52 protein-coding genes and 1 pseudogene (2 of these 53 cut by a window edge) are annotated in these 56865 nt (G+C 65.1%); 28 read left to right on the forward strand and 25 right to left on the reverse strand.

The features are described 5' to 3' along the window. The 3 genes from ABIC09_RS31230 to ABIC09_RS31240 form a co-directional block, all read right to left on the reverse strand. Positions 1-454, reverse strand: partial view of a DUF7986 domain-containing protein gene (locus ABIC09_RS31230; RefSeq protein WP_502917716.1) — the 5' portion only. The gene continues 290 nt to the left of window position 1, outside the view; the window shows 454 of its 744 coding nt (coding positions 1-454); it begins with the start codon at positions 452-454; the stop codon falls past the left edge of the window. Between the two features lie 210 nt (positions 455-664). Beyond that, positions 665-1171: a YkgB family protein gene (locus tag ABIC09_RS31235; RefSeq protein WP_354111661.1), complete on the reverse strand. Its 507-nt coding sequence runs from the start codon at positions 1169-1171 to the stop codon at positions 665-667. 42 nt (positions 1172-1213) lie between these two features. Next, positions 1214-1750, reverse strand: a complete 537-nt coding sequence (locus tag ABIC09_RS31240; protein ID WP_354111662.1) for a carboxymuconolactone decarboxylase family protein — start codon at positions 1748-1750, stop codon at positions 1214-1216. A gap of 132 nt (positions 1751-1882) precedes the next feature. Between ABIC09_RS31240 and ABIC09_RS31245 the strand changes: the two genes are divergently transcribed. The 4 genes from ABIC09_RS31245 (at position 1883) to ABIC09_RS31260 (ending at position 6993) form a co-directional block, all read left to right on the forward strand. Next, the gene (locus ABIC09_RS31245; protein WP_354035564.1) at positions 1883-2842 is read left to right on the forward strand and encodes a cupin domain-containing protein; all 960 of its coding nucleotides are present in this window, start codon (positions 1883-1885) and stop codon (positions 2840-2842) included. A gap of 810 nt (positions 2843-3652) precedes the next feature. Continuing rightward, on the forward strand, positions 3653-5143 hold the full coding sequence (locus ABIC09_RS31250) for an amidohydrolase family protein (protein ID WP_354111663.1): 1491 nt from the start codon (positions 3653-3655) through the stop codon (positions 5141-5143). A 3-nt stretch (positions 5144-5146) separates the two neighbouring features. Further along, the gene (locus ABIC09_RS31255; RefSeq protein WP_354035568.1) at positions 5147-6076 is read left to right on the forward strand and encodes a CobW family GTP-binding protein; all 930 of its coding nucleotides are present in this window, start codon (positions 5147-5149) and stop codon (positions 6074-6076) included. A gap of 44 nt (positions 6077-6120) precedes the next feature. Then, on the forward strand, positions 6121-6993 hold the full coding sequence (locus ABIC09_RS31260) for an urea carboxylase-associated family protein (protein WP_354111664.1): 873 nt from the start codon (positions 6121-6123) through the stop codon (positions 6991-6993). A gap of 110 nt (positions 6994-7103) precedes the next feature. On the opposite strand, the gene ABIC09_RS31265 is transcribed toward ABIC09_RS31260, so the two are convergent. Next, positions 7104-7481 (reverse strand): tautomerase family protein, encoded by a 378-nt coding sequence (locus ABIC09_RS31265; protein WP_148755796.1) that lies wholly within the window; start codon positions 7479-7481, stop codon positions 7104-7106. A gap of 165 nt (positions 7482-7646) precedes the next feature. Between ABIC09_RS31265 and ABIC09_RS31270 the strand changes: the two genes are divergently transcribed. Beyond that, a complete protein-coding gene (locus ABIC09_RS31270) occupies positions 7647-8246 on the forward strand; it encodes a TetR/AcrR family transcriptional regulator (RefSeq protein ID WP_354082337.1) in 600 nt (199 codons plus the stop codon). A gap of 3 nt (positions 8247-8249) precedes the next feature. Here the strand turns inward: ABIC09_RS31270 and ABIC09_RS31275 are convergent, their stop codons facing one another. Then, entirely contained in the window at positions 8250-8654 is a 405-nt protein-coding gene (locus ABIC09_RS31275; protein WP_246230412.1) for a hypothetical protein, read from the reverse strand. A gap of 11 nt (positions 8655-8665) precedes the next feature. Continuing rightward, entirely contained in the window at positions 8666-9166 is a 501-nt protein-coding gene (locus ABIC09_RS31280; protein WP_354111665.1) for a hypothetical protein, read from the reverse strand. A gap of 301 nt (positions 9167-9467) precedes the next feature. Here ABIC09_RS31280 and ABIC09_RS31285 point away from each other — a divergent pair, with 301 nt between their 5' ends. The 4 genes from ABIC09_RS31285 to ABIC09_RS31300 all read left to right on the forward strand — a co-directional run bounded on the left by ABIC09_RS31285 (position 9468) and on the right by ABIC09_RS31300 (position 17349). Continuing rightward, the gene (locus tag ABIC09_RS31285; protein WP_354111666.1) at positions 9468-11150 is read left to right on the forward strand and encodes a methyl-accepting chemotaxis protein; all 1683 of its coding nucleotides are present in this window, start codon (positions 9468-9470) and stop codon (positions 11148-11150) included. A 12-nt stretch (positions 11151-11162) separates the two neighbouring features. Next, positions 11163-11837, forward strand: a complete 675-nt coding sequence (locus tag ABIC09_RS31290; RefSeq protein WP_354111667.1) for an aspartate/glutamate racemase family protein — start codon at positions 11163-11165, stop codon at positions 11835-11837. A gap of 127 nt (positions 11838-11964) precedes the next feature. After that, entirely contained in the window at positions 11965-15270 is a 3306-nt protein-coding gene (locus ABIC09_RS31295) for an acetyl-CoA carboxylase family protein (RefSeq protein WP_354111668.1), read from the forward strand. A gap of 228 nt (positions 15271-15498) precedes the next feature. After that, positions 15499-17349, forward strand: a complete 1851-nt coding sequence (locus tag ABIC09_RS31300) for a sigma-54-dependent Fis family transcriptional regulator (RefSeq protein ID WP_354111669.1) — start codon at positions 15499-15501, stop codon at positions 17347-17349. A 168-nt stretch (positions 17350-17517) separates the two neighbouring features. Here the strand turns inward: ABIC09_RS31300 and ABIC09_RS31305 are convergent, their stop codons facing one another. Beyond that, a complete protein-coding gene (locus ABIC09_RS31305; protein ID WP_354111670.1) occupies positions 17518-18072 on the reverse strand; it encodes a flavin reductase family protein in 555 nt (184 codons plus the stop codon). Between the two features lie 57 nt (positions 18073-18129). Beyond that, the gene (locus tag ABIC09_RS31310) at positions 18130-19227 is read right to left on the reverse strand and encodes an LLM class flavin-dependent oxidoreductase (protein WP_148755789.1); all 1098 of its coding nucleotides are present in this window, start codon (positions 19225-19227) and stop codon (positions 18130-18132) included. A gap of 231 nt (positions 19228-19458) precedes the next feature. On the opposite strand from ABIC09_RS31310, the gene ABIC09_RS31315 reads away from it, so the two are divergent. The 3 genes from ABIC09_RS31315 to poxB all read left to right on the forward strand — a co-directional run bounded on the left by ABIC09_RS31315 (position 19459) and on the right by poxB (position 22837). Continuing rightward, positions 19459-20373, forward strand: a complete 915-nt coding sequence (locus ABIC09_RS31315) for a 2-dehydro-3-deoxygalactonokinase (RefSeq protein WP_148755788.1) — start codon at positions 19459-19461, stop codon at positions 20371-20373. Between the two features lie 13 nt (positions 20374-20386). Further along, the gene (locus ABIC09_RS31320) at positions 20387-21019 is read left to right on the forward strand and encodes a 2-dehydro-3-deoxy-6-phosphogalactonate aldolase (protein WP_354111671.1); all 633 of its coding nucleotides are present in this window, start codon (positions 20387-20389) and stop codon (positions 21017-21019) included. Positions 21020-21100: 81 nt separating this feature from the next. Continuing rightward, positions 21101-22837, forward strand: coding sequence for a ubiquinone-dependent pyruvate dehydrogenase (gene poxB, locus ABIC09_RS31325; RefSeq protein WP_354111672.1), 1737 nt, complete (start codon positions 21101-21103; stop codon positions 22835-22837). Here poxB and ABIC09_RS31330 read toward each other — a convergent pair. The 4 genes and pseudogenes from ABIC09_RS31330 to ABIC09_RS31345 all read right to left on the reverse strand — a co-directional run. Beyond that, complete coding sequence (locus ABIC09_RS31330; protein ID WP_187435400.1) at positions 22834-23199, reverse strand: hypothetical protein; 366 nt, start codon at positions 23197-23199, stop codon at positions 22834-22836. The genes poxB and ABIC09_RS31330 overlap by 4 nt on opposite strands. A 128-nt stretch (positions 23200-23327) precedes the next feature. Further along, on the reverse strand, positions 23328-23687 hold the full coding sequence (locus ABIC09_RS31335) for a hypothetical protein (RefSeq protein ID WP_354111673.1): 360 nt from the start codon (positions 23685-23687) through the stop codon (positions 23328-23330). Positions 23688-23691: 4 nt separating this feature from the next. Beyond that, entirely contained in the window at positions 23692-23994 is a 303-nt protein-coding gene (locus ABIC09_RS31340; protein WP_354111674.1) for a PilZ domain-containing protein, read from the reverse strand. A 171-nt stretch (positions 23995-24165) separates the two neighbouring features. Beyond that, positions 24166-25062, reverse strand: a pseudogene (locus ABIC09_RS31345) (PaaI family thioesterase); the annotation flags it as partial. A gap of 145 nt (positions 25063-25207) precedes the next feature. On the opposite strand from ABIC09_RS31345, the gene ABIC09_RS31350 reads away from it, so the two are divergent. Together ABIC09_RS31350 and ABIC09_RS31355 are read left to right on the forward strand one after the other, a co-directional pair. After that, complete coding sequence (locus ABIC09_RS31350) at positions 25208-25525, forward strand: hypothetical protein (protein ID WP_148755783.1); 318 nt, start codon at positions 25208-25210, stop codon at positions 25523-25525. A 176-nt stretch (positions 25526-25701) separates the two neighbouring features. Then, the gene (locus ABIC09_RS31355; RefSeq protein ID WP_354111675.1) at positions 25702-26928 is read left to right on the forward strand and encodes an LON peptidase substrate-binding domain-containing protein; all 1227 of its coding nucleotides are present in this window, start codon (positions 25702-25704) and stop codon (positions 26926-26928) included. Position 26929: 1 nt separating this feature from the next. Here the strand turns inward: ABIC09_RS31355 and ABIC09_RS31360 are convergent, their stop codons facing one another. Then, complete coding sequence (locus ABIC09_RS31360) at positions 26930-28405, reverse strand: amidase (protein WP_354111676.1); 1476 nt, start codon at positions 28403-28405, stop codon at positions 26930-26932. Positions 28406-28513: 108 nt separating this feature from the next. Then, positions 28514-29632, reverse strand: a complete 1119-nt coding sequence (atzD, locus tag ABIC09_RS31365) for a cyanuric acid amidohydrolase (protein WP_148755781.1) — start codon at positions 29630-29632, stop codon at positions 28514-28516. A 660-nt stretch (positions 29633-30292) separates the two neighbouring features. On the opposite strand from atzD, the gene ABIC09_RS31370 reads away from it, so the two are divergent. The 4 genes from ABIC09_RS31370 (at position 30293) to ABIC09_RS31385 (ending at position 35164) form a co-directional block, all read left to right on the forward strand. Beyond that, on the forward strand, positions 30293-32629 hold the full coding sequence (locus ABIC09_RS31370) for a Tex family protein (RefSeq protein ID WP_354111677.1): 2337 nt from the start codon (positions 30293-30295) through the stop codon (positions 32627-32629). A gap of 166 nt (positions 32630-32795) precedes the next feature. After that, entirely contained in the window at positions 32796-33317 is a 522-nt protein-coding gene (locus ABIC09_RS31375; protein ID WP_354035595.1) for a hypothetical protein, read from the forward strand. 97 nt (positions 33318-33414) lie between these two features. Beyond that, positions 33415-34107 (forward strand): response regulator transcription factor, encoded by a 693-nt coding sequence (locus tag ABIC09_RS31380; protein WP_148755763.1) that lies wholly within the window; start codon positions 33415-33417, stop codon positions 34105-34107. Next, positions 34094-35164, forward strand: coding sequence for a sensor histidine kinase (locus ABIC09_RS31385; protein WP_354111678.1), 1071 nt, complete (start codon positions 34094-34096; stop codon positions 35162-35164). Before ABIC09_RS31380 ends, ABIC09_RS31385 begins: the two co-directional genes overlap by 14 nt. Here ABIC09_RS31385 and ABIC09_RS31390 read toward each other — a convergent pair. After that, the gene (locus ABIC09_RS31390; RefSeq protein WP_354111679.1) at positions 35159-35530 is read right to left on the reverse strand and encodes a response regulator transcription factor; all 372 of its coding nucleotides are present in this window, start codon (positions 35528-35530) and stop codon (positions 35159-35161) included. The genes ABIC09_RS31385 and ABIC09_RS31390 overlap by 6 nt on opposite strands. Then, positions 35527-36393: a S1C family serine protease gene (locus tag ABIC09_RS31395; protein ID WP_354082321.1), complete on the reverse strand. Its 867-nt coding sequence runs from the start codon at positions 36391-36393 to the stop codon at positions 35527-35529. Before ABIC09_RS31395 ends, ABIC09_RS31390 begins: the two co-directional genes overlap by 4 nt. A gap of 183 nt (positions 36394-36576) precedes the next feature. Between ABIC09_RS31395 and ABIC09_RS31400 the strand changes: the two genes are divergently transcribed. The 6 genes from ABIC09_RS31400 (at position 36577) to ABIC09_RS31425 (ending at position 43162) form a co-directional block, all read left to right on the forward strand. Beyond that, entirely contained in the window at positions 36577-37542 is a 966-nt protein-coding gene (locus tag ABIC09_RS31400) for a VOC family protein (RefSeq protein ID WP_354082320.1), read from the forward strand. A gap of 64 nt (positions 37543-37606) precedes the next feature. Next, a complete protein-coding gene (locus ABIC09_RS31405) occupies positions 37607-38482 on the forward strand; it encodes a dihydrodipicolinate synthase family protein (protein ID WP_354111680.1) in 876 nt (291 codons plus the stop codon). Positions 38483-38598: 116 nt separating this feature from the next. Then, positions 38599-40923 carry a xanthine dehydrogenase family protein molybdopterin-binding subunit gene (locus ABIC09_RS31410; RefSeq protein ID WP_354111681.1) on the forward strand — a complete coding sequence of 775 codons (2325 nt, stop codon included), beginning with the start codon at positions 38599-38601 and terminating at the stop codon, positions 40921-40923. A 107-nt stretch (positions 40924-41030) separates the two neighbouring features. Beyond that, complete coding sequence (locus tag ABIC09_RS31415; protein ID WP_354111682.1) at positions 41031-41639, forward strand: LemA family protein; 609 nt, start codon at positions 41031-41033, stop codon at positions 41637-41639. Between the two features lie 132 nt (positions 41640-41771). After that, positions 41772-42662 carry a TPM domain-containing protein gene (locus tag ABIC09_RS31420; protein ID WP_354111683.1) on the forward strand — a complete coding sequence of 297 codons (891 nt, stop codon included), beginning with the start codon at positions 41772-41774 and terminating at the stop codon, positions 42660-42662. A gap of 2 nt (positions 42663-42664) precedes the next feature. Next, positions 42665-43162 (forward strand): TPM domain-containing protein, encoded by a 498-nt coding sequence (locus tag ABIC09_RS31425; protein WP_354111684.1) that lies wholly within the window; start codon positions 42665-42667, stop codon positions 43160-43162. A gap of 104 nt (positions 43163-43266) precedes the next feature. On the opposite strand, the gene ABIC09_RS31430 is transcribed toward ABIC09_RS31425, so the two are convergent. After that, on the reverse strand, positions 43267-44079 hold the full coding sequence (locus ABIC09_RS31430) for an MBL fold metallo-hydrolase (protein WP_148755753.1): 813 nt from the start codon (positions 44077-44079) through the stop codon (positions 43267-43269). Continuing rightward, positions 44076-44447 (reverse strand): Crp/Fnr family transcriptional regulator, encoded by a 372-nt coding sequence (locus ABIC09_RS31435; RefSeq protein WP_354035611.1) that lies wholly within the window; start codon positions 44445-44447, stop codon positions 44076-44078. The genes ABIC09_RS31430 and ABIC09_RS31435 overlap by 4 nt, the downstream gene beginning before the upstream one ends. Before the next feature lie 282 nt (positions 44448-44729). Here ABIC09_RS31435 and ABIC09_RS31440 point away from each other — a divergent pair, with 282 nt between their 5' ends. The 3 genes from ABIC09_RS31440 to ABIC09_RS31450 all read left to right on the forward strand — a co-directional run bounded on the left by ABIC09_RS31440 (position 44730) and on the right by ABIC09_RS31450 (position 47561). Next, positions 44730-45734 carry a hypothetical protein gene (locus ABIC09_RS31440; RefSeq protein WP_354111693.1) on the forward strand — a complete coding sequence of 335 codons (1005 nt, stop codon included), beginning with the start codon at positions 44730-44732 and terminating at the stop codon, positions 45732-45734. 94 nt (positions 45735-45828) lie between these two features. Beyond that, positions 45829-47379: a hypothetical protein gene (locus ABIC09_RS31445; protein WP_354111685.1), complete on the forward strand. Its 1551-nt coding sequence runs from the start codon at positions 45829-45831 to the stop codon at positions 47377-47379. A 17-nt stretch (positions 47380-47396) separates the two neighbouring features. After that, on the forward strand, positions 47397-47561 hold the full coding sequence (locus tag ABIC09_RS31450; RefSeq protein ID WP_187435391.1) for a hypothetical protein: 165 nt from the start codon (positions 47397-47399) through the stop codon (positions 47559-47561). A gap of 10 nt (positions 47562-47571) precedes the next feature. Here ABIC09_RS31450 and ABIC09_RS31455 read toward each other — a convergent pair whose 3' ends face one another. The 3 genes from ABIC09_RS31455 to putA all read right to left on the reverse strand — a co-directional run bounded on the left by ABIC09_RS31455 (position 47572) and on the right by putA (position 52672). Beyond that, complete coding sequence (locus ABIC09_RS31455; RefSeq protein ID WP_354111686.1) at positions 47572-48219, reverse strand: glutathione S-transferase family protein; 648 nt, start codon at positions 48217-48219, stop codon at positions 47572-47574. Positions 48220-48350: 131 nt separating this feature from the next. After that, positions 48351-49556 carry a CaiB/BaiF CoA transferase family protein gene (locus tag ABIC09_RS31460; protein ID WP_354111687.1) on the reverse strand — a complete coding sequence of 402 codons (1206 nt, stop codon included), beginning with the start codon at positions 49554-49556 and terminating at the stop codon, positions 48351-48353. Positions 49557-49672: 116 nt separating this feature from the next. Next, positions 49673-52672: a bifunctional proline dehydrogenase/L-glutamate gamma-semialdehyde dehydrogenase PutA gene (gene putA, locus ABIC09_RS31465; RefSeq protein WP_354111688.1), complete on the reverse strand. Its 3000-nt coding sequence runs from the start codon at positions 52670-52672 to the stop codon at positions 49673-49675. Between the two features lie 114 nt (positions 52673-52786). Here putA and ABIC09_RS31470 point away from each other — a divergent pair, with 114 nt between their 5' ends. Next, positions 52787-53248, forward strand: a complete 462-nt coding sequence (locus ABIC09_RS31470) for an Lrp/AsnC ligand binding domain-containing protein (protein ID WP_018643717.1) — start codon at positions 52787-52789, stop codon at positions 53246-53248. A gap of 168 nt (positions 53249-53416) precedes the next feature. Here ABIC09_RS31470 and ABIC09_RS31475 read toward each other — a convergent pair whose 3' ends face one another. The 4 genes from ABIC09_RS31475 to ABIC09_RS31490 all read right to left on the reverse strand — a co-directional run. After that, on the reverse strand, positions 53417-53617 hold the full coding sequence (locus ABIC09_RS31475) for a cold-shock protein (RefSeq protein ID WP_008134691.1): 201 nt from the start codon (positions 53615-53617) through the stop codon (positions 53417-53419). A gap of 207 nt (positions 53618-53824) precedes the next feature. Continuing rightward, a complete protein-coding gene (gene sorB / locus ABIC09_RS31480) occupies positions 53825-54133 on the reverse strand; it encodes a SorB family sulfite dehydrogenase c-type cytochrome subunit (protein ID WP_354111689.1) in 309 nt (102 codons plus the stop codon). Between the two features lie 11 nt (positions 54134-54144). Continuing rightward, positions 54145-55344, reverse strand: coding sequence for a SorA family sulfite dehydrogenase catalytic subunit (gene sorA, locus ABIC09_RS31485; protein ID WP_354111690.1), 1200 nt, complete (start codon positions 55342-55344; stop codon positions 54145-54147). Positions 55345-55479: 135 nt separating this feature from the next. Next, a protein-coding gene (locus ABIC09_RS31490) for an adenylate/guanylate cyclase domain-containing protein (RefSeq protein ID WP_148755744.1) crosses the window boundary here: on the reverse strand, positions 55480-56865 show its 3' portion. The gene runs 351 nt beyond the window's last position; the window shows 1386 of its 1737 coding nt (coding positions 352-1737); the start codon falls outside the window, past its right edge; it ends in the stop codon at positions 55480-55482.

Below are 56865 nucleotides of genomic sequence, written 5' to 3' on the forward strand. Positions count from 1 at the left end.
GGATATCGGTTGCGATCAGGCCTACCGTGTCGTGACGTCGCTCGACCATGAGTATCGCGAATTGCGAGGCGCGCATCGCCTCCAGCATTCGCCGCTCGTCAGACTGCGCTTCGAACCTGGCCGATTTCGCATAGCGATCGATCGCGCGGGAACGATCGGCCGGTGCGGTGTAGATCGCCAAGTCATAGATATAATACGTCTCGTCCGGGTCTTCGAGAGCCAATGTCCTCCCTTGCGCCAATTCCAGGCGACGTGCACGATCCAGCAGCGTGTCATCAGATATCGACTTGAGCACCTCGTCATGAAGGCGTTTCGAGATTTCCCGCAGGTGAAGATACCGGGCGAGAAGATCATCGCGTGTCGAGCGACATTCGCCGCCCCAGGGTAGCGTTAATTGCCGTTGAGTGTGGAGCAAGGCCATGGAACTCTCCGGAGGCGGAATATTGCTCCGCATGATAAGCGCTGTTCACCGATTCGCGGAGTGAGAATCTCCCGATCAACCGGGACCGTTGGTGTACACGGGGAGTGTCCATAGGGAGATCGAATGGGGTTTCCCTCGCCGCTCTCAAACGGTCTCGTTTGTCGAGCCGCGGCGCAGTGTCTACCGTGACGGCAGGCCCGCCGAGCGAACGGACCGCCGCCACCGAATGATAGATCCCAAACCCTATTGCCGCATCAGCCGCACCACATCCTGCCTCAGCAGATAGAACGACACCGCCAGCAGGACGGCGTCCTTCATCAGGAAGGGGACGTTGCCGGTCATCGCGGGGAATCCTCCCGCAGCGATGTCCCAGCCATCCGGCATGAACGGAATGATCGTGACCGTCGCGATGAAGGTACCGGTCGAGCCGAGGGCGCCGAGGACACCGAGCCGCGTGTTCCAGAAGCCGGCGAGCAACAGCGTCCCAAACGTCCACTCCGAAGCGCCAAGGAAATAGCTGGCGCCCGCGTGACCAAAGACGGGATAGAGCCACCAGATCAGCGGCCCGTTGCTGATGAACGGGACCAGTCGCTCGAATTCATACGGGAACCACTTCTGGTAACCGAAGAAGAGAAACATGATCACCATCGACGCTCGAACGACGTGGTAGTCGAGATCCTTCGCAAGCAGGCCGGACTTTTGCAGTGCGCGGACAAACGGATTTTGCATGTTGCTGGTTATCGCGGTCATTGTCGTGATCCTTTCATTCAAGATCTGACTGGCGCAGTCGCTTCAGGCGAGCGCGGGGAAGTCGATCTCGGTGTCGTTGATACGGTTGAACACGTTGGTGAAGACGGTGGTCGCGAAGGCAAGGCTGATCTCGACGAGTTGCGCGTCGGTGTAGCCGGCAGCCTTGATCGCGGCGAAATCCGCGTCGCTGACGGTGCCACTGGATTGCGCGAGCTTGCGGACGAAGCGGATCAGCGCATCGCGCTTGTCATCGCCGGTCGCCCGGCGCTCGCGGATCTTCTTCAACTCGTCGGGCTTCAGGCCCGCGAGCTTTCCAAGCAGGCTGTGCGCGGCGACGCAGTAGTCGCAGCCGGCGACCTCGGAGATGGCAAGTTTGATGGTTTCCTGGTCGCGCTTCGTGAGCGTGCCCGACGCGAGCACGCTGTCGGCAAGCAGGATGGCCTTGAGCGCGTCCGGCCCATGGGCGCCGATCGCGGCAAAGGTGTTGGGCACGCTACCGATCGCCTTCTTGATCTGAGCATAGATTTCAGCGGTCGCGCCGGTTGCGGAGTTGATACGGGGAACGGAAAGACGGGACATGGTGCCACTCCTTGGTTCGGGTTGGTGAACGATTGCGGAGTGACAATAGGGTCGCGAACTGATACTTTGAATGTCAATAAATCTCGATTATATGCTCAAACGTCTCGAGATGAGATGGTCTTAGGAGACCGCATGGATTGGCTGAGCCGGCTGTTCGAGATGATGCCCGTGCGCGGACGGCTCGACCTGCGCTGCGCCTACGGCGCGCCGTGGCGCATCGACCAGGGGCCGGGCGAGCCGAACGAAATTCCGTATCACGCCGTGCTTGCCGGCTCGGCGATGCTGGACGATCCGGCGGGGGGCCGGCCGCTCAAGCTTAAGCCCGGCGACATCCTGCTGCTTCCGGGCAATCCCCGACACGTCATGCACGATGGCAGCGGGGCCGTGCCGCTGCCGGCGCGCAATCGCGCATCTCTCAATTTCACGATCAGCGAAAATCCCGGCTCGGAGGAACGGCTCGATCTGTTGTGCGGACACTTTGCCATCGCGCCGCCGCATGACCGCCTGCTACGTAGCTATCTGCCACCGCGCCTCGTCGTGCATGCCGGCTCTGACGCTGGCGACAGAGACACGGCGGGGCAACTCGCCGGTCTCGTCGCCTTGATGCGCAGCGAGTCCGCAGGCGATCGCCTCGGTGGACGTGCGATGTTGAACGCGCTGTCGAGTGCGATGTTCGCGCTGGTGCTGCGGCTCGCCAGCCTGACGGACGACGCGCCACGCGGTCTGCTCGCATTAGCCGGTCATCCGCGTCTCGCGCCGGCGGTAGCCGCCCTGTTCAAGGAGCCGGCGCGCGCATGGTCGCTGCCCGAGCTGGCGCGTCTGTGCGGCATGTCGCGAGCGACGCTCGCGCGGCAATTCCAGGAGAAGCTCGGGCGCTCAGCCGCTGATCTCCTGACCGATATCCGGATGGCGCTCGCCGCGAACGAACTGAAAAAATCTTCGCTTTCGACGGGCGCCGTGGCGGAAGCTGTCGGGTATCAATCCGAAGCGGCGTTCCAGCGCGCCTTCAAGAGCCACATGGGCATCACGCCGGCTCAGTGGCGCAAAAGCGGGGAACTCAGCGGGGAGGCTCCCGAAAGGCCTGCAGCTTGATCCGGTTCGGCCGCACCAGCGTGCAGTCGGACGAAACAGTAAACCCGCTGTCAAGCCGCCTCGTCGAAAATATTCCACTTTACCGAAATTCGGAAATGTCGTATGTGTCGGCCATCCCAGCCCACAAAAGGGGCGGTCGTACGTCGTCACGAAACGCGGTGGACGCGGGCGGCGTCAAGGCGGAATCGAGCGTGCAGGGCGAGATGAACCTCGTGAGCATGGCGCGAACCGCGTCGACGAACGGCGCCCATACTTGCGGAGTTGTTGGCAGAGCAGGACCGTATCCTGCGAAGCCTCCTGGCGAAGCAGGATGCCTGCGTACGGCGAAACCGTGTGGTCCTGGCCGTCGTCGCTACGGTCAAGCGTTTGCGAAGGCGTCATCGCGTCAACCGGCGCGATGGTCGTGAATTTCGCGATCGCGACGGAGGCAAAAGGAATTCGTCTCCGGGGAGAGCGCGCATAAGCCGTCAACCATCGCGCAGGGAAGGCCGAGTTTCGGTTGCCCTGTGTCTCCCCTGTGCATTGCGTGTGCATCATTTTCGCATGGGGGTTTTATGGGTGCCAGCCGGCGCCCGGTCTTCCCTGCGCCCTTTTCCGTCAGGACGAGGGTGTGAAGAGGAGCGCATAGCTCGGGCAAAACATGCCGCGAGGACGAGAACGCGCGTCCGGACCTCCCATGCAAGCATGATGCATCGGCATCCTCGGAGGTGGTCGTTGTTGCCAGAATCTGCCTCTATGTGACCGAACCTGCCTCCGAAGCTGCTGCCGGGCCTTCGGAGGTTCTGGCATTCTGCTTTCGGGAGTGACGATATGAGCGGTTTGGTGATCTCTGGCGGCCGGGTGGTGGATCCGGCGAGCGGAATGGACGCCATCGGCGACGTGGCAGTGGTGGACGGCAGGATCGCCGCCGTCGGCTCCTCGCTCGGCGGCGCCGAGCGGGTGATCGATGCGACCGGGCTCGTGGTTGCGCCCGGCTTCATCGATTTGCACGCCCATGGCCAGTCGATCCCGGCCGACCGCATGCAGGCCTTCGACGGCGTGACGACGACGCTCGATCTCGAGGCCGGCGTGCTGCCGGTCGCCTCCTGGTATGAGCGCCAGGCCCGGAAGGGCCGGGTGCTGAACTATGGCGCCGCCACCAACTGGGCGTTTGCGCGCATCGGCGCGATGACGGGCTCCAACGCGGAGAGCTCGCTCGAAGCGTTCGGCAACGCCATGCGCGATCGCCGCTGGATGGACAACGTCGCAACCGATGCGGAGGTCGCCGGCATCCTCGAACGCCTCGCGCGCGGACTGAACGAGGGCGGTATCGGCATTGGCATCCTGAACGCCTATGCGCCGGGCGCCGGCGTGCAGGAGCTGACCGCGGTGTGCCAGCTCGCCGCCAAGCAGAACGTGCCGACCTTCACCCATGTGGCCTACATGTCGCGCATCGACCCTGAAAGCGCGGCGGAGGCCTATATCCGCCTGATCGGCTATGCCGGTGCCACCGGCGCGCACATGCACATCTGCCATTTCAACTCGTCCAGCAAGACCGACATCGAACGCTGCCGCGTGCTGATCGAGAAGGCGCAGGCCCAGGGCCTGCCGATCACGGTCGAGGCTTACCCCTACGGCACCGGCTCGACCGTGCTGGCGGCCGCCTTCTTCAGCGATCCCGAGTTCGTCGAGCGCAACGGCACCGGCTACGACTCCGTGCAGCGCGTGACCGACGGCTATCGCTTCCACGACCGCGAGGAGCTGCTCAAGGCGCAAGCCGAGGAGCCGTCCTCGCTGGTGCTCTGGCACATCCTCGATACCGAGAACAATGCGCATCATCGCGACCTTCTCGACATGTCGGTGCTCTATCCCGGCGGCGCGATCGCCTCCGATGCGATGCCGTGGACGCTGCCGGACGGCACCACCTACAAGGGCGGCGCCTGGCCGCTGCCCGATGACGCCACCTCGCATCCGCGCTCCGCCGGCTGCTTCACAAAATTCATCCGCGAATGGGTCCGCGAGCGCAAGGCCGTGTCGCTGCTCGAAGGCGTGCGCAAATGCGCGCTGATCCCTGCACAGATCCTGTCGCAGAGCACGCCGGCGCTGCGGGCCAAGGGCAGGCTCACGAAGGATGCCGATGCCGATATCGTCGTGTTCGACTATGAGAAGCTCTCGGACCGCGCGACCTTCACGGCGATGAACCGTCCGTCCGAAGGCGTGCGGCATCTCGTCGTCAGTGGCCAGCCGCTGATCAGCGACGGCATTCTGGATGTGACCGCGCGGCCCGGTAAGCCCGTCCGCCGGCCCGTCGTCGAGAGCTGAGCCATGCCGGTCCCCATTCTCCTGGTCACGGGCTTTCTGGGGGCAGGCAAGACGACGGTCGTCAACCATCTGCTGGCAAACGCGGACGGACGGCGCATCGCCGCAATCGTCAATGATTTCGGCGCGATCAACATCGATGCGGAGCTGATCGCGGGCGCGAGCGACGGCGTGGTCAGCCTTGCCAATGGCTGCATCTGCTGTTCGCTCGAAGGCGATTTGTTGCGCACGCTCTCGACGCTGCTGCGGCGTGATCCGAAGCCGGAGTACATCGTGATCGAAACCAGCGGCGTCGCCGATCCCGCCGACATCGTGCGCAATCTGCTGGACCCCGTGATCCTGCGCGAGGCGCCGCTGGAAACCGTGCTCTGCGTGATGGACGCGGCGACGCCGCCGGCCGCCCTGGACGACGCGCTGATGCGATCGCAGTTGCGCGTCGCTGATATCGTGGCGTTGAGCAAGCTCGATCTGGCGGACGAGGAGGCGGGGGAGCGGATACGCAATGCTATCCGCGCGCTACGCTCACCTGCCGTGGTGGTCGACGCGCGGCATGGTGAAATTCCCGCAGCATTGTTGTTTCCCGCGAGCACCGAGCGCACGCCGGCACGGCGCGAGCCGGGTCCGAAACGGCCGGCAGAAGAACGCTTCGAGACGCTGAGCTGGACCTCCGACCGGCCGCTCTCGCTGCCGCGCCTGCAGCAGGCGATCGGCAAGCTGGCACCGAAGCTTGCGCGCGCGAAAGGCCTGTTCGAGACGATCGAGCAGCCCGGACGTCTGATGGTATTTCACTTCGCCGGCGGCCGGGCGACGCTGGCGCCGGGCGATGCGCCGACGCCAGGCGTGCCGCGCGCACGGATCGTCTTCATCGCCGAGCTCGGGGTGCTATCGAAAGCCGAGCTCGACGGAATCATGGAGGGGTGCGTTGCGAGCGGCTGAGGTGAGGCGATAGGATGGATTGCAGTCACAGGGATGAGCCTTGCATGTCGCCCAAAATCGCACCCGCAGACGCCGCTTCGCGCCGCGCCGCCAAACCGACGATCGTCTATCCGGCGGGCACAATGCCCGGGCCCGACATGGCGGCGCTCGAGCAAGCGCGCAGCACGATGGTCAAGACGCGCGAGCTCACCGTGCCGCCTCGCGACGCCAGGACATTTCGCGTGGCGCGCGGCCAGTTCTTCCGCATCGTCAGCATCGAAGGCCCTCAGGTCGGCGACCTCAATCTCTGGAACGCGGACGATCTCTCCGAGCGTTTCTTCAGTGGCAAGACGCGGGCGCTTTATGGCACGCATGTCGGCGCCGGCGACCGGCTCTGGAGTAACATGCCCTATCTTCGGCCGATGGCGACCATCAGTCACGACACGCTCGGCTGGTATGGTTTCGACGAGGACGGCGCCGGCATTCACGATGTCATCGGCACGCGCTGCGATCCCTACACCAATCTGTTGCTCAACGGCGGCAGCTATGATTTCTGCTGGCATTCCAACCTGTGCCGCGCGCTTGCCGCCGAGCTGACGATGGAGCCACACGCGGTCGAGCATCACGTCCACGACGTGCTCAACGTCTTCATGTGCACCGGCTTCACCAGGGACACGCACCAATATTTCATGAAGGCAAGCCCCGTCCGTCCCGGCGACTTCATCGAGTTCTTCGCGGAGATCGATCTGCTCGGCGCGTTGTCGGCCTGTCCCGGTGGAGACTGTAGCGCAACCCATTCCAGCGACGCTGCGGCATGCCATCCGCTCAAGATCGAGATCTTTGAGCCGGACCGAGCGACACTGAAGGCCTGGAGCTGGCCGTCGCCAAGTGGATATCACCGCGGCCACGGAGCGTCTTCCACGCACAAGAGCCTCTGATCCGTCTGATCACGGAGAAAAGTAAGCTGCGACTACGTCGACTTCACGCAAAGACAGGGATTTGGGGACATGTGCCCCGGAGCTCGGGGGCGTCACAGGCCGCGGCGGCCTCACGCGAATTGCGCGACGCCGTTCCCAACAGACCAGTTCTCCGCGGGGGCATCGAGCACGTTGACGAATATGTCCTCGGGGCGGATGCCCGGGTTGTCGCCGAGCAGTTCCGCGATCCGGCGGTACAGCGCCTTCTTCTGCTCAGGGGTACGCGAAGCGAACACGGTGATCTGGATCAGCACGGCGTCGTCGCTGCGCTTGACGCCATAGGCGTTGCCGCAACGGAAGTTTGCAGGCGACAGCTCGCTGATGGTCATGAACTCGTCACCTTCAGGCACGTTCAGCGCCTCGCGCATCGCGCAATAGAGGCCGTCCAGGATTGCCTGCCGGTAGGCTTCGGGCTTACCAGCGCGCATGGAGATGTGAAGCAGAGGCATCAGCTGGTCCCTTTGCATGCGAGCCCAATCGACCGGGCGCATGCAAGCGCCGGCCGTTCGGCCCATTGACGAGACGGGCTATCAATCCCAATTTATTTTTGACACGATGTCCAGAAAGCACGTTTTTGACATCGTGTCAAATATGCCGTCGACAGGGAGCATGATGTGAGGCCGCGCGAGTTCGATCACGACGACGTCCTGCGCATCGCGTTCGACCAGTTCTGGCGCAAGGGCGTGCGCGGCACCTCGCTGTCCGACATCGCGCGCGATGCCGGCGTTCAGCGCGGCAGCCTCTACAATGCGTTCGGCAGCAAGGAGGCCTTGTTCCTCCAGGCCTATGAGCGCTACGCCGGCGACTATCTCGTCGCCTTGCAGAAGGCGCTCGGCGCGGGCTCGTTGCGTAAGCGCCTCATCGCATTTTTCGACCTGACCATCACCAATTTCCGATCCGGCTCGCCGCCGCGCGGATGTCCGACGACGCGGGGGCTGATGGAGCTCGGCGCCGCTGAAGGCGAGGGGCTCGACGAAGACGCGCGGAGAGCTTTTGCGAACCTGGTGTCGCGCATCACCGCGCTGGTTGAGGACACATTGTCGGCGGGCGCCGAGCGCGGCGAGTTCAGCGGCAACCCGGCGGCCGCAGCGCTGCACATCATCACGGTCACGCGCGGTCTCGCGGTGCTCGAACGCGCCTTCGGTGACGAGCCCCAGCTGCGCAAGATTGCTGCCCACACCATCGACCTCGTGCTCGGCAGGGGTGCCCGCTAGGCCTCAGCAGAATGCAAGCGCGTTGACGGCCTGCGTGGCCGCGCTCTCCTGCTCGATCCCGACGAGCTGGCCGACGGCGGTCTTGAGTTCACCTGGGTCCCTGCGACGCGCAACAGCCAGGAGTCGCATCAATTCCGCCTCGTCCTTTGACAGCCGCCGGCACGACGGCGGCATGAAGCACAGATCGCAGGCACGTCCGCAGCGCAGGATTCGGACCAGCGCGGCAACGCGTGCGACCAGCAGCGGGCTGTCGGAAATGCCGGGCGCCTCGTCCGCGAAGCGATAGGCCGCCTCCCAGCAATCGGACGCGCCGGTCGCATAGGCCGCGCCGATGAACCGGAACAGCGAGAGCGCAGTGCGGCAGAAATCATCGCAGCCTTCCATGCCTCGCGGATTGTCCTGCATCATGAACGATCTCGTCAGTGCAATGTGGGGCTTCCGACGAACCAGCTCTTCATCGCCATCGTCTGCATAACGCCGGGAGCCCGGACGTGTCGATCCGGCAAGATGAGACCGGCCATGCGGAAGATCGTCGCAAGTCCTCTGACAGGGGCGAGCGCCCAATCCGCGCAAACTGGAGGCAGCCAGCTTTCGAACTGCTCGCGCGCGACATCGATGCGCTCCTCTTGCGCCGCGGCGATCGCGTGCAAAATTCCGTGCTCGCTCTCCGACATCTTCGGGCAAGTGGGGCAATGAACCTCAACGGCCGTATGTGCCGTGCACGCAAAGATCTCGATGATCGCTTCCAGCGAGGGCACGGCGTCGCCGACGCGAAAATGGTCGTAGACCTCTCGGACATCCGCCGCCGTCGGAACGGCGGTCCCGCTTCGCGCCTTCGCGCGAAATCCCCAGATGAAGAGCCGCTCGGCTGCGCACAGCGCGGGAAGGTCAAGCGTCCTGGTGTCTGTCGATTGATGCATGGAGCCTCTGGCAAATGGCTACGCCTTGCGTCGATCGTTCTGCCAGGGGAACGCGCAAGTCAACGCTGGCAAGACCGATATCGAGGTCTTCTAGAAACGCGAAAGCATTGGACGCTCGGTCTTTGGAGCCATTCCAATGCGATTGCAAAATGTCGACGAATTCCAAAGTGCGCATCAGACGGACCAGCCCTGGCGGCTTCCGGGCACCTTTTGCGGGAGTTCGGGAACCTGAATGCTTAAGGCTTTGCTAAGACGATCAGGATAAAATGGCATATCAGCCCCGCCAATTTTGTGAGCACCGATGATTTTCTCCCGCATCAGTTTCAAGCTGGTCCTCATTGTCGGCATCAGCCTCCTCGGCATGATCGCGCTGGTGCCGATCGCGCTGTCGACCCTGCGTAGCCAGATGGTCGCCGACCGCCAGGCCAAGACGCAGCACATGGTCGATGTCGGCTACGGCATCCTGGCGCATTACCAGAAGCTCGAGAGCGACGGAAAGCTCACGCGCGAGCAGGCGCAGGCCGCCGCGATGGTCGAAATCAAGAGCCTGCGCTACGACAAGGTCGAGTATTTCTGGATCAACGACATGGCCCCCAAGATGGTCATGCACCCGATCAAGCCCGAGCTTGACGGCAAGGATCTCTCTGGGATGAAAGATCCGGCCGGCAACGCGCTGTTCATGGGGTTCGTTGACGTCGTCAAGACGCAGGGTGCGGGCTTCTACAGCTACCTCTGGCCGAAGCCCGGCTTCGACCAGCCCGTAGCCAAGATTTCCTATGTAAAGGGCTTTTCGCCCTGGGGCTGGATCATCGGCACAGGTATCTATCTCGACGACGTCGATGCCGTCTTCCGCCAGGATGCGATGACGTTCGGTCTGGTGTGCCTTGCGGTGTTTGTGCTCGTGCTCGGCGCCTCCTTCGTGATCGGCCGCAGCGTGACCCGGCCGCTGGCGAAAATCACCGACTTGACCGAGCGCCTCGCCGCTGGCGACGGCGCCTTCGAGGTGCCCTACACCAACCTCAGCAACGAGGTCGGCGGGCTCGCCAGGGCGCTCGCCGTGTTCAAGGACAATGCGTCGGCGGTAGGCCGGATGCATGCCGAGCAGCAGGAGACCAAGCAGCGGGCCGACGACGAGAAGCGCAAGACCATGACCGATCTCGCCGGCAGGTTCGAGGCAAGCGTCCAGGCCGTCGTCCGCGACGTCTTCAACGAGGCGCGGACGATGCAGCAGGCTGCGCAAGGCATGTCGGAGACCGCGAACAAGGCGACCGATCGCGCGAGCTTCGTCGCCACCGCCTGCCAGCAGGCTTCGAGCAATGTGCAGACGGTGGCCTCGGCCGCCGGCCAGCTGTCGTCCTCGATCACCGAGATCAGCCAGCGCGTCGCGCAGGCGGCGTCCGTGGCCGACAAGGCGGCCGCCGACGGTCAGCGCACCAACGACACCGTGCAGGGGCTGGCCGCGGCCGCCCACAAGATCGGCGAGGTCATCGACCTCATCAACCAGATCGCTTCGCAGACCAATCTGCTTGCGCTCAATGCCACGATCGAAGCCGCCCGCGCGGGTGAGGCCGGCAAGGGATTTGCCGTGGTCGCGAGCGAAGTGAAGTCGCTGGCGAGCCAGACCGCGAAGGCGACCGACGAGATCGGCGCGCAGATCAGTGCGATCCAGGCCGAGACCAACCAGGTCGTCGGCAACATCGACAACATTCGCAAGACCATCATGGAGGTCAACGAGATCTCCTCGTCGATCGCAGCCGCAGTCGAGGAGCAGGGCGCCGCGACGCAGGCCATTGCGCACAGCGTGCAGGAAGCGGCCTCCGGCACCGACCAGGTCTCGCAAAACATCTCCGGCGTCACCGATGCGACGGCGGAGACCGGCCAGGCCGCTGGCCTCGTGCTGAAGTCGAGTGGACGCCTGACCGAGAAGCTGCAATCGCTGGAGGACGAGGTCAGTGCGTTCGTTGCGGGCGTGCGAGCGGCCTAGTATAGCCGGGGGATGGTCTCCAACCCTCGTCGCATCCTCCTGATCAATCCGAACAGCCTTGAGGCGACCACCGCGATGATGGTCGCCATCGCGAAGTCCGTCGCGATAGGCGGGTTCGACATCCTCGGCGCTACGGCAGAGCGCGCGCCGTCGATGATCGTGACACCGCACGCGCTCGAGGCGACCGCCCCTGAGGTCGAGGAGATCGCGAGAGCGCAACAGAATTCCTGCGACGGCATCATCGTCTCCGCCTTTGGAGATCCCGGCCTCGTGGGAATAAAGTCGGCGATGACGCTGCCCGCGGTCGGTATCGGCGAGTCCTCGATGCTGGAAGCCGCAGAGAACGGCCGCCGCTTCGGCGTGGCGACCACGACGCCGTTGCTGAAGGCGAAGATCGACGCGCTACCGGTCGCGTTGGGATTGCGATCCCACTACACCGGTACCCGCTTCGCCCAGGGCGATCCGCAAGAGTTGATGCGCGATCCGGCGCGGCTGCGCGTAGCGCTCGCCGGCGCGGTCGAAGCCTGCATCGCGCAGGATGGTGCCGAGGCGGTCATCATCGGCGGCGGGCCACTCGGTGAGGCCGCGCGCGACCTGCGGCTGATGTTCACCGTGCCGGTCATCGCGCCGATCCGGTCTGCTGTGATGCGGATTATTCGCCTCATCGAAGCGCCACCGGCCAACTGATATTCCGGCCCGCGGGAGTTGTTACAGCGACCGCTTCCTCTCCCTTGACGACTGCGGCTAAAGTGAAGAAGCAGGATCATCGAACCTGCCGCCCGGCGTCTGGCTGCGGGGCCATGGAGACCGCTGCATGTCGTTCAAAAAACTCCTGATCGCCAATCGCGGCGAGATTGCCATCCGTATCGCGCGCGCAGCGGCCGATGCAGGCATAGCCACGGTCGCGATCCACCCGGCCGACGATGCGCTGTCGCTGCATGTGCGCGTGGCCGACCAGGCGGTGGAAATTTCCGGCCGCGGTGCGCGGGCCTATCTCGACATCGAAGCGGTGGTGAAGGCGGCGAAGGCTGCCTCCTGCTATGCCGTGCATCCCGGCTATGGTTTTCTGAGCGAGAATGCCGCGTTCGCCAAGGCCTGCGCGGACGCGGGCATCGTCTTTGTCGGGCCCAAGCCGGCAGCGCTCGAACTGTTCGGCGACAAGGTCGCGGCACGGCAACTGGCAAGACGCTGCGGCGTGCCGATCATTGCGGGCACCAGCGGTCCGTCGTCGCTCGACGAGATCACGGCGTTCTTCACCTCGCTCGGCAGCAACGCGGCGATCGTGATCAAGGCGATGGCCGGCGGCGGCGGCCGCGGCATGCGTGTTGTCGAGAACGCAGCCGATCTCGCGGAAGCCTATGCGCGCTGCCAGTCCGAGGCCAAGGCGGCGTTCGGCTATGACGGCGTCTATGCCGAGCGGCTGATCCGGCAGGCGCGCCATATCGAGGTACAGATCATCGGCGACCGCCACGGCGCGATCTCTCATCTCTGGGAGCGCGAATGCACCATTCAGCGCCGGCATCAGAAGTTGATCGAAGTTGCGCCGAGCCCGTCGCTCAGCGAGACCTTGCGCGGTCGCATCATCGAGGCGGCCAAGCAGCTCGCGACGGCGGCGGCTTATGACAGTCTCGGCACTTTCGAATTCCTGGTCGACGGCACGGCCGAGGACAGCTTTGCCTTCATCGAGGCCAATCCGCGGCTCCAGGTCGAGCACACCGTGACGGAAGAGGTGCTCGGCCTCGATCTCGTCCGCGCCCAGCTTGCGATTGCTGCAGGCAGCACATTGGCCTCGCTCGGTCTGGCGCAGGACTCAATTCCGAATCCCCGCGGCTATGCCATGCAGCTCCGCGTCAACATGGAGACGCTGGACGAAACCGGCGCGACGCATCCGACCGGCGGCGTGCTCGCCGTGTTCGAGCCGCCGTCAGGGCCGGGCGTCCGCGTCGATAGTTTTGGCTATGCCGGCTACAAGACCAGCGCGGCGTTCGACTCCCTGCTGGCCAAGGTCATCGTGCATACGCCGGGTGAAGCTTGGCACGATGTCGTCGCTAAGGCGTCGCGTGCCCTACGGGAGTTCCGGATCGACGGCGTCGTCACCAACATCGCCTTCCTCCAGGCAGTGCTGGCGCACCCGGATTTCCGGACCAATCGCATTGCGACCGACTTCATCGATCGCAATGTCGCAAAGCTGGTCGAGGCGGCCGATGGCGTGGCGAAGCCGCTCTATTTTGCTGCGGCCGAGCGAGGCGGCGCTCACGCCGCCGAGACCCACGTCGCGCAGATCGTGCCAGAGGGTACGGTGATGGTCGCCGCGCCCTTGCAAGGCACCATCGTCACCATCCAGGTGAAGGAAGGCGAGATCGTGCGCCCGGGGCAGCAGCTCGCCGTGATCGAGTCCATGAAGATGGAGCATCTGGTGATGGCCGAACAGGGCGGCCGCGTCATGAAGCTCGCGGCCGGCGACGGCGACACGCTGATGCATGGCGAGTCGATCCTCTATCTCGAGCCGCTCGACGTCGCCGCGGATGCGTCGGCGGTCGAAGCCGATGTCGATCTCGACCACACCCGACCCGATCTCGCCGAGCTGATCGCGCGCCAGGCCAACACGCTCGATGCGAACCGCCCGGCCTCGGTCGAGCGCCGCCGCAACTCCAATCAGCGCACCGCGCGCGAGAACATCGCGCAGCTCGTGGACGACGGCTCGTTCATGGAATATGGCAGCCTCGCCATTGCCGCCCAGCGGCGTCGTCGCAAGCTCGACGATCTCATCAGGAATACCCCGGCCGACGGCCTCGTCATGGGCGTTGCCACCGTCAACGCCGAGAAGTTCGGCGGCGATGCCGCGCGCTGCATTGTCGTGGCCTATGACTACACCGTGCTCGCGGGCACGCAGGGTCATATGAACCACAAGAAGATCGACCGCATGCTCACGCTGGCGGAAGACTGGCGCCTGCCGCTGGTGTTTTATGCCGAGGGCGGCGGCGGCCGTCCGGGCGACACCGACCGGCTCGGCATGACCGGCCTCGACGGCCCATCCTTCGTGCAGTTCGCAAGGCTCTCCGGTCTCGTGCCTGTCATCGGCGTGGTCTCCGGCTATTGCTTCGCTGGCAACGCCGCGATGCTCGGCTGTTGCGATGTCATCATCGCCACCAAGAACGCCTCGATCGGCATGGGTGGTCCTGCGATGATCGAGGGCGGCGGGCTCGGCGTCTATCACCCGGCCGAGGTCGGTCCGGTCTCGTTCCAGTCGCCGAACGGCGTCATCGACATCGTGGTTGAGGACGAAGAAGAGGCGACATCCGTCGCGCAGAAATACCTGTCCTACTTCCAGGGCGCGGTAACGGAGTGGCAGGCGGCCGACCAGCGCCTGCTCCGCCGCGCGATCCCCGAGAATCGCCTACGTGTCTACGACATCCGCAGCGTGATCGATCTCGTCGCCGACAAGGACAGCGTGCTGGAGCTGCGCCGCGACTACGGCGTCGGCATGATCACCGCGCTGATCCGCATCGAAGGCAAACCGTTCGGCCTGATCGCCAACAATCCGCGCCATCTCGGCGGCGCGATCGATGCCGATGCCGGCGACAAGGCCGCGCGCTTCCTCCAGCTCTGCGACGCCTTCGATCTGCCGATCGTCTCGCTGTGCGACACGCCCGGCTTCATGGTTGGCCCGGAAGCCGAGAAGACTGCGATCGTGCGCCACGTCTCGCGCGTGTTCGTGACGGGTGCGAGCCTCACCGTGCCGCTGTTCGGCATCGTGCTGCGCAAGGGCTACGGCCTCGGCGCGCAGTCGATGATCGGCGGCGGCTTCCACGCCTCGTTCTTCACGGCGGCCTGGCCGACCGGCGAGTTCGGCGGCATGGGGCTGGAGGGCTATGTTCGCCTCGGCTTCCGCAAGGAAATGGAGGCGATCGCCGATCCCGAGGAGCGCGAGACCTATTACCGCAACAAGGTCGCCGAGCTCTACGCCAACGGCAAGGCGGTCTCGATTGCCTCGGTGTTCGAGATCGACAACGTGATCGACCCCGCCGAGACGCGGCGCTGGATCATGGCGGGGCTCCGTTCGGTGCCGAAGCCGCCGGTGCGGACGGAGAAGAAGCGGCCGTGTATCGACACGTGGTGACGGCGGTGCAGCAAATCAGAGTTGCTTGAGACAATCTGCTTCCACATCGTCATGCCCGGGCTTGTCCCGGGCATCCACGTTCTTTCGCATGCGCGGCAGAGGCGTGGATGGCCGGGACAAGCCCGGCCATGACGGCGATGTGCGCCGTTGGGTCGTCCCGGTTCCCGATTGACATCCCCGCCTGTGGTGCCAGACTTTGCACAATAATACAGGGTGGAGACGTCCGCGATGGCCAGCCTTTCGGCCTCGAATCATGTCGCCCGTGTCTTGTCCGTGGCCAATCATGCGGCTGACGTCGACGCGGAGTCGCGGATCGCGACCTCCTGGCGGCGCTGCCTGATCAGCCACAAGCTCGATCCCGCCCGCCAGGGCCCGCCGCAGACGCTCACTGAAGCCGAGATCCGTCACGTCGCCGAGCCCTTGGAACAGACCATCAGGCTGCTGACGCCCGAGCTCGACGATCTCGCCCGCGTGCTGCGCGATGCCGGCTATTGCGTCAATCTCGCTGACGCGAATGCGACCATGCTGTTCAGCCGTCTGCCCGGCGAGGCCGACGCGCGGATGTTCATGGACTGGAAGATCTACACCGGCTCGAACTTTGCCGAGACGTTTGAGGGCACCAACGGGCTCGGTACCGCGCTCGCAGAGCGGAAGCCGATCCTGGTGCATCGCGATGAGCATTTTCGTGCACAGTGGCACATGTTCTCCTGCGCGGTGGCTCCGCTGTTCGATCAGGCCGGGCGCCTCGCCGGCGCCGTTAACATCACCTCCTGCCGCGAGGATCTCGAACGCGCCGCGCATCAGCTTGCACTTGCGGTGACGATGGAGGCGACGCGGCGCATGGAGGGCGCGATCTTCCGCGATCATTTCCGCAATGCGTGGATCGCGACTGTGCCGGGCGATGGCGGCAGCGGCCTGCTCGCCTATGATGACGATCGCCGCATCGTCGGCGCCTGCCGATCGGCGCGTGCCTTGCTGGGCCTGACCGATGGCCTGATTGCATCCGGCATCGATCTGTCGCGCTACGTCAAGATCGACCATTCGCGCCATGCGGACGAGATCGTCGAGCTCCGCCGCGCCGATGGCCGCCCTTTGGGCCAGGGCCATGTTGCGCCGCCGCTGCGTGCAAAATCCTCGACGCTGCGCCGTGATGCGTCCGTCGATCGGTTCGACGCGTTGCATCGGCTAGCAGGCAATGATCCCGGCCTGGTCAAAAGCATGAAGCGGCTGAGGAGCATCGGCGATCACAATCTGCCGGTGCTGCTGCATGGCGAGACCGGCGTCGGCAAGGATGTGTTCGCGCGCGCGATTCATGCCGCGAGCAACCGTGCCCGCAACAACTACGTTGCGCTGAACTGCGCGGCGATGCCGGAGAGCCTGATCGACGCCGAGCTGTTCGGCTACGAGGCCGGCGCCTTCACCGGCGCACGCCGCGACGGCTCGAAGGGCCTGATCGTGCAGGCCGACGGCGGTACGCTGTTCCTGGATGAGATCGGCGACATGCCGATCGCGCTGCAGACGCGGCTCTTGCGCGTGCTGGAGAATCGCGAGGTCTGGCCGCTCGGTGCGCTGAAGCCGGTACCGGTGGATATCCGATTGATCAGCGCCACCCATCGCGATCTCGGCCGCATGGCCGAGCAGGGCGCCTTCCGCGCCGACCTCTATTTCCGCTTGCGCGGCATGGAGGTGCGGCTGCCGGCGCTGCGCGAGCGCGCCGACCGGGATGACATCATCCGCCAGATCGCGCGCGAGGAGGCGCCGAACTGCAGGCTATCGGATGAAGCCTGGTCGCTGCTGTCGGCCTATTCCTACCCCGGCAACATGCGTCAGCTCCGCCACGTGCTGCGGCTCGCCGGCTGCACGGCGGAGGAGGGCGTCATCACCGACGCTGATCTCGACCTGCCGCCGTTTGGCGGAAGGGCCGCGGAGAGCGATCTCGAAGCGGCCGAGCGCGTGACGATCGTCGAAGCGCTCCGCAAGCATGGCGGCCGCGTCACCGAAGCGGCACGGGCGTTGAAGCTCAGCCGCGCGACGTTGTATCGCAAGATCAAGCAGCTGAAGATCGAGACCGCGCAATAGCGCTTTTCTTTCCCTCTCCCCTTGTGGGAGAGGGTGGCTCGCCGCGCAGCGGCGAGACGGGTGAGGGGTCTGGCTCCGCGAATTCACATCGCCACTTGTGTGCGCGGAGAGATACCCCTCATCCGGCGCTTCGCGCCACCTTCTCCCACAAGGGGAGAAGGGAAGACACTACGAAAAATCGCTCCAGCTCAGATGCCGCGAATCAAGGTCGCCGACTGAAACTGTGCCGCGGATTTCGTGCGGGCTGTGGAAACTGCTGCGCAGATAGACCAGAGGCGAGGCCCCGTCGGAATGCGTCGCGCCGCGCACCTCGCCGACGAAGATCGAATGCGTCCTGGTCTCGAATTCCTGCGTCAGCACGCAGTCGAACGCGGCCACCGCATCCGTCAGCACGGGTGCCCCGGTTGCTCCGCGTGTCCACTGGCCGAACGCAAAGCGGTCGTCGCCATTGATGCCCTTCTGGCCGCTGAAGGTCAGCGCCAGCAGCGCGTGATCCTCGTGCAGGAAATTGATCGCGAAGGCGCCTTCCTCGCGGATGCGCCCATGCGCGCTGGCGTTGCGGTTGACGCTGACGATCAGCGACGGCGGACTATCCGACAGCGAGCAGGCCGAGGTCACCGTGAGTCCCGTGCGCTTGCCGTGCTCGGCGCCCACCGTGACCAGCGCAACCGCGCCGGTGCATTGGCGCATCGCCTGCTTGAAATCTTTTGCGTCGACGCTCACGCGAAAATCTCCGAATTGAATACGGGTGCGGCAGGTTCGCGCCGCACCCGCATTCGGTCAAGCCGCCTTCTTCGCGGAGCCGAGATGCTTCAGGCGCGGCATCACCTCGTTCTTGAGCAGCGAGAGCGAGTGGTGCCAGGCTTCCGGCTTGTGCTTGTAGTCGAAGCCAAACACCAGCAGCACGCCGAAGCCGCCGACCTCGTCGTAGATCTTCTCGATCTTCTCGGCGACCGTCGCGGGCGAGCCGACGACCCAGTTCCGCTTGGCGCAATATTCGACGGTGACGTCGCTATCGGGCACGTCGGGCGCGTGCTTCAGATAATCCTTGAAGCCGAAATGGCCGAGCAGCGGCAGGAAGTACTCGTGCATCATCCGGCCCATCATGTCGCCGGTCGAGAGCTTCCAGGCCTCCTCGTCGGTGTCGGCGACGAACACTTCACGCACCAGACGCCAGTCCGCGCGGTTCGGCTTGCGTCCGGTCTTGGCAGCGCCAATCTCGACCGAATCCCAATGGCTGCCGACATAGGCCGGGTTGAGGTTGAGGCTCATCGGGATGAAGCCGCGCTCGCCCGCGAGCTTGAGCGTATCCGAGTTCTTCGACAGCCCGGCAACGCCGATCGGCGGATGCGGCGCCTGCAACGGCTTGATGTGGGGCTTGAGGAAATCGAACATCGTGTCCGGCTTGGTCACCGTCCAGAATTTGCCCTTGTAGGTGAAGGGCGCGGGATCGGACCACAGCTTCAGGATGATCTCCAGCGCCTCGCGGGTCATGTCGCGGTTCTGCCCGCTCATGCCGTCGACGTTGAACATCGCCCAGTCGCTCGGCAGGCCGCTCGCCGCGACGCCGAAATTAAGGCGGCCCTCGGAGAGGTGGTCCAGCATCGCGACGCGGTTGGCGAGCTCGGCCGGGTGGTGATAGGGCAGCAGGAAGCCGCCCGGGCCGATGCGGATATTCTTGGTCTGCATCAGCGCCTGCGCGATCAGAAGGTCCGGGGTGGGATTGGGTTCCCACGGCGCAGTGTGATGCTCGCCGACCCAGGCCTCCTGATAGCCGAGCTCGTCGAGCCAGCGCAGGGTCTGCAGGTCCCAGTCGTTTCCTTCCTTCAGGCCACACTCCGGCGGGTGCGAAGGCATCGTGAAATAGCCGATCTCCATGGGTTTCCTCATCTGATGTTGACGCGTCTTGCTGCGCGTTCCGGGACGTAAACAAGAACAGCTTCAGCAAGCGGTGTGCCAGCGTGGGCCGTGCCCCAGACCTGCGAGAAAAGGCTGGTTTGGGGCACCAATTGCCGATATCCCGGGGCAGATTTGCGAAGCGCCCGTCTCATTGTCGCGAGACGACGTCTTGGCCGTGAGACCAAGGGAAGACCAAGGATACGATTCGAAATGACCGAACCCGCTTTTGTCGCGGTGGACTGGGGCACCAGCAGCTTTCGGCTCTGGCTGGTCGATCGCGCAGGTCACGTGCTGGCCGAGCGCCGCAGCGACGAGGGCATGATGGCGGCCGCCAGGACCGGCTTTCCCGGCGTGCTGCAATCGCACCTGGCGGCGGTTGCCGCGCCGGATCATCTGCCGGTTCTGGTCTGCGGCATGGCCGGCGCCAAAACCGGCTGGGTCGAGGCCGGCTACGTCGACACGCCAGCGCCCTTGCCGGCAATCCTCAAGCAGGCCGCGCGTGTGCCGGGCGAAGGGCGCGACATCCGCATCCTGCCGGGCATCGCGCAGCGCGACACAGCCGCGCCGGACGTGATGCGGGGCGAAGAGACGCAATTGCTCGGCGCACTCGGCCTGGAACCCGCCGGCGAGGCGCTGGTCTGCATGCCCGGCACGCATTCCAAATGGGTGCGGGTGAAGGACGGCACGGTCGCGCATTTTTCGACCTTCATGACTGGTGAGCTCTTCAGCGTCGTATCGCGCGAGACGATCTTGTCGCTCGCGGTGGCCGGCGCCGATGAGGCCGAGGATGTCGCGAGCTTCAATGCGGCGGTGAAAGCCGCCTACGGGGCGCCGGCCTTCGCCGCAAACCTCCTGTTCGGTGCGCGGTCGCGTCAGCTGCTGTTCGGCGGCACGCCGGCCGCGGCGCGCGAAACGCTGTCGGGCACGTTGATCGGCGTCGAGCTGGCGGCGGGTCTCTCAGGCACTATGCCGAAAGCCGGCATCACGCTGATCGCGTCCGGGCGGCTGGCGGCTCTGTACCGGCAGGCCTTCGACGCGCTGAAGGTCGACGTGAACCCGATCGATGCCGATGACGCGGTGCGCCGCGGCCTGTCGATGGCCGCTGCGGCAATCTGGACGACATAGAAGGACCTTCGAGATGAGCGTTCCCTTTCCGCCGATGAAACGGCCCCTGGTCGCGATCCTGCGCGGCGTCAAGCCCGAGGAGACCGAGGCCATCGTCGGCGTGCTGATCGAGGCCGGCATGACCGCGATCGAGATCCCCCTGAACTCGCCGGACCCATTCCGCTCGATCGGCACCGCCGTGAAGCAGGCACCGGCCGGGGTTCTCATCGGCGCCGGCACTGTGCTGACCACAGCGGATGTCGATCGCCTCAACGACGTCGGCGGCACGCTGATGGTCTCGCCGAATGTGGATACGCAGGTGCTCGCGCGTGCACATCAGTACGCCATGGTGACGTTGCCGGGCGTGTTCTCGCCGACCGAGGCGCTGCTCGCGGCGCGCTCCGGCGCATCGGGCTTAAAGTTCTTTCCGGCGAGCGTGCTCGGCGCTTCCGGCATTGCCGCGATCCGCGCCGTGTTGCCGGCCGGTGTGATGATCGCAGCCGTCGGCGGCGTCTCCGACCAGAACTTTGCGGAATACATCAAGGGCGGCGTCACCGCGTTCGGGCTCGGCTCCAGCCTGTACAAGCCCGGCATGACGGCTACGGATGTCGCGGCGCGCGCGAAAGCGACAATCGACGCCTATGATCGGGCGATTGTGAAAGACTGACACCGCAATAAACAAGCCGTGATGTCGTCACGGTCGTGCGTTGTCCTATCTTGCTGCTATCCGTGAGATCAGGAGACCGACATGGCGATCAACAACATAGCCGATCTGTTCGTGGCAACGCTCGAACAGGCCGGCGTCAAGCGCATCTATGGCATTGTCGGCGACAGCCTGAACGGTCTTACCGAGGCGCTGCGCCGCCGCGGTACCATCGAATGGGTGCACGTCCGCCACGAGGAGGTCGCGGCCTTCGCGGCCGCCGGCGAAGCCGAGATGACCGGCAGCCTTGCGGTGTGCGCGGGTTCCTGCGGGCCGGGCAATCTGCACCTGATCAATGGCCTGTTCGACGCCCATCGCAGCCGCGTTCCGGTGCTGGCGATCGCGGCGCAGATCCCCTCGGCCGAGATCGGCGGCGGCTATTTTCAGGAAACTCATCCGCAAAACCTGTTTCGCGAATGCAGCCATTATTGCGAGCTGATCTCGGATCCGAGCCAGCTACCTTTCGTGCTGGAGAACGCGATCCGCGCGGCGGTGGGCCTGCGTGGCGTCGCCGTCGTTGCCATGCCCGGCGACGTCGCCTTCCGCACGCCGCCGAAGCGCGCGCTGTCGACGACCCGCGGGCTTGCGTTGTCCGCGCCAAAGATCGTGCCGCAGGCCGACGAGCTGAGGACGCTCGCGGATCTCCTTAACGGCGCCGAGCGCATCACGCTGTTCTGCGGCCGCGGCTGTGCCGGCGCGCATGCGCCGCTGATGCAGCTTGCCGAAGCCCTGAAGAGCCCGATCGTTCACGCGCTCGGCGGCAAGGAGCATGTCGAATACGATAATCCCTACGATGTCGGCATGACCGGTTTCATCGGATTCTCCTCGGGCTACGCCGCCATGCGCGCCTGCGATGCGCTGGTGATGCTCGGCACGGATTTTCCCTACAGGCAGTTCTTCCCTGATGATGCGAAGATCGCGCAGATCGACATTCGCCCGGAAAATCTGGGACGGCGCTGCAAGATCGATCTCGGCCTCGTCGGCGACGTCAAGCTGACCATCGAGGCGCTGCTGCCGCTGCTCAAGACCAGGACGCAGCGCAAGCATCTCGACGATGCCGTCGCGCACTACAAGAAGGCGCGTGAGGGCCTCGACTCGCTTGCCAAGGGCACGCCGGGCAGCAAACCGATCCATCCGCAATATCTCGCAAAAGTCATCAGCGACCACGCGAGTGACGATGCCGTCTTCACCGCCGATGTCGGCACGCCCACTGTGTGGGCTGCGCGCTATCTCAATATGAACGGTCGCCGCCGGCTGATCGGCTCCTTCGTGCACGGCTCGATGGCCAACGCCATGCCGCAGGCGATCGGCGTGCAGGCCTCGCAGCCCGCCCGTCAGGTGATCTCGCTCTCGGGCGACGGCGGCTTCACCATGCTCATGGGCGATCTGATCACGCTGACGCAGATGAAGCTGCCGGTGAAGATTGTCGTCTTCAACAACGGCGTGCTCGGCTTCGTCGCGCTGGAGATGAAGGCGGCGGGCTTTGTCGACACCAATGTCGATCTGGAGAATCCCGATTTCGCCGCGATGGCACGTGCGATGGGTATCTTCGCCAAGCGCGTCGAGGACCCCGGCGAGCTCCCGGGCGCGATGAAGGAGATGCTGGCCCACAACGGTCCGGCGCTGCTCGACGTCGTCACCGCCAAGCAGGAGCTGTCGATGCCGCCGACCATCACCGCGGAGCAGGTCAAGGGGTTTAGCTTGTGGGTGCTGCGTGCGGTGATGAACGGCCGCGGCGACGAGGTCGTGGATCTCGCGAAGACGAATCTGCTGCCGCGCTAGCCGCGCTTCGCCGACGGCACAGGCAACCGCTCATGGCGGCGCTGGAAGCGCTGCCAGTGCAGCACGATGCCGATCAGCGCCGCCGGCACGAAGCCGAGCACGATCAGGAAATGCGGCAGTTCCTTCGGCGAGATGAAGGCAATGCCGATGTCCGAGATCAGCCAGAGCGCTGCGAAGATCACCGCGAAATCCATGCGCGGGCAGCGCAGGTAATAGAACACGGCGGTGATGACTACGGCGGGCCCGATCGCGATGGCGATCATGACCGCCGTCAGCTCCTTCGGCGTCAGCGCGTCGAGCACCATCGACGCCAACAGCCAGATGGCGGCGAACATGGCGACGATGTCGATCGGATGCCGCACGGACGGTACCTCTCGTGGAAACCGCGGTATCGTTGTAGGCGCGGGTGTCGCCCGTCAAGTCCCAATGTGGCGAGGACCGGGCGTATCGATCCGCGCGGCGTTACCCGGCCCGCAAGCCTGTTGGCGCCTCATACGCCTGCGGCTCGCCCCGTGCCACCTGTCAGGCCGCGCAAATTCGCGATTGCGCCCTCGATGTGCCGGCATTCCGAGAGCTGAAGGTCGAGCGATCGGAGACGGTTCTCGACACGTTTTAACTCCGACTTGGACGGCTGCACGTTGCTGGCGGAACTACATTTCGCGAGAGTTTCGGGTTCATCCAGAAGTCGCTTCACCCGCCGAATCAAACCGGTCCGCTCGGCGACGAGTCCGGCAATGACCGCATCAATGGATTCCGCGAGCGATGCAATCCTTGCGCCGTCGATCGCGGCGTTGCGTTTCGACGAGCGAGCAGTGAAGCCGGCGATTGCGCGCTCCAGAACGGTCGGCATGATTTTACGACTTCTCGCGCGACGGCGATCGTGGCGCGGTAACAAAATGAATCCCGATATCGCTTCCATCTTTCCAGACCATCTTGGCTCGCCTGGAAACTCTTCCGTCCGGCGTGATCATGAGGAAGAACTCCTCGTTGCACGCGCGCTCTGCGACTTCACTACTGATGCGAAGCTTGGCACCGCTGTCTGAAATATCATGCAATTTCGCATTGTGCGACCAGGTGCCATCGATGGCGACGAGGGTAGTGTCGTACCAATTGTCGAACGCGACGCGCTTCTTGCGGCGCTTTTCCCGCATGCTCATGTACTGCACCGCCCGCTGATCAATGATGGGCGATCATAAGACGTGCAACTTAAGCGCTCGTGAAGGAGACGATCGGTTTTCGGTACCTCCGGGAGTCTACGGAGCATTGTCGCGGTGGCCGCATGGCAGCCTCGTGTTCGTCACCGCGAGATCTCGGCCTGATCCTGCTCCATCCCCGGGGCTCTGGCGCAGCATGAAATGACCGAAGGCCGATGCGATCGGCTTGTCCGGATCGTCCTGCCAGGCCCGCGCCTCGAAAGCGACAATACGCCGGCCCTGCTTCACAATGGAGACATTGGCAATTGTGTCCAGTGCCCGGCCGGAGCGCAGATAGTTGACGGTCAGCCCGATCGGCTTCGGCAGCGTCGCGATCCCGAGCTCGCGCCGCACGCCGAGGATCGCGGTGGTCTCGAGGAAGGCACCGGTCATGCCGCCATGGATCGCCGGCAGGATCGGGTTGCCGATGATTTTTGGCGAGAACGGCATCGTCAACGTGCCGTCATCATTCAGGCGAATACCGAGGCAGCGCGCGAACGGGCTGTTGGCGAACGGCCCATCCGGATCCTCCGGCGCCTCCAGCGTCGGAATGCTGCGCGACTCCATCCTGCGGTCTGCAAGCATGTTGGTGCGGTTGGCGCCGATCATGAAGCAGGCGGTGGCGGTCGCCACCGGATCGTCCTCCGACTCCTGGTAAGCCGTGGAGCGCACGAAGGCGATCGAGCGGGTGGTGCGGTAGCAGACCGAATGCGCCTTGATGTCGAGGCCGGGCGTAGCCGGCTTCTGGTAGTCGATGCGCAAATCGAGCGTCGCGATCGCGCTGGTGCCGTCGAGCGCGAGCTGCACCGCCATGCCGCAGCTCTCGTCCAGCATCGCGGTGACGACGCCGCCATGCAGCACGCCGGTCTCGGTGTCGCCGACGAAGACGGGGCGATAGGGCAGGCTCGACCAGGCTTCGCCCGGTGCGAACCGGTCGAGCTGGAGCCCGCTGATATGGCCGTAATCGGAGCGGCGGCCCTTGATGGCTTCGGCGAGTTCCTCGAAGGGAAGTATGGTCGGTGTGGTGGACATGCTGACGTTTTAGACCAGTGTCGGGAACGGCGCAAAACTCTGAATGTGCCCCGCGGCGGCCCTGCGGCCGGTTTGGCCTCGACAGAGCCGGCCGAAGCAACGATGGTGGGCGCGCTTCGCCCGTCGACTAGCCCAAGGAGTGCCCATGGCCGATCCCGAAACGCCCGCCACCAGCCAGGGCCCTGTGACCATTTCCAGCTCGAGCTCCGAGCGGGCGCCGATCATCTATTTCGACGGCGCCTCCTGCTTCGGCCATCACAACGGTGCGATCCAGATCGAGCTCGCTGCGAACCTCCTGATGCCGATCGGCGCCGCCGTCAGGGTCGACGTGGTTCAGACCGCGCATCTGCGCTGCAGCCCGGCAGCGGCGCTGGCCTTGCGCGAAGCGCTCGACAAGGCGCTTGCGATGCTCAAGCTCGGACAGCAGCAGCCGGACGAAGCGATTCCGACCGTGAAGAACTGAGATTGACAGCCAACCAGCTTTGCGTCACTTTTCCGGCAGGTTGATACGACCTGCCGGTTGCGCCCTCCGTGGAACGGTGAACGTATCGAGCCCTGATCGGCCCCCTTTGCCCGAGCGACCGGGTCAGCAACGCAACCGCCTGACACACCTGGATCGCTCATGCAGAGGACGAACTGATGCGCGATTTTCGCGATGTCAAGGCTATGGCGCAGACCCTGCGCGACACCCTGACCACCAAGGCCGTCACCATCAGTCACAGCGAGAGCCTCGAACTGGTGTCGAGAATGCTCGGCGTTGCCGACTGGAACACGTTGTCGGCGCTGCTCCACGCCGAGCGCCGCGACACGGCTACGCCGCTTACACGGCTCAACACTGCAACGGCGTTCTACCCGGCCGTTCCGCTGCGCGATCTCGTTCCATTTCCGCATGCGATCTACCCCATGTTCGTGGGCCGCCAGAGCTCCGTCGAGGCTCTGAACCAGGCGTTTGAAGGCGGGCGCGAGGTCGTGCTGGCGATCCAGCGAGAGGCGGCCGTCGATGATCCCCGATTCTCCGATGTCTACGAGATCGGTGTCCTGGCCCAGCTGCTCGAACTCGAACCGCTCGGCGACGGCACGTTCAGGGTGCTGACGCGGGGGCTTCGGCGTGTCGCGCTACGCGGCTTTGCCGCTGAAGCGACGGCCTATCGGGCCGAGGTCGCTGACGTCAGCGAGGCAGCCGCCCGTGACGCGCGGGATTTGATCCGAAGGATCTATCAGCGCTTCCAGGATTACACGGCGGCTCACGGAATTCTGGTGCCGGACATCTGGCTGTTCTTCGATCAAATGCGAGATCCCGGACAGATCGCCGATACCGTCGCGACGCGGATGAAGTTGCCGATCAGGGACAAATACGAGCTCCTGGCGACGCTCGATCCGATGAAGCGGCTCGAGCGGATCGAAGCGTTGCTCGACCTGCCGCAGCGCCCGGTTTCCGCAAACTACACGGCCACGAAACGACGGGCACTCGATTACGCTGATCGGCGTCGCCATCAATACGCGACGCTCGAGCATCTGCTGCTGGCCCTGATCGATGATGCTGACGCGTCGATCGTGATGCTCGCCTGCGATGCCGATCTTGACAAGCTAAGACAAAGCCTCGTGCAGTATCTCGATAACGAGCTCAAGCACATCGTGACCGAGGCAGGAAGCGCCGTGCCCACGCCGGCGTTCGAGCGCGTCGACCAGCGTGCCGTGCTTCATGCCCAGGAGGTCGGCAATCCTGCCGTGACGGGCACCGATGCGCTCGTCGCTCTCTTTCCGGAGATGCGAAGCCCCGCGGCGCGCATGCTCGCCGATCAGGGCGTGTCACGGTTGCGCGTGGACAAGGCCATTGTGCGAAATGCGGCCAAGGACAAAGCCTAAGTTACACCTTCGCCACGTGAACCTTTGCCGTGTTGCCGCCGTTCCACTTGCCGTCGAGCGCGCGCTCGATCTGGGCGGCGAGCTGCAGCAGCAGGCCGTCATTGGCCTGCTTCGCGATGGCCTGGATGCCGAGCGGGAGACCATGCTCTTGCGCGGCCATCGGCATCGAGATCGCCGGCATGCCGCAGAGGTTCGCAAGCGGCGTGAAGGCGAAGAAGCGCCAGAGATTGCCGAACCAGTCGAGCACATCGGGATTGTCGGAGAGGGTGAGATATTCCTTGGTGCCGACCTTCGGCGTCGGCAGCGCCGTGATCGGCGTCAGGATCACGTCCCACTGCTCGAAGAAGCTGCCGAAGCCGCGCGAGGTCGTATTGAATACAGCCTGCATCTTCGCCCGATCGGCAAAGCTGGCGTGAAGCCCGGCTTCCCAGATCCGGATATTCATCGGCTCGATCAGGTCCTCCGGCGGGCGCTCCAGCCCGCGCGCGGCGAGCATGTTGGAGATCACCACGGAAAAATTCGAGATGTAGCAGGTGGTCTGCGCCGCGAAGGCGGCGCGGAAATCGAGCTCGGGCAGCGCGTACTCGACGTGATGGCCGAGACCTTCGAGGAAGCGGCCGGTCCTCTCCAGTTCGGCTACGATCTCGGGCGTCGCGGTGTAATCGCCCCAGGTGTGCGATAGTGCGATGCGCAGCTTTGACGGGTCGCGCTTGATCATCTCGCTGTAGGGCTGTGCCGTGGTCCAGAACGGCATGAACTCGCCGGGCGCGGGCCCGCGGGCATGGTCGACGAAAGCGGCTGTGTCGCGCACCGTGCGCGACTGGCAACCCTGGATTGAGACGAGGCCCGTGAGATCCGACATGTGCGGCGCCAGCGAGAACACGCCGCGCGACACCTTCAGCCCGATATTCCCGTTGACCCCGGCGGGAATCCGGATCGAGCCGCCGCCGTCGGTCGCGTGCGCGATCGGCACCACGCCGGCCGCGACCATCGCGGCGCTGCCCGCGGACGAGCCGCAGGTGGTGTAGTCGGTGTTCCAGGGATTGCGGGTGACATACACGGCGGGATTGTCGGCTGAGCTGCACACGCCGAATTCGGGCGTCGTCGTGCGTCCGATCAGGTTGAGGCCGGCGTGGCGGAACTTGCCGGTCAGGAACGTGTCTGCCGCAGCGCGATTGCCGCGCATCAGCAGCGATCCCATCTCCTGCAGGCGGCCCTTCATGGTCGGCCCCAAATCCTTCATCAGGAACGGCAGGCCGGCGAACGGACCGGCGAGATTGGCGCCGTCCTTGGCGGGATCGGCGATCACGTCATCGAACAGCTCGACCACGCCCGACAGCGTCGGATTGACCTTGGCAACGGCCGCTGCGGCCTGACGTGCCAGTTCCTTCGCCGTCAGCTCGCCCTTGCGGACGCGCGCCGCCAGGCCCACGCCATCCTGCTGCGCCCATTCGTTCCAGCTCATCGGCAAAGTCATGAAATCAAATCCCTCAAGGTGCGGGGGCCACCTTTTTCGCAAGCGCTCGCGTGAATCAACTGAGCCGGCGCGAAGGGCAGGGTTGCGCCGGGCGGAGAGGTCGCCACCTCAGTCCGTAAGCCTCGCAATCACCGCGACTGGTCCGCCGCCGGCAGGTCCCTGGTGCTCGGCGCCGCCGGAGACGTAGACCGAGCTGGTGCCGGCAAGGCCCGCAATCAAGCCGCCGACGGCCGCGCGGGCGTGGCGTGTCGAGCTGATATCGGTGTCCTCCAGCATGGTGTGACGGAAGCCGCGGACGCTGCCGTTCGGCGAGGCCTCGGCCTTGGCGAAGATATTGACGAGCTCGCGGCCCGGTTGCGGCGTGGTGCCAAGATCGACGTCAAGCCCAACGCTCTTCAATGCGGACATCACCGCCGCGGAATCGATGGCATCGCTCATCACGGCATGCCCGATCTCGAACTCGCTCACTGATGAGGCCGAATTACCGAGCACGATGACGACGTTGTGCATCAGCTCGATCCCTGATGAGGTCGAGGCGACCTTCGAGAACAGATCGTAGCGCCGCAGCATGATGTCATCGCTTATGTCGGACGCGACCTCGCCGAGCGCAACCGCAACCCCGAGTGCGGAGGCGCCGCGCGAATAGGCCATCGAGCTGTAGGCGCTGATCGTCGCCGTCTTGTTGCCGCGCGCGGCCGCCGCCTCGACACGGTCGCTGGTGAGCAGCGGGCACTTGATCTGGACGAAATGGACGTCGGCGGCGTCAGCGATGCCGGCATCCGCCATCGCGGCCTTCACCGCCTTGGCGGTCTCGGCGATCTGTGCCGAGCGGCCGAGCTCTTCAGGCAGAAAATCGCGCGTCTGAGCCATGCCGATGCTCAGGCGCTTGCCGGAGATGCCTGCCGGACGCGCCGCCGCCTCCTGGCGCGTGAACACCGTGATGTGCGGGCTGAGCACGCCCTCGGTGCCACCGGACATCACAAACGCAATGCGCTGCTCGACCTCATGCGGCGTCAAGCCGAGCTTCGGCGCCAGCGCCGCGCACAGCGCAGCGACGGCATATTCGCGGGTGAAGTCGTTGACGCCGCCATTGCCTTCGGTCTTGCCGAGGATCGCCAGGATGGATGTCGGATCGATCGCGCCCGAGCCGATCAGGCTCATGAGGCCAGAAACGTCGCCGGGGCCCCTGGTGGCGATCTTGAAGACGCCGACCGATATTGTCCGCATGGATAGTCCTCGTGGGAAGTTCGGTGGTCCGGCAGGGGGCAACCAGCCGTGGAAGGGGGCATCTGTCAAGCGGCAAAAAGATCATGTGTCCTCCACCAGGCAAGACACGACCGCTGGGTCAATCAACGCTTGCCAAAATATTCCACTTTACCGAAATTCGGAGGATACGAAGGTGTTCTGCAGATGAAAAGAGAGCTGCAAGAGTGACGCTGTTGCTCCATACTCCGTCATTGCGAGCGCAGCGAAGCAATCCAGAGCCTTTCCGCGCAGGGATTCTGGATTGCTTCGCTGCGCTCGCAATGACGATTGTGGAGACAGCGTGCGCCATAGTCCGTTCTCGTGCCCCGGACGCAGCGCAACGCCTCTTCGGCGGTGCGCTGCAGAGCCGGGGCCCATCTCTCCGCGGACCGTGCCGCCTTCTGGGTCCCGGCTCTGCGCAGCAACGCAAGAGCGTTGCAGCGCGTCCGGGACACAAACAATGGTGACCAAGGCCGCGACATCCCCACGATTGTGGCGAGATCGCATCGGCTCAACAAAAAATCCTCTGTCGACGGTTGCGCACCGCACCTTGATGAATCAGCCTCGGTTGGTCCATAAGCGGCGTCCCGCAGCCGGTGGTTCGCCCCCGCGTCGCGTGCTTGGATATAGAGGGATTCTCGCGTGGCAAATATCAACCAGAAAATTGCGCAGGAGCTTGGGGTACGGGCGGAGCAGGTCGAGGCGACGGTGACGCTGCTCGATGGCGGCGCCACGGTTCCCTTCATCGCGCGCTACCGCAAGGAAGCGACCGGTGCGCTCGACGACGCGCAATTGCGCACCCTGGAGGAGCGCCTGGGCTACCTGCGCGAGCTCGAAGACCGCCGCAAGGCGATCCTCGAATCAGTCCGCGAGCAGGGCAAGCTCGATGCCGCGCTAGAAGCCTCCATTCTCGCCGCCGACAGCAAGGCGCGCCTCGAAGACATCTATCTGCCGTTCAAGCCGAAGCGCCGCACCAAGGCCGAGATCGCCAGGGAGGCCGGCCTCGAGCCGCTTGCCAACCAGCTGATGTCTGAGCCCGGCAACGATCCCAAGGTCGCCGCCGAAGGCTTCATCAACGCCGAGAAGGGCGTCGCGGATGCCGTGGCCGCGCTCGACGGCGCCCGCGCCATCCTGGTCGAACGTTTTGACGAAGACGCCGACCTGATCGGCGTGTTGCGTGAGGAGATGTGGACCAACGCGCGCATGGCCTCCAAGGTGCGCGACGGCAAGAAGACCGAGGGCGAAAAATTCGCCGACTATTTTGATTTCTCCGAGCCGCTGACCAAGCTGCCCTCGCACCGTATCCTCGCGATGTTCCGCGGCGAGAAGGAAGAGATCCTCGATCTCCAGATCCAGGCCGAAGCGGAAGTGCCGCCAGCCGGCGTGCCAGGTGCCTATGAACTGAAGATCATGAAGCGGTTCGGCATCGCCGACCTCAAGCGCACCGGCGACCGCTGGCTGATCGACACCGTGCGCTGGGCCTGGCGCACCAAGATCCAGGTGCATCTCAATATCGACCTGCGCATGCGGTTATGGAATGCGGCCGAGACCGAAGCCGTGCGCGTGTTCGCCTCGAACCTGCGCGACCTCCTGCTGGCCGCGCCCGCCGGCACCCGCGCCACCATGGGGCTCGATCCCGGCTACCGCACCGGCGTCAAGGTCGCCGTGACCGATGCGACCGGCAAGGTGGTCGATACCGCCGTGATTTATCCGCATGAACCGCAGCGGCAGTGGAACGAATCGCTCGCGACCCTCGGCAAGCTTGCGATCAAGCACCGCGTCGAACTGATCGCGATCGGCAACGGCACCGCCTCGCGCGAGACCGACAAGCTCGCGGGCGATCTCGTCAAGGGCCTCGCCGAGCTGAAGATGTCCAAGATCGTGGTGTCGGAAGCCGGCGCGTCGGTCTATTCGGCCTCGGCTTTCGCTTCGGAAGAGTTGCCGGATCTCGACGTCACCCTGCGCGGTGCGGTCTCGATCGCGCGCCGTCTGCAGGATCCGCTCGCCGAGCTCGTCAAGATCGAGCCCAAGGCGATCGGCGTCGGCCAGTATCAGCACGATCTCGGCCAGGCCAAGCTTGCAAAATCGCTCGATGCGGTGGTCGAAGACTGCGTGAACGCGGTCGGCGTCGACGTCAACACCGCTTCGGCACCGTTGCTCGCCCGCGTGTCGGGCGTGGGCTCCGGCCTAGCGCAGAGCATCGTCGCGCACCGTGACGCCAACGGCCCGTTCAAGTCGCGCAAGGCGTTGAAGGAAGTGCCGCGGCTCGGTCCCAAGGCGTTCGAGCAGTGCGCCGGCTTCCTGCGCATCCTCGGCGGCGAGGATCCGCTCGATGCCTCCGGCGTGCATCCGGAAGCCTATCCGGTGGTGCGCCGGATTCTCGCAGCGACCAAGAGCGACATCAAGGCGCTGATCGGCAGCAGCGAGGTGGTTCGTACGCTCAAGCCGAAGGATTTCGTCGATGAGACCTTTGGTCTACCGACCGTCACCGACATTTTGCGCGAGCTGGAAAAGCCCGGCCGCGACCCTCGTCCGGCGTTCAAGGCCGCGGTGTTCAAGGAGGGCGTCGAGGAGATCAAGCATCTCCAGAAGGGCATGATCCTCGAGGGCACCGTGACCAACGTCGCCGCCTTCGGCGCCTTCGTCGATATCGGCGTGCACCAGGATGGCCTCGTGCACATCTCGGCGATGTCGAAAACCTTCATCAAGGATCCGCGCGAGGTGGTGAAGCCCGGCGACATCGTCAAGGTGAAGGTGCTGGACTTCGAGGTCGCCCGCAAGCGTATTTCGCTGACCCTGCGCCTCGACGACGAGGTCGGCGCCAAGAAGGACGCCCCCGGCATGCAGCGCGACAACACGCGCAACAGCGCTCGCATGACCTCGTCGGCGCCGCGCAACCAGGACTCTTCCGGTGGCGGCGGCGCCCTCGCCGAGGCGATGCGTCGTGCGGCGGAGAAGAACGGCGGCAAGCGGGCGTGAGTCCTTATCTCTGCCCGTAAGGACGGGGAGAGGGAGTGAGAGAGCTTCGCTTCCCTAACTTCCGCGTCAGAATCTGGCGCATTTGTAAGTTGAAGGTGAGGGCGCATTTTCCTCATCTGATCCTCTGGAGCGGCGAGACTGTCGCCGCGACAAGGAGGATAGTCAGATGAACAACAGGCTTCTCACTGGCATCGTCGCGGCGGCTATGGCTGCGACGATGGCGGTCGCTTCGCCCGTTCTCGCTCGCGGTGGCGGAGGCGGGGGCGGCGGCCATGGGGGTGGTGGCTTCGGCGGCGGCGGACGTGCTGGCGGCGGCTTCGGCGGCGGGATGCACGGCGGTGGCTTCGGTGGCGGCATGCACGCAGGCGGCTTCGGCGGCATGCATGTCGGCGGCATGGGCGGCGGTGCGCACTTCGCCCATGTCGGTGGACCGGGCTTTGGCGGACCGGCCTTCGGCGGCGCGCGCTTCGCGCATGCGGCGATCGGGCCGCGTTTCGCCGGCACAGGCCTGCATGGTCGGCCTTTCATCGGCCGTCACGCCTTCTTCTTCCGCCATCACCATTTCCGCCGTTTCGCCGTCTTCGGCGCGCCCTACTACGCCAACTATTACGACGATGGCTGCTGGCGCAGGAGCTTGACGCCGTATGGGTGGCAATGGGTCAATGTGTGCGGGGATAGTTGGTACTAGCATCGCCGTACCGCACCATTGTCGCGATCGCCACCGGGCGGTTCCGCTCAGCCCCGGAACGGGATAGTCTGGTGGCGATCGTCGCGCGGAGTTTGTCATGACCGGAGGCCACCGCCGCATCCTGGTCGTCGAGGACGATCCGGAAACCGCAGGCCAGCTCGTCGAGGAGCTGACAACCTCCGGCTACGATGTCGATCTCGCCGCGACGGGCCGTGAAGCCCTCAGCCACGGTGTCGCGCGCGACTATGCCGTGATCACGATCGACCGCATGCTGCCCGACATCGACGGCATTGCCGTGATGCGGCAAATGCGTGACGATGGCGTTGCCGCGCCGTTCCTGATCATCTCCGCGCTCGGCGAGGTCGACGACCGCGTGCGCGGCCTGCGCGCCGGCGGCGACGATTATCTCGTCAAGCCGTTCTCCTTCGTCGAGCTGCTCGCGCGGCTCGAGGCGCTTGGTCGCCGCAGCGAGACCATCGCCAAGGAAACCATCTTGCGCGTCGGCGATCTCGCGGTCGATCTGATCGCGCGCAACGCCAGCCGCCGCGGCCGCAAGATTCCGCTGCTGCCGCGTGAGTTCCAGCTGCTCGAATATCTCGTTCGTAACGAGGGCCGCGTCGTCTCCCGCGCGATGCTGCTCCAGCATGTCTGGGATCTGCATTTCGATCCCTCCACCAACATCATCGACGTCTATGTCGGACGCGTCCGCCGCAAGGTCGACGATGCCCAGGCCTATCCATTGATCCACACCATTCGCGGCATCGGATATTGCCTCCGTGCTCCTGGCTAACACGCTTCGTTCCTCGACCTTCCGCCTCGCGCTGATCGCGATCGCGATCTTCGGCCTGATCGTGGCGGCGATCATGGCGTATGTCTATTTCGGCACGCTCGCCTATGTGCGGAGCCGGGTCGGCGATGTCGGCGACGACAGCGGCTTCATCGCGATGCTCGAGCTCGCGATGATCGCGGTCGCCGTGCTGCTCGTGGTGCTGGCAGGCCTCGCCGCCGTGCTGGTGACGCGGCGCACGGTCGGGCGGATCGAGGAGATCAATGCCACCAGCCGCGCCATCATGCTGTCCGGCCTCGATCGCCGCATTCCCCTGCGCGGCAGCCACGACGAGTGGGACCGTGTCGCCGAAAACCTCAACCAGATGCTCGATCGTATCGAGACGCTGATGGGGGAGGTCAAGCAGGTCAGCGACAACGTCGCCCACGATCTGCGCACGCCGCTGACGCGCATGCGGGGCCGGCTGGAAAAGGCCTATCACCACGAGCGCAGCAGTGAGGCCGATGCCGCGCTGATCGGCGACACCATCGCCGACCTCGATTCCGTGCTTGGCATGTTCGCCTCGATCACGCGGATCTCGGAGATCGAGACCCGCGCCCGCAGGCGCGCATTTCGCGCGCTCGACCTCGCCGAGATTGCCGGCGAGGTCGTCGAGCTCTATGACGCCGCCGCCGAGCAGGTCGCGACGCGCCTTAGTCTCGGCGGTGACCGCGAGGTCGCCGTAACAGGCGATCGCGACCTGTTGTTCGATGCCATCGCCAATCTCGTCGACAACGCGATCAAGCATGGCCGCCCGGGCGGAAAGGTCACGGTGACCTGCCGCAATGCCGGCAACAGTGCGACGATCGCCATCGCCGATGATGGTCCGGGCATTGCCGCCGACCAGCACGATCACGTATTCAAGCGCTTCTACCGGCTCGAGCAGAGCCGCTATACGCCGGGCAACGGCCTGGGCCTGAGCCTGGTCGCGGCGGTGTCGCGGCTCCACGGCGCCGAGATCGCGCTGCATGACAACGCGCCGGGCCTGACCGTCCAGCTCAGCTTCCCGATCGCGCTATAGCTCGATCACGCCGCGGCGCGCCGCATGCGCGACAGCATCGGTGCGGCCGGTGGCATCCAGCTTGTCGAGCAGCGAGCCGACGTGGAATTTCACGGTATGCACGGAGATGTTGAGCTGCCGCGCGATCATCTTGTTGGAGGCACCTTCCGCCATCAATGCCAGCACGTCGAGCTCGCGCTGCGTCAGCGCAATATCTTCCGGCATGACGCGCGGATCGCGCGCGACGACGCTCGCCGTGGCGGTCTCGCCGGGGGCGGCAAGGCGAAGCCCCACGACACTGCCGAGCAGCGTCGCGAGGCGGTCGGCCAGCGCAGGATCGTCGATCTCGAGGGACAGCACGATCTCGGGTGCGTTGTCCTCGCTCACGCCTCCGGCCTCTCGCCAATCGTGACCTTGAAGCTCACAGGCTCGCCGCCGCGGCGGACTGCGACATCGACCACCTGGCCGACGCTCGCGGGTCCCAATGTTCGCAACAGCGCGCGCACGCCGGAGAGCTTCTGGTCGTTGACCGCCACGATCACGTCGCCCTGGCGGATGCCGGCCGCGGCCGCCGGACCGGCCTTGTCGACATTCATTACCATCGCGCCGATGCCGTCGTCGAGCCGCAGCGGCTGCAGCCCGAGCCCGAGATATCCGCGCGCGATGCGGCCGCGCGCCTCGAGCTGCGCCGCGACGCGCTCGATCGTGGCCGTCGGGATCACCAGCACCCGCCGTGGTCCGAGCACAGTCATGCCGAAGGCCTCGCCGGATGCGTCAAGGGCAAGGCCGCCTTCCTGGCTGGGACGCAGGCGGACATCGAGCTCGATCCGCGCATCGATCTCGCCGCCGCGCAAGGATCGCCAGCTCTTGCCTGAAACCGACACCATTCCGAGCGCTGCGCTCGGCGCATCCCGATTGGCGGCGACCACGACCGACAGCCCGCCGAGGGCAGGGACCGTCGTGGCCAGCTTGACCGGGGCGATGCCGGTATCAGCGCGCAGCAGCGCGATATCGGTGGTGTGGTCGCGGCCGACGATCGTGGCGGCCGTCGTGCTGCCATCGGGAAGAACGATCTGGACGTCGCCCTCATCGGCCAGTGCCTCGTCGGCGGTCACGATCAGGCCGGGCTTCCAGACGAAGCCGGTTGAGCGGGAGCGATGCGAATGCACGGAGATGACGGACGGCGCGATGTGCGCCACGACATCCGCGAGCGCGGATGACAGGGAGGTGAGGGGGGTGAAGTCGGTCATGGAAGGCTCCTGTAAGCTGTCCACAATCTGGGATGTCGCGGCCCCTGGCGAAACTGGCCGGGTGGCCAGTCCTCCGGTGGACGAAGGGCCGACGAACATGTGATTGGGAGCCGCTCACGGGAACGTGTAGCACTCAGAGAGTTGCGCCGTACGGCCTTAAACGTTTCCAGCGAGCCCTGACCGATGACCATCGACCTCACCCGCCGCACCCTGCTTCAACTCGCCGGAGCAGCCTCGCTCGTTATGGCTGCAGCGGCAGCCGCGCGCGCCGAAGGCAATCCGCAAGGCGTCGGGCCGACCTATGCCAGCCGCACGCCGATGCGGGTCGGCATGGTGACGCTGCGGGTGAAGAATCTCGACAAGGTTGCCGACTACTACCGCGACGTCATCGGCCTCACCGTGATGGCGCGTTCGGCCAACGTCGCAACACTCGGCACGGCCGGCATCACGCTGCTGGTGCTGGAAGCCCATCCCGACGCCGCGATCGAGCCGCGCAACGCCGCCGGCCTCTATCACACTGCGTTCCTGATGCCGACGCGCAAGGACCTAGCGCGCTGGCTGGTGCACGCCGCCTCGCACCGCGTGAAGCTGTCGGGCTTTGCCGATCACCTCGTCAGTGAGTCCGTCTATCTCGACGACCCCGAAGGCAATGGCATCGAGGTCTATGCCGATCGCGATCCCTCGCAATGGCAGTGGAGCGAAGGCAGCGTCAAGATGGCGGCCGACGAGCTCAACATCCCCGACCTGCTGTCGCTGACGAATACACGCGTTGCCGATTATGCCAAGGCGCCGGACGGCCTCCGCGTCGGCCACATGCATCTGCGCGTCGGCGATCTCGCACAGGCCGAGCGCTTCTATCATGGCACGATTGGCCTCGATCCGACCCGCCGCCGTGGCGGTGCCGCGTTCCTCTCATCGGGCCGCTATCACCATCATCTCGGCATGAATGTCTGGCAGAGCCAAGGCGCCGGCCAACGCGACGACGCCACGACGGGGCTCGTCTGGTTTTCGCTGGTGACGGAGAAGCAGGAGCTGCTTGCCGCGCAGGAAGAGCGCCTGCGCGAGGCTGGCGCGCGGGTCACGGCGCTGGCGGATGGCGTCGAGGCGATCGACCCCTGGGGTACGCGGGTGCGGCTGCTCAAGGTTTGATCGCCGGCGCGGGCATTGCTAATACCCGTCTGGCGCTACCCAGCTTTCCGGGGGTCACCCTGACATGACCGACTTTCACGGCGTCTTTCCCTATCTCGTCTCGCCCGTCGATGCCAACGGCGAGGTGCGCACCAACGTGCTCGCAAAGCTCTGCGACGATTTGATCGGCGCCGGCGTGCACGGGCTGACGCCGCTCGGCTCGACCGGTGAGTTCGCCTATCTCAACGCCGCGCAGCGCATGGCGGTGGTGCAGACCACGATCGAGGCTGCGAAGGGTCGCGTGCCTGTGGTTGCTGGCGTCGCGTCGACCTCGACGGCCGATGCGGTGGCGCAGGCGCAGGCCTATGAGAGGCTCGGTGCCAGCGGCATTCTGGCGATCCTCGAGGCCTACTTCCCGCTCGCCGATGCCCAGGTCGAGTCCTATTTCCGCAGCATCGCGGACGCCGTGAATATTCCGGTCGTCATCTACACCAATCCGCAATTCCAGCGCTCGGACCTGACCCTCGACATCATCGCGCGCCTCGCCGAGCATCCGCGCATCGGCTACATCAAGGATGCTTCGACCAACACCGGGCGGCTGCTCTCGATCATGAACCGCTGCGGCGATCGCTTGCGCGTGTTCTCGGCCTCCGCCCACATCCCGGCTGCGGTGATGCTGATCGGCGGCCTCGGCTGGATGGCGGGACCAGCCTGCATCATCCCGCGCCACAGCGTCGCGCTCTACGACCTCTGCCAGGCCGGCCGCTGGGACGAGGCCATGGCGCTCCAGCGCAGGCTGTGGCGCATCAACGAGGCCTTCGCCCGCTTCAACCTCGCCGCCTGCATCAAGACCGGGCTCGCGATCCAGGGCTATGACGTGGGCGATCCCGTCCCGCCGCAGGCCCCGCTGACAGCCGACGCACGCAAAGTGGTGGAAGCGGCTCTCAGAGAGCTGGCGTAGGCCCCTCCGGGCATGACGAATCCATGGTCCCGCCGCCCAAAAGCGCGGCTGGTCTCGCATGGCTCGTTCCGCTAAAAGGCAGCCCGAATTTCAAGAGACCCCGAGGATCCAGCGGAATGAACATTCTTCCCGGCAATTTGCGTTTCGGAGCGGGCCAGCCCGTCAAGCGTTTGGAAGACCAGCGGCTGCTCACCGGGAAGGGGCAATTCATCGACGACAAGCCGGAGGACGGCGCGCTGTGGTTGCACCTGCTGCGCTCACCGCATGCGCACGCCAAGATCGTCTCGATCGACACCAGCGCTGCGGCATCGATGCCTGGCATCACCGCGATCTACACCGGCGCTGATCTGGTCAAGGACGACGTCGGCACCATCCCGACCCTGAGCATCTTCAAGCGCCCCGACGGCAAGCCGATGACGGTGCCGCCGCGGCGGCTGCTCGCCCATGAGATCGTGCGCTACACCGGCGAGGCGGTGGCGGCCGTGGTGGCTTCGTCGCGTGCAGAGGCACAGAGCGCGGCCGAAGCGATCGTGATCGAATACGACGTGCAGCCCGCCGTAGTCGATCCCGTCGAGGCCGTGAAACCCGGCGCGCCCGTGGTGTGGCCGGACGCCCCTGATAACATCGTCGGTGCGATGAGCTATGGCGATGCCGCCAAGGTGGATGAGGCCTTCGCCAAGGCCGCGCACACAGTCGAGCTCGATCTCGTCAGCCAGCGCCTCGCGCCGTCGGCGATGGAGCCGCGCTCGACCATTGCCGAGATCGACAGGAAGACCGGCCGCCTCCTCCTGCACGTGCAGTCGCAGACCCCGGCCTCGACCCGCGATGTGCTGGCCGAAGCCGTGCTGAAGCGCCCCAAGGACAGCGTGCGCGTGCTGGTCGGCGACATCGGCGGCGGCTTTGGCCAGAAGACCAACCTCTATCCGGAAGACGGTATCGTCGCCTATGTCGCGACCAAGCTGAACCGGAAGATCCGCTGGCGCGGTGACCGCACCGACGAATTCGTCGGCGGCACCCACGGCCGCGATCTCACCTCGACGGCGTCCTTCGCGCTCGACGAGAAGGGCAAGGTGCTGGCCTATCGCGTCACCTCGATCGGCTGCACCGGCGCGTATTCCTCGGGCGCGGCCAACATCATCCCGCTTGTGCTCGGGCCATTCGTGCAGACCGGCGTCTACGACCTGCCGCTAGTGCATTTCGAGGTCAAATCGGTGATGACCCACACCGCGCCGGTCGGTGCCTATCGTGGTGCTGGTCGTCCGGAAGCCGTCTTCATCGTCGAGCGCCTGTTCGACGCTGCCGCGCGAAAAATCGGCATGGATCCGCGCGCGATCCGCAAAGCGAACTACATCAAGCCGGCGCAGCTGCCCTACACCAACGCCGCCGGTCAGGTGTACGATTCCGGCGCCTTCGCCCACATGCTCGATCGCGCGGTAAAACTCGCCGACTGGGACGGCTTTGCCGCGCGCAAGAAGGCCGCGAAGAAGAAGGGCTTGCTCTACGGCCGCGGTCTCACCTCCTACATCGAATGGACCGGCGGCCGCGCTCATACCGAGAAAGTCAGCCTGCATGCGACGTCGCAAGGCCGGGTCGTGCTGCATTCCGGCACCATGGCGATGGGGCAGGGGCTGCAGACCACCTACACCCAGATGATCTCCGACACGCTCGGCATCCCCATGGACAAGATCGACGTCATCCAGGGAGACACGGATCTCGCGATGGGCTTTGGCAGCGTCGGCTCGCGCTCGCTGTTCGTCGGCGGCACGGCCGTCGCGGTCTCCTCCAACGATCTGATCCAGAAGGCGCGCGAGAAGGCGGCGAACATGCTGGAGACCTCGGTCGAGGATATCGAGTACCAGGGCGGCATGCTCACCGTGGTCGGCACAGACCGTCGCATCAGCCTGTTTGACATCGCCGAGAAGGAGAGTAGCGCAAAGCTCAGCGTCGATTCCGAGGGCGAGGTCGACGGTCCCAGCTGGCCCAACGGTACCCACATCTGTGAGGTCGAGATCGATCCGGACACCGGCGTGTCCAAGGTCGTGCGCTACACCACCGTCGACGACGTCGGTGTGGCCGTGAACCCGATGCTGGTGACGGGGCAGATCCATGGCGGCGTCGCGCAGGGCATCGGCCAGGCGCTGTATGAGGGCGTGTCCTATGATGCCGACGGCCAGCTCCTGACCGCGAGCTATCAGGACTATTGCATCCCGCGCGCCGATGACGTCCCGCCGATCGTGGTGACGCTCGACGATTCCGCGCCCTGCCGCACCAATCCGCTCGGCGCCAAGGGCTGCGGCGAATCCGGCGCCATCGGCGGCCCGCCTTGCGTCACCAACGGCGTGATGGATGCATTGGCCGAGCTCGGCATCACCCAGCTCAACACCCCGCTGACGCCGCAGAAGATCTGGAAGGCGATCAAGGACGCGAAGGTGGGCGGCTAACTCTCCTCGTCGTCCCGGATCTGCGCTTGCGCTTGTCCGGGACGACAGTTGAGTGTGTAGCGCCAAAATCTGGTAATTTGCACCCGATTCCACCGGGAGAAATTTTGATGCGCAAGATCCTGACCGTGCTGGCAGCGCTGGCCTCGCTCAGCCTCACCAATTGCGGCTACAACGCGATCCAGAGCGAGGACGAGCAGATCAAGGCCAACTGGTCCGAGGTGGTGAACCAGTATCAGCGCCGCGCCGATCTCGTGCCCAATCTCGTCAACTCGGTGAAGGGCTTTGCGCAGCAGGAGAAGGACGTGCTGCTCGGGGTCACCAATGCCCGCGCCAAGGTCGGCAGCATCCAGGCGACGCCGGAGGTGCTCAACGATCCCTCCGCTTTCCAGAAGTTCCAGGCCGCCCAAGGCGAGCTCTCCAGCGCGTTGTCGCGGCTTCTTGTAGTCACGGAAAATTATCCGCAGCTCAAATCGGACGCCCTGTTCAAGGACCTGATGTCCCAGCTCGAAGGCACCGAGAACCGCATCACGGTCGCGCGCAACCGCTACATCAAGGCGGTGCAGGAGTATAACGTCACCGTCCGATCGTTCCCGAACAACCTGACCGCGATGATGTTCGGCTACAAGGAGAAGCCGAATTTCTCGGTCGAGAACGAGAAGGAAATCTCGACCGCGCCGAAAGTCGATTTCAATCCGGCGCCCGCGCCGTCGAAGTAAGCGCGTCCGCTCCCGATGCGCGCTCCACCCACCACTGTCATTCCCCGCGAAGGCGGGGGATCCAGTACGCCGCGGCCTCTCCGTATCCCGCTGGCGTCCCTGGAATACTGGATCGCCCGGTCGAGCCGGGCGATGACAGCTACGTTGTGGCGAGCGATGGTCGTGTTCGCGCTCGTCCTTGGCTGGGCGTTCTCCGCCTCAGCCGACGTCGCCGTGCCGCAGCTCACCGGCCGCGTGGTCGACCGGACCGGCACGCTGTCGAGCAGTGACATTGCCGTTCTGTCGCAGAAGCTCAGCGACTTCGAAACGCGGAAGGGCAGCCAGCTCGCAGTGCTGATCGTGCCGACCACGGACCCGGAGACGATCGAGCAATTCTCCATCCGCGTTGCGGAGGCCTGGAAGGTCGGCCGCAAGAAGGTCGACGACGGCGCGATCCTCGTGGTCGCTAAGAACGACCGGCATCTGCGCATCGAGGTTGGCTACGGCCTCGAAGGCGCGCTCACCGACGTGACGTCGCGGCGGATCATTGACGAGGTCATCACGCCAAAATTCAGGGACGGTGATTTCGCCGGCGGCATCTCGGCCGGCGTCGAGCGGATGATGCGCGTCGTCGACGGCGAGCCACTGCCGGTTCCCTCACGCAGCGTGAATTTTGCCAATCTGGACGAGATCGGGCCGCTCGCACCGGTCGTCCTGTTTGCCTCGCTCGTCGTCGGCGGTTTCCTGCGCGCGCTGCTGGGGCGATTGCTGGGTTCGGTCGCAACCGGCAGCGTGATCGCCATCCTGGCGTTGCTCATCATCGGATCCGCAGGGGTAGCCTTGCTCGCCGGGATCACCGGGTTCGTGCTGTCCTTCATCGCCGATCTGTTTCCGGCATCGACGGGGTCGTCGCGCGGCGGCTCGTGGTCGAGCGGTTCCTCGTCGGGAAGCAGCTGGAGCAGCGGGTCATCGTCCAGTGACAATGGCAGCTTCAGCGGCGGCGGCGGCAGCTTTGGTGGCGGCGGCGCCTCGGGGAGCTGGTAGCCATGAGCATTGGGCGCATCGTCAGGCATCTCGTGCAGCATCATTGGCGTGCGAGGCAGGTGTTTCCGCAAGGCGTGCTCGACCGCATCGAGCAGGCCATCAAGCGAAGCGAGGCGACGCATTCCGGCCAGGTCCGCTTCGTCGTCGAAGGCGCGCTCGACGGCCGTCCGCTGTTTCGCAATCAGCATGCCCGCGAGCGAGCGCTCGACGTGTTCTCGCATTTGCGGATCTGGGACACCGCACATAATAACGGCGTGCTGATCTACCTGCTGCTCGCCGACCGCGATGTCGAGATCATCGCCGATCGCGGCATCGACGCGAAGGTCGGCAGCGAGGGCTGGGAGACGATCTGCCGCGCGATGGAGGCCGAGTTCGGCGCGGGCCAGTTCGAGCGCGGCGTGATTGACGGCATTGCTGCGGTGTCGAAGGAGCTGGCCAAGTACTATCCGCCGGCTGGCCCGCATCCGAACGAGCTGCCGGATAAGCCGGTGGTGATGTGAGCCGGGCTGATAACCCACACTGCGTCATTGCGAGCGCAGCGAAGCAATCCAGACTGTCACTGCGGCGGGATTCTGGATTGCTTCGCTGCGCTCGCAATGACGAATCAATCATCCAGCTTGTTCAAATCCCGCACCGACTGCATGATTGGCTCGAAGTTCGAGCGCGCATCCAGCGCGTCGAACAATTGCGCTGTGTCCTCCAGCAGGCCGTGCGAGCGCGCAATGGCAATGCGCACGTCGTCCTGCGGTGTGTCCGACAGCCGTCCGTGCCCTGACAGCAGGATCTTCGTGTTCAGCCCCTTGATGCGCTCCAGCGACTGGATGTAGTCGGAGATGCTGCCGGAGCCGAACACGCCGCCCATTACGCCGCCGGGCATCAGGGTGTCTGCGGCGAACAGCAAGCCCTTGTCCTGGTCGAACAGCGTGATGCAGGCCGAGGTATGGCCCGGCGTGTACATCACGTTGAGGCGGAAATTGCCGAGGTCGATCAGATTGCCTTCCTCGAGCCAGATGTCGATGTTGATTGGGACGTTCGGCTCGTTGAACATCTTGCGCAGCATGGAAAAGTCGTCGCGCAGCATGATCTTGTTGGCGGCAAGCCGATGGGCGGCGACATAGGTGCGGCGCTCGTTGAAGTGCCAGGCGGCGCCGATATGGTCGAGATGTTCGTGGCTCAGCACCACCATGTCGATCTTCTCTGGCGGGCAGCCGGCGAAGTTCAGGCACTCGACCATCGCCGGATAGTTCGAGGACAACCCGACATCGATCAGGATGGTGCGCGCCGAGCCGCGCACGAGATAGGCATTGGCGGCGCGGTTGGAGAAGCGGATCTGGTAGACGTCGTCCGTCGCCTGGATCAGCGAGCAGATGTCGTTCTTCATCAGGATCGGGAATGCGGTCGGCTTTCGCTCGCTCATGATTGCGCTGCCCGGTAGGTGACCGCGTTGGAGGCGCGCAGTCGTTTCGACAGCGCGTCCATCACCATCAGCGCGAACGCCGGCTGCTGGCTGACGAGATAGACGAAGCGGGCGTGGTTGATCCGCATCACCTTCGTGTTCGGAGCGGAAGCAATCGCGGTTGCCGAGCGCGCTGAGCCGTCGATCACGGCCATCTCGCCGAAGAACTCGCCCTTGCCGAGCTTGATGATGCTGGTCTTGCGCGCGCCGTCGACCTTGGCGATCTCGACCTCGCCGTCGAGCACGACGAACAGCTCGCGACCGGTCGAGCCCTCCTCGAAGATGACGTCATCGACACCAAACACGTTGATGCATTTCTCGATCGTCATGGCACCCCCAAACGCCTTCTGGCTGACGGGACGGCCTATGTTAGCCGGGGAACAGTGACGGGCAAACAACCCCTTCGGCTAAGCCCCGCGGGTCTGCCGCAGGGCAACATGGGCTGACAATTTGTTGTACGCCGCCACGCCGGTTCCACTTTCCCGACCCAATTCGGCCTCCGACGAGTTCCTAAAATTTCGGTAAGCGGGTCGCGAGGTAAGGAATTCGCAAGCAATGAAAGTTACCAAAAAGTCAACCTGGACTGGAGTATTTGAGCCGTGAGCGAATCAATGCCCGAACTGGCCGGCCAAGAGACGGGTGACCGGACTGGCGACGCCGCTGCGCCGCAGGCCGTCGAGGCTGCCGCCGGCATCGAGGCCCCCTCGATCGCCCCCGACCATGAGACGCCGCCCAAGCCGGACATTCCGAAGGTCGAGCCGCCAAAGATCGAGGCTTCAAGGATCGAGGTCCCGGAATTCGAAACCAAGACTGACGTTGAGACTGACGTTAAGGCTGAAACCAAGCCCGAACCTAAACACGGCAAGCTGATCGTCATGGCGCCCTCGGAACGGTCCTGGGACCGCGAAGAGTTTGCCCCGCATGTGAAGGCCGACGAGGTGCGGGACACCGGCAACAAGCGCCGCCTGTCGGCGATGGCTGCGGTGGTGGCGATAGCGGCCTGCGTCGGCGCCGTCAGCGGCGCGCTCGCGACCGCCGGCATGATGCATTTCGCCAGCCCGGTGCCGGCGCAGGTCGCCGACACCAGCGCGTTGGATGCGTCGGTCTCGCGGATCGATGCAGACATCGTCGCGCTGAAGGCCAATGTCGAGCACAATTCGAAGACCGGCGTCAGCCAATTCAACCGGGCCAACGATCGCCTCGACAAGCTCGAGAAGGCGCAGGCCGAGCCGATGGCCAAGCTCGCAAAGCTGTCCGAGACCGTCGACAAGCTCCGCACTACGCCGCCGGCCGCCCCCGCGCAGGCCGCAGCCGCGGCGCCGGCGAAGGAGACCACCGGCTCGATCGCGCCGGCTCCGACCCAGGTCGCGACGGCCGCTGCTGCCCCGGCGCCCGCGCCCGCCGCGCCGAAGACCGAGGTCGGCCGCCTGCCGACGATTGACGGCTGGAGGCTCCGCGACGTCGCCAATGGCGGCGCGCTGATCGAGGGCCGGGGTGGCCTGTACGAGGTCTATGCCGGCGATCCCATCCCAGGCATCGGCCGCGTCGATGCGATCCGCCGCCAGGATGGCCGATGGGTGGTTGTCACCGCGAAGGGCCTGATCGTCGGGCGCTAAGCGTTCGATATTCGACTTCTCGAGGAGGCGCTTCACCACCGCGTGAAGCGCCTTTTTACTTGAATAGGCTGTCACGCGCGGTGTTACTGGAGGCATGAGCCGCGCGCTGCGAATTCTCCTGGCTGCCATTCTGTTGTTTGGCGGCGTCATGTCGCTCTCGGCAGCTGAGAACGCGCCGCTCGCGCGCGGCACCGCGATCACCGATCCCGATCTCCTCCGCAAGCTTGACCAGAGCGATGTTGTGTCGATTTCCCGCCTGCTGCAGCCTGAGCGGAACGCGAATGTTCCGCTGACCAGCGATCGGCTGTTCGCCTCGCTGCCGCAGCTGAACGCAATTCCGCCGGCGATCGATGCGGAGTTCGATCGCTACATCGCGCAGCACAAGGCGGCCTCGCCAGGCGAGACCATCGGCGTCGGCGAAGGTTTCGACGTCCAGCTGTTCGATCGCGCCGCGCTGAAATCCCCCGACACGCGCTTCGTGCTGGCCGGCATCGTCAATCGCATGGACCGCGCCTATGTCTCGGAGGAGTCCTGCGGCGAGATCCGGCTGATCTATCGGCTGGCCCGGTTCGAGACCAGGCCGGACGGCAGCAACACCGCGACGCGCCTGCCGATGACGTTCAATCTGGTGATGAAGGCGCACGACGCACACCAGACCGATGGCGACGGCAAGCCTGTCACCTGCGCCGAGGTCGCGCGGCGCTGGCTGGAAAATGGCGATTGGCAAGGGCTGCTCGGCAGCCGCACTGTTCCCTATGATGCGATGATCGATCGGATCGAGACTAACATCCAGATCTCGATCGCACCGAAATCGGCGCTGCACGATTTCCGCTCCGACTATCTGCTCAAGGTGTTCAAATACGACGCGGCCACCAGGACGTTCGAGGAATCGACGCTGGAGAACCAGATCGACCGCGACCGCATCCTTGCCGATGATGCGCTCCGGCGCGACTTCAAGGCCTGGCTGCTTGCGCCTGCGAATCTTCGCGAGTTCGATCGCGGCACCGTGCTGATCCCGGATAAATTTCTCGCCAAGGCCGCCGTGGCGCCGACACCTGCGGGCCTCGACGCCTCGGCGATGCAGCCGGAGTTCGGCTTGATGCAAGGGGAAGAGAAAGGCGAGGGCAAGAGCGATCCCGTCTTCACCGACAACGACGTCGTCGGCGCGCTGAAGCAGGCCGCGGCACGCGGCATCACCATGGAGAACATCCGCTCGGTCGCAGGCTTCCAGCGCCGCCTCAACGATGTCACCTGCTCGGGCTGCCACCAGACCCGCGGTATCGGCGGCTTCCATTTCCCGGGCGTGGACTGGCTTGCGGACAGGCCGTCGAATGCCACCATCGTGCCGGCCTCGCCGCATTTCGTCGGCGACCAGCTCCGTCGCCGCGACATCCTGACCGCTTTTGCAGCGGGCAAACGCCCTGATTTCTCACGCGGATTTGCCAGCCGGCCGCAGACCCGCGGCAGCCGGGAGCTCGCCGGCACCGAATATCAGGACGGCTGGGGCGCCCATTGTTCTCTACAAAACGCGGGATCGGGAACGCCCGATAAGAGTTTTACGTCATGGACCTGTGCTAAAGGTCTCACCTGTCAGGCCGCCGCGGCCTCGAGCCGCATTGGCATGTGCTTCATCAAGACGCGCTAAACCGATCGGGACGACCCATGACGGACACGAGCGAAGCCAACAAGGAGCGCAATCGCGAGATCGCGCGCAATGAGGAAGCCAAACAGGTCACGGGCAGCATCCGCGTCAGCACCTGGGCGGTCGCGGTGGTCGTCATCATCGGCGGCATCCTGTTCACGCTCGGCTGGCTGGCGCTGCGATAGCCGCCGCCCCTCACTTCGCGTAGTTCGTCATCCGCTTGCCGGGCAGCAGCTCATAGGCCGGCTTCCAGCCCGGCAGCGCGGCCATACGGCCGAGCCAGGCGTGGATGGCGGGATGGGTTTCCGCGAAATCGAAACCGTGCTCGTCGCTCGGATAATGCAGATAGGCCATCATCGAGATATCGGCGACGGTCGGCTTGGTGCCGATCGCAAAAGCATTGTGCTGGAGATGTCCGTCGAGAATGCCGAGGAAGTCCTCCAACCGCCGGCGAAAGTGCTTCAGCACCTGCGGATCGTTGTTCTCGGTGAAGGCCCGCATGAAGCGATAGGTCGCCATGTAGCCGGTGAGCTTGTGGTTGTCCCAGAACAGCCAGCGCAGCAGCTCGAACTTTTCGTCCTCTGTCTCGGCGCCGAAACGGCCATATTGCTCGGCAAGCTTGAGCAGGAGGGGCGCGGTCTGCGTCATCTTCACGCCGTCGACCTCGAGCACAGGAATCTCGCCCATCTCGTTGACGGCCTTGCGCCACTCCGCCGTGCGTGTGACGCCGCCGCCGAAATCGGTCCAGACCGGCTCGAACGTCTCGCCGCAAAGCGTGAGCATCAGCGCCAGCTTGTAGCTGTTGCCGGATTCGGGGAAGTAGTGCAGGCGATAGAGGGGCATGTGACCTCACGCGAGAATTGTGTTCTGCCAATCGTTATATCGCGCTGGTCCAGCGTCGTCATTGCGAGCGGAGCGAAGCAATCCAGCAATGCATCCGCGGTGAGATTCTGGATTGCGGCGGCGTGCCGACCCTAGCCGACTGCCCCCGATCCCCGCAGCTGCTTGATCGCGGTTTCGTCGTATCCCGCGCCACGCAAAATCTCGTCACTGTGCTCGCCGACGCCGGGCGGCTTGCGCGGCTGCACCTTCCTGGTGCCGTCGATCCAGATCGGGCTGGAGATGGTGAGCATGGTGTCGTTCTCGAACGGCACCAGCACCTCGTTGTCGAGCATCTGCTTGTCGTTCGGGATGTCGTCCAGAATGCCGACGATGCCGAACACCAGCCCGTTGCCGTCGAGGATCTTGCGCCATTCGGCGAGGTCCCTGGTGGCAAACGTCTCGTCAAAGATCCTGATCAGCTCGATCGAGCGGGCGTGACGGTCGGGCTTGGTGGCGAAGCGGGGATCGGCGATCAGGTCCTCGCGCCCGAGGCACTTGGCGAGCGTCGGCCACTGCTTCTCCTCGCTGAGCAGCGACAGGATCAGCCAGCGGCCGTCCTTGCACTGGTAGTGGTTGCCCACCGCATTCGGCGCGCGTTCACGCGGCCGCCGTTCGCCGAACTTGGCGCCGCAAAGTTTTGCCTGCGCCAGCACGCCCGCCGCCCACACCCCGTTCGCCATCAGGTTCGACGCGACATGCGAGCCCCTGCCGGTCTTCTCGCGCTGATAGAGCGCGGTGACGATCGCGCTGTACAACGCCATGGCGCAGGGATGGTCGCCCATGCCGGCGACCGAGCGCGCCGGCGTGGTGTTGGTGTCGGCGCGGACGAGGTCCATCAGGCCGGAGCGCGCCCAATAGGCGTTGCTGTCGAAGCCGGGCTTATTGGCTTCCTCGCCCTTCTCGCCATAGCCCGTGAAGGAGGCATAGATCAGCCGGGCGTTGAGATGGGCGAGGTGGTCATAGGTGATGCCGAGCCTGCCGCGCACCGGTGGCGGCATGTTGGTGATGAAGACGTCGGCCTCCTCGACCAGCTTGTAGAGCACGGCCTGCGCTTCCCGCTGGGAGAGGTCTAGCGCGAGGCTCTTCTTGTTGCGCGCCTCCAGCAGCCAGGCGAAATTGTGCTCGCCGGTGGGATAGCCGGGCAGGTTCGGCAGATTGCGGTAGGGGTCGCCGGCGCCGGGCGGCTCGATCTTGATGACGTCGGCGCCGAAATCGGACAGCACGGTCGCAGCCGCGGGCGCTGCGATGAAGCTCGCGCAGTCCAGAACCTTGAGACCTGCAAAAATGCCTTTCTCCATCGCGGCGTTGCTCCCTCGCTCTTGTTGTTTCCCGCTGGCTGGAATTGGCGCGGGCACGTCATGGGAGCCATTAGACCGATGTTTTGCCGGGATGCAACGGCGCCGGGCGCAAGGCCTCACTCCTCGCCCGCAAGCAGCGCGGCGTTGCCGCCGGCTGCCGCGGTGTTGATTGTCACGGTCTGCTCGGTGGCGAAGCGCGCGAGATAATGCGGGCCGCCGGCCTTGGGGCCGGTTCCGGACAGGCCGTTGCCGCCGAACGGCTGCACGCCGACCACGGCGCCGATCATGTTGCGGTTGACGTAGATGTTGCCGACCTGGACACGGTCGATGATGGCCTCGACCGTATCGTCGATGCGGGAATGGACGCCGAGCGTCAGGCCATAGCCGGTGCGCGCGATCGCTTGCAGCACACGTTCGAGGGTCTCGGCGCGGTAGCGCGCGACATGCAGGACCGGGCCGAACACCTCCTCGGTGAGCTGGCCGGCGTCCTTGAGCTCGAAGATATGCGGCGCGACGAAGCAGCCCTCTGGAGCTGCGCCTGCATAGTGCATCCGCGCCTCCGTCTTCATCCGCGCGATGTGCGCCTCGAGGCGCTGCTTGGCCTCGCCGTCGATGACCGGGCCGACATGGGTCGCGACGTCGGCGGGATCGCCGATCTTCAATTCGCGCGCCGCGCCCGCGATCATCTCGATCATGCGGTCGGCGACGTCCTCCTGCACGAACAAGAGCCGCAGCGCCGAGCAGCGCTGGCCCGCGGAGCGGAACGCCGAAGTGACGACGTCGTCGGCGACCTGCTCGGGCAGCGCGGTCGCATCCGCGATCATCGCGTTGATGCCGCCCGTCTCCGCGATGAGCGGCACGATCGGGCCGTCCTTGGCGGCAAGCGTCCGGTTGATGTGACGCGCGACCTCGGTCGAGCCGGTGAAGACGACGCCTGCAATGTCAGGATGCGCGGTCAGCGCGGCGCCGATGCGGCCGTCGCCGGTGACGAGATGCAGCGCGCTTCTCGGGATGCCGGCCTCGTGCAGCAGGGCGACGGCCTCAACCGCGATGCGCGGCGTCTGCTCGGCGGGCTTTGCAACGACACTGTTGCCGGCCATCAGCGCCGCGGCGACCTGGCCCAGGAATATCGCCAGCGGAAAATTCCACGGCGAGATCGCGACAAACACGCCGCGGCCGCGCATGGTGAGCGAATTGCTCTCGCCGGTCGGGCCCGGCATCGCGACCTCGCTGCCGAACAGCTTTCGGCCCTGTGCGGCATAGTAGCGGCAGAAATCGGCGGCCTCGCGCAGCTCGGAGAGCGCGTCGTCGAGCGTCTTGCCGCCTTCGCGTTGAAGAGCCGCGATGAAGTGCGCGCTGCGGCTCTCCAGCAGATGCGCGGCCTGCTCCAGCGCCGCGGCGCGCGTGGCCGCCGGCGTCCGGCTCCAGGCCACAAAGCCCGCGCGGGCCGCGGCGATCGCCGCGCCCGCCTGCTCGGGTGTTGCGTCCGTGACCGGCTCGAGCTCGGTCGTTGCGGCCTTGACGTCGGTGAGCAACCGGCCGAGCGCCGCGCGCTCGCCGAATTCGATGCCGCCCGAATTATGCCGTTCCGGCGCGAACAGATCGCCCGGCAGCGGGATTTTGGCATGATGCGCGTGATCAGGCCGCACGATGAGATCGACCGGACGCTTCAGCAGCGCCGGGACGGGGACGCGGTAGTCGGCCGCCTGCGCCACGAAGGAGGAGTTGGCGCCGTTCTCGAGCAGCCGCCGCACCAGATAGGCGAGCAGGTCGCGATGGCTGCCGACCGGCGCATAGGTGCGGTATGCGATATCGGGGTGATCCTTGGCGAGCTGCTCGTAGAGCGCTTCGCCCATGCCGTGCAGGCGCTGGAATTCGAAGCCGCCAGCGTCGCCGGCGAGCTCCAGCACGGTTGCGACACTGAGCGCGTTGTGGGTCGCAAATTGCGGGAAGATGCGTGGCCGCAGGTTTAGAAGCCTCGAGGCGCAGGCGACGTAATTCAGATCCGTCATCGCCTTGCGGGTGAACACCGGATAGCCGTCGAGCCCGCGCTCCTGCGCGCGCTTGATCTCGGTGTCCCAATAGGCGCCCTTGACCAGGCGCACCATCAGCTTGCGGTCGTGCGCCCGCGCAATCTCGTGGATGTAGTCGATCACCGCGCTGGCGCGCTTCTGATAAGCTTGGATCGCAAGCCCGAACCCGTCCCAGCCCTTGAGCGAGGGATCGGCGAGCGTTGCCGCGATCACGTCGAGCGACAGCTCAAGCCGGTCCGCTTCCTCGGCATCGACGGTGAAGTTGAGATCGTGCGCCTTGGCGCGCCGAGCCAGATCCAGCAGTTGCGGCACCAGCTCGGCCATCACGCGCGCGCGGCTGATCGCCTCGAAGCGCGGATGCAGCGCCGAGAGCTTCACCGAGATGCCGGGCCGGTCGGGCAGGGGATGGTCGCCTGCCGCCTTGCCGATGGTTTCGATCGCACTCGCATAGGCGTCGAAATAGCGCTTGGCGTCGGCAGCCGTCCGCGCGCCTTCGCCGAGCATGTCGAAGGAGTAGCGCGGCTTTTGGCCTGAGCGCGGCCGGCCCCGCTCCAGCGCCTGCTCGATCGTCTCCCCTAGCACGAAATGATTGCCCATCAGCCGCATCGCCTGACGCGTGGCGGTGCGCACGGCCGGCGCGCCCAGCCGCTTCACGAGACGGCCGATGGTGCCGTCCGGTGTCTCGCCGGGCTGGATCACGCGCGCGGAGAGGCCGAGCGCCCAGGCGGAGGCGTTGACCAGGAACGCCGTGGACTTGGTCTCGTGATGGATAAAATCGCCCTCGCCGAGCTTGTCCTCGATGAACTGGTCGGCGGTGCGTGCGTCGGGCACGCGCAGCAGCGCCTCCGCCAGCACCATCAGCGCCAGGCCTTCCTTGGTCGAGAGTGCGAACTCGCGCAGCATGTCCTCGACCCCGCCGAGCCGGTCGTCGCGCTTGCGGATCGCCTCGATCAGCCGGGTCGCGGTGCGGTCGATCCGCGCCTCCTGCGGCGGGCTCAGATGTGCCGATGAAAAGAGCCGTGCGGCGATGTCGGCGTCGTCGGGCGCATAGGGGGCGGAGAAAGGAGGCGGGATGTTCGGCATGGCGTGTCCTGTGGCTGAAGTTCAGGATAAAGCCCGCATGACCGTGGTTCGATAGACAAGATAGCCATTTTGCCTTAGGAAATGAAGGTCGCTGGCATATTGGCCGTACAAAATATGGAACTGGACCGAATCGACCGGAAGATTCTCTCTATTCTGCAGGAGGATGGGCGAATCGCCAATGTCGAGCTGGCCGAGCGCATCGGGCTGTCGCCGACCTCGATCGGCGAGCGGCTGAAGCGCCTGCAGCGCGAGGGTTTCGTCGAGGGCTATGGGGCGCGGCTCAATCCACACCGGCTTGGCCTCGGCCTTTTGGTGTTCGTCGAGGTGCTGCTCGACAAGACCACGCCAGACAATTTCGAGCGCTTTGCGCGCGCGGTGAAACTCGCGCCTGAAGTGCTGGAGTGTCACATGGTTGCCGGAGGCTTCGACTATCTAGTGAAGGCGCGGCTGGCCGACATGACCGCGTATCGGCGCTTCCTCGGCGAGACCTTGCTGTCGATGCCGGGGGTGCGCGAGACGCGCACCTATGCGGTGATGGAGGAGATCAAGCGCGACGCACCGTTGCCGGTTGGCTGACGAAATGCGGTCGCGATTGTCACTGCTGCGGCGTTGATTGGCGATCTCTATGGGCAAATAGTGTCCACGCGCAGTCGCAACGCCTGTCGTCGAATGCACTGATCGTTTTCTAAAATTTTCTTGGCCCGACTCCCGGACCGATCCGGAAGGCAGCAAAGGCTGGCGGGCTTATACTTTGAGGTTCTCTGCGGATGTCTTGCCCCGGTTTGCGATCTCTTCATACTCAACCGTCTGGCCCTCGTTGAGGGAGGACAGACCGGCTTTCTGCACTGCCGAGATATGCACGAACACATCCTTGCCGCCCGACGCAGGCTGGATAAATCCATAACCCTTCGTCGGATTGAACCACTTGACCGTACCTTTAGCCATCACGTCTTCTCCGCGGGTCTTCCTCCGAGATCGCGAACCGCCAGTCCCCGCCAACCGGCCGGTTCGGTCCTAACAGGATACGCGGAATGTGGCGGGCTTGGTAGATCAAACCACATCTGCATCTCGCGGAAATTCGCTCAACTTCGCGGCGTTTTTGCCGGTTTTGCCCGTTTCGCGGTCAATTCTCCGGGCGCATCCCGGCCTCCGTCAATAAGTCGCGGCCAGATAGTCCACGATCTTGCCGACGTCGGCGTCGTCGATCGGCGCGCCATAGACCTTGATCATCTTGGTCACCTCGGCCTGCCAGAACCCTTTCTTGTCCTTCATCGGCGGCTGCGTAGCGATGTAGTCGGACGAGTGGCAGGCGGCGCAATTGCCCTGAACCACCTCGAGATTGGGGCCGGGCCTGAAGGCTGCGACCTCGTCCGGCGTCTTGTAGTTGACCGGGGCGGCGAGGACCGAACCCGCAGCAGCGGCGGCGACAAGTGTGATGGCGATGAGAACGGTGCGCTGCATGATCATTCTCCTCAGGCCACGCTGACGCGGACGGTTTCGACGACGTTGCGCAAATAACCCGCCGGGTTCCAGCGCGGCGTGTCCGGCTGCGTCTCGCCGGAATTGCTGGTCGCGCGCACCCTCAGCTCGACCTGGCCCGAGGCAAGCTTCACCGGCAGTTTCCATTCGCGGAATGAGTAGTTGCCGAGATCCTTGCCGAGCTTGGCGGCGGTCCAGGTCTTGCCGCCATCGGTGGAGACCGAGACGTCCTTGATGCCCTTGCCGCCGTCGAAGGCGATGCCGCGTAACATTGTGCGTCCGGCCTTCAGCCTGGCGCCGTCAGTCACGTTGGTGATGAACGAGCGGATGGTGAAGCGGTTGATCGGGATCGTCGCCTTCGGCGCGGTGCCGGGCTCGATCGAATTGTTCGGCGTGTCCGGGATGCGATAGGCCGACTTCATCCAGAAGCCGTCATAGACGGTGTCGACGACGGTGATCTCGTTGAGGTGCTTGACCCAGTAGGTGCCGTAATAACCGGGCACGACCAGGCGCAGCGGGAAGCCGTTGAGGAACGGCAAATCGTCGCCGTTCATGCCATAGGCCAGCATCACCTCGCCGTCGGCCGCGTGAGCGAGGTCGAGCGCCTTGGCAAAGTCGGGCGTCTTGTCGCTCACCGGGCCATCCATGCCGCCGAACACCACCTGCTTGGCGCCGGCCTGCACGCCCGCCATCTCCAGAACCGTCTTCAGCGGCACGCCGCGCCAGCGCGCATTGCCCATCGCGCCATTGGCGAGCTGGCCGCCGGCGACACGCGGCTCCAAGAAGCCGCGGCTGTTGCCGGAGCACTGGTTGACGGCGACGATCTCGGTCGCCTTCATCTTCCTGATGTCCTTCAGCGACAGCTTGAGCGGCTTGTCCACCTTGCCCTTGACCTCGAGCGTGAACGTGTCGGGATCGAGATTGTAGGGGAGGTCGGCGAGGTGATAGCGCACGAAGAACGCGTTGTTTGGCGTGATCGGGCCGTCGTTGAAGACCGCGAACGGCGTCTCGAGTTGCGGTGGCCGGCTGGTCAGCCCGATCATCGGCCGCTTCTGCGGATATTTCACCAGCGGCCGTTCGCCATTGGCGAAGGGGAGCGTAACGGTGTCGAGTGCCAGCGCTCTGGTTGAATTCAGTGTGGCCGTCATAGCAGCAAGGCCCGCTCCTTTGAGCAGGTCGCGTCGGTCGAACATGTCGTCTCCTCCCGGAGCTTTTCGTTGGATGGCGGTCATCACCGCGATCCCGTACTCATCTGTCGCAACGACTCGGGCGAAGTCAATTCGTGCTTTCGCGGCAAGCCCATGCCGTTGCGCTGCAGCAAGCCGGTGTTACGCCGCGACGCGCTCGCCGCCGGCGATCAGGGCGGACAATGTCCTGGTGTCGGTGATGACGCGCACCAGCATCGGCTCGTCGCGGCCGCGGATCGCGACCTCCTGTTGCGGCAGCGCATCGTCGTGAAGACCGGCGGTGCGGCGGACCTCTTCGGAGACGATCGCCTCACAGGTCAGCGTCTTGGTCATGTCCTGGAGGCGGGCTGCGACGTTCACGGCGTCGCCGAGCGCGGTGAAGACGATGTGGTCGCGGTAGCCGATGTCGCCGATGATGACCTCGCCGCCGTGGACGCCGATGCCGAAACGGATCGGCTGGCGCAGATCGTGGCTCAGGAGCTCGTTGAGCTCGTCGACATGGGTTGCGATGGCGGCCACCGCCTTCAGCGCCTGCCGGCAGGCGGTCTGCGGATCGCTGGTGAGGCCGAACAGCGCCAGCATGCCGTCGCCGACGAACTGGTTGGGCTGGCCGCCATTCTCGATCACGGCCTGCGACACGGCGCCGAGGAAGCGATTGACGATGAAGACGGTGTCGAACGGCAGCCGCTTCTCGGCGAGCTGCGTCGAGCCGCGCATGTCCACGAACAGGCTGACGAGATAGCGCTCCTGCCCAATTCTCGAAGGCGAGGACGCATGCGCGCTGGCCGCCAGCATATGCGGCATGAACAGCTGGAAGAAGGAGAGGTCTGAGTTCGGTCGCAGCTGGCAGGCAAGCCGGATCGAGGGATCGGCGGTGCCGACGCGGGCCAGCACGAAGGCCTCGCGCTGCGACGGCTCGGGCAAGGTGCCGTGGTCACCGATGATGCGGATGCGGCAGGTCGAGCAGCGGGCGCGGCCGCCGCAGACGCTGGCATGCGGCACGTTGTGGCGCAGGCTGGCTTCCAGCACGGAGAGGCCCTTGGGCACGCGCACGGTCTTGCCGTTGCCGTAGGACAAGGCGATCATGCCGCCGCGCCGCTCACGCCAGCCGCGCACACCGCGCCCGAGCAGCACCAGTCCGAGCAGGCCGATGTAGCCCATCGTCAGTCCGCCGGTGATGCGATCGAGCGTATCGGCCTCGGCGACCGTGCCGACCTGGCGCTGCGTGAAATTATGCGTGCGCCACTCGCCGTCCTCGCTCTCGGCGGCGATGCTGCGGCCACCCTGGTAGATGCCGAGCAGCGCCAGCGTCGGGGTCAGCACGGCTGCCGCCAGCAGGTACGGCGCCGCGCGGATGAAGAACGGCTTGAGCCGGAGCCAGAAATAGATGCCGATGCAGCCGTGCACCCAGGCGACGATGAGCAGGATCGTCATCGTCCAGAGCCGGCCGGGCGCCGCGACGAAGAACAGATAGAGCTCCTGCGGATACAGCTTCTCGTGCCCGTACAGCGTCTGGCCGAGCCGCAC

It is taken from the genome of Bradyrhizobium sp. S3.12.5 (assembly GCF_040548225.1).
Classification (GTDB): Bacteria; Pseudomonadota; Alphaproteobacteria; order Rhizobiales; family Xanthobacteraceae; genus Bradyrhizobium; species Bradyrhizobium cytisi.

Coding starts and splice junctions, on each gene's coding strand:
- ABIC09_RS31250 (WP_354111663.1), top strand. CDS start 3,653: ATGAGCGGTTTGGTGATCTCTGGCGGCCGGGTGGTGGATCCGGCGAGC.
- ABIC09_RS31450 (WP_187435391.1), top strand. CDS start 47,397: ATGACGGACACGAGCGAAGCCAACAAGGAGCGCAATCGCGAGATCGCG.
- sorA (WP_354111690.1), bottom strand. CDS start 55,344: ATGTTCGACCGACGCGACCTGCTCAAAGGAGCGGGCCTTGCTGCTATG.
- ABIC09_RS31445 (WP_354111685.1), top strand. CDS start 45,829: ATGAGCCGCGCGCTGCGAATTCTCCTGGCTGCCATTCTGTTGTTTGGC.
- ABIC09_RS31440 (WP_354111693.1), top strand. CDS start 44,730: ATGCCCGAACTGGCCGGCCAAGAGACGGGTGACCGGACTGGCGACGCC.
- ABIC09_RS31455 (WP_354111686.1), bottom strand. CDS start 48,219: ATGCCCCTCTATCGCCTGCACTACTTCCCCGAATCCGGCAACAGCTAC.
- ABIC09_RS31235 (WP_354111661.1), bottom strand. CDS start 1,171: ATGACCGCGATAACCAGCAACATGCAAAATCCGTTTGTCCGCGCACTG.
- ABIC09_RS31475 (WP_008134691.1), bottom strand. CDS start 53,617: ATGGCTAAAGGTACGGTCAAGTGGTTCAATCCGACGAAGGGTTATGGA.
- ABIC09_RS31375 (WP_354035595.1), top strand. CDS start 32,796: ATGAACAACAGGCTTCTCACTGGCATCGTCGCGGCGGCTATGGCTGCG.
- ABIC09_RS31415 (WP_354111682.1), top strand. CDS start 41,031: ATGCGCAAGATCCTGACCGTGCTGGCAGCGCTGGCCTCGCTCAGCCTC.
- ABIC09_RS31360 (WP_354111676.1), bottom strand. CDS start 28,405: ATGACTTTGCCGATGAGCTGGAACGAATGGGCGCAGCAGGATGGCGTG.
- ABIC09_RS31350 (WP_148755783.1), top strand. CDS start 25,208: ATGGCCGATCCCGAAACGCCCGCCACCAGCCAGGGCCCTGTGACCATT.
- ABIC09_RS31400 (WP_354082320.1), top strand. CDS start 36,577: ATGACCATCGACCTCACCCGCCGCACCCTGCTTCAACTCGCCGGAGCA.
- ABIC09_RS31380 (WP_148755763.1), top strand. CDS start 33,415: ATGACCGGAGGCCACCGCCGCATCCTGGTCGTCGAGGACGATCCGGAA.
- ABIC09_RS31435 (WP_354035611.1), bottom strand. CDS start 44,447: ATGACGATCGAGAAATGCATCAACGTGTTTGGTGTCGATGACGTCATC.
- ABIC09_RS31335 (WP_354111673.1), bottom strand. CDS start 23,687: ATGCCGACCGTTCTGGAGCGCGCAATCGCCGGCTTCACTGCTCGCTCG.
- ABIC09_RS31295 (WP_354111668.1), top strand. CDS start 11,965: ATGTCGTTCAAAAAACTCCTGATCGCCAATCGCGGCGAGATTGCCATC.
- ABIC09_RS31315 (WP_148755788.1), top strand. CDS start 19,459: ATGACCGAACCCGCTTTTGTCGCGGTGGACTGGGGCACCAGCAGCTTT.
- ABIC09_RS31285 (WP_354111666.1), top strand. CDS start 9,468: ATGATTTTCTCCCGCATCAGTTTCAAGCTGGTCCTCATTGTCGGCATC.
- ABIC09_RS31275 (WP_246230412.1), bottom strand. CDS start 8,654: ATGATGCAGGACAATCCGCGAGGCATGGAAGGCTGCGATGATTTCTGC.
- putA (WP_354111688.1), bottom strand. CDS start 52,672: ATGCCGAACATCCCGCCTCCTTTCTCCGCCCCCTATGCGCCCGACGAC.
- ABIC09_RS31395 (WP_354082321.1), bottom strand. CDS start 36,393: ATGACCGACTTCACCCCCCTCACCTCCCTGTCATCCGCGCTCGCGGAT.
- ABIC09_RS31355 (WP_354111675.1), top strand. CDS start 25,702: ATGCGCGATTTTCGCGATGTCAAGGCTATGGCGCAGACCCTGCGCGAC.
- ABIC09_RS31310 (WP_148755789.1), bottom strand. CDS start 19,227: ATGGAGATCGGCTATTTCACGATGCCTTCGCACCCGCCGGAGTGTGGC.
- ABIC09_RS31320 (WP_354111671.1), top strand. CDS start 20,387: ATGAGCGTTCCCTTTCCGCCGATGAAACGGCCCCTGGTCGCGATCCTG.
- ABIC09_RS31265 (WP_148755796.1), bottom strand. CDS start 7,481: ATGCCTCTGCTTCACATCTCCATGCGCGCTGGTAAGCCCGAAGCCTAC.
- ABIC09_RS31470 (WP_018643717.1), top strand. CDS start 52,787: ATGGAACTGGACCGAATCGACCGGAAGATTCTCTCTATTCTGCAGGAG.
- ABIC09_RS31460 (WP_354111687.1), bottom strand. CDS start 49,556: ATGGAGAAAGGCATTTTTGCAGGTCTCAAGGTTCTGGACTGCGCGAGC.
- ABIC09_RS31340 (WP_354111674.1), bottom strand. CDS start 23,994: ATGAGCATGCGGGAAAAGCGCCGCAAGAAGCGCGTCGCGTTCGACAAT.
- atzD (WP_148755781.1), bottom strand. CDS start 29,632: ATGCGGACAATATCGGTCGGCGTCTTCAAGATCGCCACCAGGGGCCCC.
- ABIC09_RS31280 (WP_354111665.1), bottom strand. CDS start 9,166: ATGCATCAATCGACAGACACCAGGACGCTTGACCTTCCCGCGCTGTGC.
- ABIC09_RS31290 (WP_354111667.1), top strand. CDS start 11,163: ATGGTCTCCAACCCTCGTCGCATCCTCCTGATCAATCCGAACAGCCTT.
- ABIC09_RS31420 (WP_354111683.1), top strand. CDS start 41,772: ATGACAGCTACGTTGTGGCGAGCGATGGTCGTGTTCGCGCTCGTCCTT.
- poxB (WP_354111672.1), top strand. CDS start 21,101: ATGGCGATCAACAACATAGCCGATCTGTTCGTGGCAACGCTCGAACAG.
- ABIC09_RS31405 (WP_354111680.1), top strand. CDS start 37,607: ATGACCGACTTTCACGGCGTCTTTCCCTATCTCGTCTCGCCCGTCGAT.
- ABIC09_RS31410 (WP_354111681.1), top strand. CDS start 38,599: ATGAACATTCTTCCCGGCAATTTGCGTTTCGGAGCGGGCCAGCCCGTC.
- ABIC09_RS31260 (WP_354111664.1), top strand. CDS start 6,121: ATGTCGCCCAAAATCGCACCCGCAGACGCCGCTTCGCGCCGCGCCGCC.
- ABIC09_RS31240 (WP_354111662.1), bottom strand. CDS start 1,750: ATGTCCCGTCTTTCCGTTCCCCGTATCAACTCCGCAACCGGCGCGACC.
- ABIC09_RS31300 (WP_354111669.1), top strand. CDS start 15,499: ATGGCCAGCCTTTCGGCCTCGAATCATGTCGCCCGTGTCTTGTCCGTG.
- ABIC09_RS31245 (WP_354035564.1), top strand. CDS start 1,883: ATGGATTGGCTGAGCCGGCTGTTCGAGATGATGCCCGTGCGCGGACGG.
- ABIC09_RS31430 (WP_148755753.1), bottom strand. CDS start 44,079: ATGAGCGAGCGAAAGCCGACCGCATTCCCGATCCTGATGAAGAACGAC.
- sorB (WP_354111689.1), bottom strand. CDS start 54,133: ATGCAGCGCACCGTTCTCATCGCCATCACACTTGTCGCCGCCGCTGCT.
- ABIC09_RS31255 (WP_354035568.1), top strand. CDS start 5,147: ATGCCGGTCCCCATTCTCCTGGTCACGGGCTTTCTGGGGGCAGGCAAG.
- ABIC09_RS31425 (WP_354111684.1), top strand. CDS start 42,665: ATGAGCATTGGGCGCATCGTCAGGCATCTCGTGCAGCATCATTGGCGT.